The 42,455-nt window shown below is 42.6% G+C and carries 35 protein-coding genes, 2 pseudogenes and 1 CRISPR repeat array; of the genes and pseudogenes, 21 read left to right on the forward strand and 16 right to left on the reverse strand.

Annotation, left to right across the window (positions count from 1 at the left end):
* Positions 1-568: direct repeats of the CRISPR family, unit length 28 nt; unit sequence GTTCATGACGGCATACGTCATTTAGAAA.
* 169 nt (positions 569-737) lie between these two features.
* The 5 genes from F973_RS01290 to rapA all read left to right on the forward strand — a co-directional run bounded on the left by F973_RS01290 (position 738) and on the right by rapA (position 7,542).
* Positions 738-1,610: a hypothetical protein gene (locus F973_RS01290; RefSeq protein WP_004681346.1), complete on the forward strand. Its 873-nt coding sequence runs from the start codon at positions 738-740 to the stop codon at positions 1,608-1,610.
* 182 nt (positions 1,611-1,792) lie between these two features.
* Positions 1,793-2,404, forward strand: coding sequence for a thiamine phosphate synthase (gene thiE, locus F973_RS01295; protein ID WP_004681344.1), 612 nt, complete (start codon positions 1,793-1,795; stop codon positions 2,402-2,404).
* 51 nt (positions 2,405-2,455) lie between these two features.
* Positions 2,456-3,763 (forward strand): glutamate-1-semialdehyde 2,1-aminomutase, encoded by a 1,308-nt coding sequence (gene hemL / locus F973_RS01300; protein ID WP_004759211.1) that lies wholly within the window; start codon positions 2,456-2,458, stop codon positions 3,761-3,763.
* Positions 3,764-3,914: 151 nt separating this feature from the next.
* Positions 3,915-4,559 (forward strand): RluA family pseudouridine synthase, encoded by a 645-nt coding sequence (locus F973_RS01305; protein WP_171062284.1) that lies wholly within the window; start codon positions 3,915-3,917, stop codon positions 4,557-4,559.
* A gap of 145 nt (positions 4,560-4,704) precedes the next feature.
* On the forward strand, positions 4,705-7,542 hold the full coding sequence (gene rapA / locus F973_RS01310; RefSeq protein WP_004759213.1) for an RNA polymerase-associated protein RapA: 2,838 nt from the start codon (positions 4,705-4,707) through the stop codon (positions 7,540-7,542).
* A gap of 65 nt (positions 7,543-7,607) precedes the next feature.
* On the opposite strand, the gene dps is transcribed toward rapA, so the two are convergent.
* Positions 7,608-8,105 (reverse strand): DNA starvation/stationary phase protection protein Dps, encoded by a 498-nt coding sequence (gene dps, locus F973_RS01315; RefSeq protein WP_004755823.1) that lies wholly within the window; start codon positions 8,103-8,105, stop codon positions 7,608-7,610.
* A 220-nt stretch (positions 8,106-8,325) separates the two neighbouring features.
* Entirely contained in the window at positions 8,326-9,024 is a 699-nt protein-coding gene (gene fabR, locus F973_RS01320; protein WP_004759216.1) for an HTH-type transcriptional repressor FabR, read from the reverse strand.
* A gap of 269 nt (positions 9,025-9,293) precedes the next feature.
* On the opposite strand from fabR, the gene F973_RS01330 reads away from it, so the two are divergent.
* Positions 9,294-10,361 carry a ferredoxin reductase gene (locus F973_RS01330; RefSeq protein ID WP_004759217.1) on the forward strand — a complete coding sequence of 356 codons (1,068 nt, stop codon included), beginning with the start codon at positions 9,294-9,296 and terminating at the stop codon, positions 10,359-10,361.
* Positions 10,362-10,375: 14 nt separating this feature from the next.
* The gene (locus F973_RS01335) at positions 10,376-11,470 is read left to right on the forward strand and encodes a fatty acid desaturase family protein (RefSeq protein ID WP_004759218.1); all 1,095 of its coding nucleotides are present in this window, start codon (positions 10,376-10,378) and stop codon (positions 11,468-11,470) included.
* A 58-nt stretch (positions 11,471-11,528) separates the two neighbouring features.
* On the opposite strand, the gene F973_RS01340 is transcribed toward F973_RS01335, so the two are convergent.
* The gene (locus tag F973_RS01340; RefSeq protein ID WP_004681333.1) at positions 11,529-12,230 is read right to left on the reverse strand and encodes an SIMPL domain-containing protein; all 702 of its coding nucleotides are present in this window, start codon (positions 12,228-12,230) and stop codon (positions 11,529-11,531) included.
* A 465-nt stretch (positions 12,231-12,695) separates the two neighbouring features.
* Here F973_RS01340 and F973_RS01345 point away from each other — a divergent pair, with 465 nt between their 5' ends.
* From F973_RS01345 to sohB, 7 genes are all read left to right on the forward strand, one after another.
* A complete protein-coding gene (locus F973_RS01345) occupies positions 12,696-14,066 on the forward strand; it encodes a diaminobutyrate--2-oxoglutarate transaminase (protein WP_004759219.1) in 1,371 nt (456 codons plus the stop codon).
* A gap of 3 nt (positions 14,067-14,069) precedes the next feature.
* Positions 14,070-15,602: a pyridoxal phosphate-dependent decarboxylase family protein gene (locus F973_RS01350; protein ID WP_004759220.1), complete on the forward strand. Its 1,533-nt coding sequence runs from the start codon at positions 14,070-14,072 to the stop codon at positions 15,600-15,602.
* Positions 15,603-15,901: 299 nt separating this feature from the next.
* Positions 15,902-16,933 carry a substrate-binding domain-containing protein gene (locus F973_RS01355; protein WP_004759221.1) on the forward strand — a complete coding sequence of 344 codons (1,032 nt, stop codon included), beginning with the start codon at positions 15,902-15,904 and terminating at the stop codon, positions 16,931-16,933.
* Between the two features lie 99 nt (positions 16,934-17,032).
* On the forward strand, positions 17,033-18,412 hold the full coding sequence (gene pstC / locus F973_RS01360; protein WP_004759224.1) for a phosphate ABC transporter permease subunit PstC: 1,380 nt from the start codon (positions 17,033-17,035) through the stop codon (positions 18,410-18,412).
* Entirely contained in the window at positions 18,409-19,803 is a 1,395-nt protein-coding gene (gene pstA / locus F973_RS01365; protein ID WP_004759225.1) for a phosphate ABC transporter permease PstA, read from the forward strand. The genes pstC and pstA overlap by 4 nt, the downstream gene beginning before the upstream one ends.
* Before the next feature lie 14 nt (positions 19,804-19,817).
* A complete protein-coding gene (pstB, locus tag F973_RS01370; protein WP_004759226.1) occupies positions 19,818-20,732 on the forward strand; it encodes a phosphate ABC transporter ATP-binding protein PstB in 915 nt (304 codons plus the stop codon).
* Between the two features lie 148 nt (positions 20,733-20,880).
* Positions 20,881-21,843, forward strand: coding sequence for a protease SohB (sohB, locus tag F973_RS01375; RefSeq protein WP_004759229.1), 963 nt, complete (start codon positions 20,881-20,883; stop codon positions 21,841-21,843).
* A gap of 32 nt (positions 21,844-21,875) precedes the next feature.
* Here the strand turns inward: sohB and F973_RS01380 are convergent, their stop codons facing one another.
* Together F973_RS01380 and F973_RS01385 are read right to left on the reverse strand one after the other, a co-directional pair.
* The gene (locus F973_RS01380) at positions 21,876-22,511 is read right to left on the reverse strand and encodes a DUF2238 domain-containing protein (RefSeq protein WP_004759231.1); all 636 of its coding nucleotides are present in this window, start codon (positions 22,509-22,511) and stop codon (positions 21,876-21,878) included.
* A 41-nt stretch (positions 22,512-22,552) separates the two neighbouring features.
* Positions 22,553-22,900, reverse strand: a complete 348-nt coding sequence (locus F973_RS01385; RefSeq protein ID WP_004681322.1) for a hypothetical protein — start codon at positions 22,898-22,900, stop codon at positions 22,553-22,555.
* A gap of 338 nt (positions 22,901-23,238) precedes the next feature.
* Between F973_RS01385 and F973_RS01390 the strand changes: the two genes are divergently transcribed.
* Entirely contained in the window at positions 23,239-23,646 is a 408-nt protein-coding gene (locus tag F973_RS01390; RefSeq protein ID WP_004759234.1) for a hypothetical protein, read from the forward strand.
* Here F973_RS01390 and rsmD read toward each other — a convergent pair.
* Together rsmD and mrdA are read right to left on the reverse strand one after the other, a co-directional pair.
* Positions 23,643-24,191, reverse strand: a complete 549-nt coding sequence (rsmD, locus tag F973_RS01395; RefSeq protein WP_004759236.1) for a 16S rRNA (guanine(966)-N(2))-methyltransferase RsmD — start codon at positions 24,189-24,191, stop codon at positions 23,643-23,645. The genes F973_RS01390 and rsmD overlap by 4 nt on opposite strands.
* The gene (gene mrdA / locus F973_RS01400; RefSeq protein WP_004759238.1) at positions 24,191-26,215 is read right to left on the reverse strand and encodes a penicillin-binding protein 2; all 2,025 of its coding nucleotides are present in this window, start codon (positions 26,213-26,215) and stop codon (positions 24,191-24,193) included. The genes rsmD and mrdA overlap by 1 nt, the downstream gene beginning before the upstream one ends.
* A 229-nt stretch (positions 26,216-26,444) precedes the next feature.
* Here mrdA and F973_RS01405 point away from each other — a divergent pair, with 229 nt between their 5' ends.
* From F973_RS01405 to F973_RS01420, 4 genes are all read left to right on the forward strand, one after another.
* Positions 26,445-26,963: a hypothetical protein gene (locus F973_RS01405; RefSeq protein WP_004675864.1), complete on the forward strand. Its 519-nt coding sequence runs from the start codon at positions 26,445-26,447 to the stop codon at positions 26,961-26,963.
* A 58-nt stretch (positions 26,964-27,021) separates the two neighbouring features.
* The gene (locus F973_RS01410) at positions 27,022-28,335 is read left to right on the forward strand and encodes a DUF445 domain-containing protein (protein WP_004759240.1); all 1,314 of its coding nucleotides are present in this window, start codon (positions 27,022-27,024) and stop codon (positions 28,333-28,335) included.
* 83 nt (positions 28,336-28,418) lie between these two features.
* Entirely contained in the window at positions 28,419-29,072 is a 654-nt protein-coding gene (gene adk / locus F973_RS01415) for an adenylate kinase (protein WP_004675860.1), read from the forward strand.
* 60 nt (positions 29,073-29,132) lie between these two features.
* Positions 29,133-29,315, forward strand: coding sequence for a hypothetical protein (locus F973_RS01420; protein WP_004759242.1), 183 nt, complete (start codon positions 29,133-29,135; stop codon positions 29,313-29,315).
* Here F973_RS01420 and nth read toward each other — a convergent pair.
* Positions 29,312-29,998, reverse strand: a complete 687-nt coding sequence (gene nth / locus F973_RS01425; protein ID WP_004759244.1) for an endonuclease III — start codon at positions 29,996-29,998, stop codon at positions 29,312-29,314. The genes F973_RS01420 and nth overlap by 4 nt on opposite strands.
* Positions 29,999-30,796: an RnfABCDGE type electron transport complex subunit B gene (locus F973_RS01430; protein ID WP_004759245.1), complete on the reverse strand. Its 798-nt coding sequence runs from the start codon at positions 30,794-30,796 to the stop codon at positions 29,999-30,001.
* 384 nt (positions 30,797-31,180) lie between these two features.
* On the opposite strand from F973_RS01430, the gene gdhA reads away from it, so the two are divergent.
* Entirely contained in the window at positions 31,181-32,548 is a 1,368-nt protein-coding gene (gdhA, locus tag F973_RS01435) for an NADP-specific glutamate dehydrogenase (protein ID WP_409724882.1), read from the forward strand.
* Positions 32,549-32,628: 80 nt separating this feature from the next.
* On the opposite strand, the pseudogene F973_RS01440 reads toward gdhA, so the two are convergent.
* From F973_RS01440 to F973_RS01470, 7 genes and pseudogenes are all read right to left on the reverse strand, one after another.
* Positions 32,629-33,297: pseudogene (locus F973_RS01440) on the reverse strand (DUF4377 domain-containing protein); the annotation flags it as partial.
* 264 nt (positions 33,298-33,561) lie between these two features.
* A complete protein-coding gene (locus tag F973_RS01445) occupies positions 33,562-34,335 on the reverse strand; it encodes a DODA-type extradiol aromatic ring-opening family dioxygenase (RefSeq protein ID WP_004759251.1) in 774 nt (257 codons plus the stop codon).
* Positions 34,336-34,441: 106 nt separating this feature from the next.
* On the reverse strand, positions 34,442-34,921 hold the full coding sequence (gene rlmH / locus F973_RS01450) for a 23S rRNA (pseudouridine(1915)-N(3))-methyltransferase RlmH (RefSeq protein ID WP_004681298.1): 480 nt from the start codon (positions 34,919-34,921) through the stop codon (positions 34,442-34,444).
* Positions 34,922-35,237: 316 nt separating this feature from the next.
* Entirely contained in the window at positions 35,238-37,667 is a 2,430-nt protein-coding gene (gene lon, locus F973_RS01455) for an endopeptidase La (protein ID WP_004759254.1), read from the reverse strand.
* 144 nt (positions 37,668-37,811) lie between these two features.
* A complete protein-coding gene (locus F973_RS01460; protein WP_004759255.1) occupies positions 37,812-38,399 on the reverse strand; it encodes a 5-formyltetrahydrofolate cyclo-ligase in 588 nt (195 codons plus the stop codon).
* Between the two features lie 485 nt (positions 38,400-38,884).
* Positions 38,885-39,819: pseudogene (locus F973_RS01465) on the reverse strand (IS5 family transposase).
* 231 nt (positions 39,820-40,050) lie between these two features.
* Entirely contained in the window at positions 40,051-41,088 is a 1,038-nt protein-coding gene (locus F973_RS01470; RefSeq protein WP_004759259.1) for a L,D-transpeptidase family protein, read from the reverse strand.
* A gap of 258 nt (positions 41,089-41,346) precedes the next feature.
* Between F973_RS01470 and F973_RS01475 the strand changes: the two genes are divergently transcribed.
* Positions 41,347-42,455, forward strand: a 1,109-nt coding sequence (locus F973_RS01475) for an Ig-like domain-containing protein (RefSeq protein WP_004759260.1), incomplete at its 3' end; no start/stop codon positions are given.

Below are 42,455 nucleotides of genomic sequence, written 5' to 3' on the forward strand. Positions count from 1 at the left end.
GTTCATGGCGACATACGCCATTTAGAAAGAGATGCTGAGCGAGCGATCTTTCTAAAGAAGGTTCATGGCGACATACGCCATTTAGAAACGAAACCTCCTGCAAACCAGCAGGAAGCTTGAGTTCATGACGGCATACGTCATTTAGAAAATAGAGAATGCAATTGGAAATCCTGACAATGCGTTCATGACGGCATACGCCATTTAGAAAGATAAAACATATTTGATTTTGGTGGGTCATCAGTTCATGGCGACATACGCCATTTAGAAAATTGCCTGCGGGTGAGCGTGGTACAGATGATGGTTCATGACGGCATACGTCATTTAGAAATGTTCTCTTACTGATGTATTCAGTCATGACGAGTTCATGACGGCATACGTCATTTAGAAATGCCATTCCATTTTTACGCATTGCATTTTTCAGTTCATGACGGCATACGTCATTTAGAAACGTAAAATTAGATAATTCTTCAATTGTCATCTGTTCATGACGGCATACGTCATTTAGAAATAATTAAGTGTGAGGGCACAGGCACGGCAGGAGTTCATGACGGCATGCGTCATTTAATAATTGGGTTTCAATTATTGCCAAAATAAAATTAGGTTAAGGATATCCATCTAGGATAATCCATAATTTTATCTAAATATTAAAAAAAGATCCTGTCTACTCCTCATTTGAGGAATAGACACAATAGTGCTTTTCTCTAACACTAATCATATTGTGAAGTAAGGAGAATATCATGAAATATAAAATGGCAGCTGCTGCGGTCTTGGGTACTTTATTATTGGGAGGTTGTGGTGGTTCAGATGATGTCATTGATAATATAAAGCAAGAAATTGATGATAAAAATAAACCAACTGAAACGACTACCGCCAATTGGGGCCTTGAAAAGACGGTCAATACAATTACACACTCTGCTTTAAGTACCTTTGTTAATTTTGGTTTTGTTGATGCATTGGTCTATGGCGCTGATGAGGCTGTAGAGGGTACGCCTTGTTCTCAAGGCAACTATGTAAAAACAAGCGATAAAATTACCTTTAATAATTGTAGGGGTTTATTTGATGATGATACTGCGGTTTCAGGTGTCATTAACCTTTCAACAAATCAATATCAATATGTAGACTTCAAAATCAGTTATGATGATGGGGAAAGCAGTTTGGTAAATGGTGCACTTAAAGTAACCAGCACGGCAAATGATACAAGCGGTACCATTGAAACCAACAACTTGAAAGTGGTTTCAACAGAAATTGACGATAATAAAAAATCAAGGACAGTGGAATATAATCTCAGCGCATTTAAAACTAGCTTCCAGGAAGAGGGAAGCAATGGGGCATATTCTTTAAGTTCTGAGGGTATATTTAAGGTTAAAGGCAGTGAAATTGGAGATTATTCAGCTAAATTCAATACCATCAATCCTTTTAGATATAAATCTAATGATGAAGACTCAGATGCCTACGATGGTCAGTTGAAAGTGGTTGATACAACCAATGACAAAAACTATTCAATCTTAATCGCAAATAATGATGCCAAAACTTTGATGTATCAAGCATCTAGTGATGGAAAACAGGTGATTAACAAGACCATTACTTGGGATGAAGTTTACGATTATTAATTTTATTTATCCCGTAATCTCATTATATAGTCATAACACTTTTAGCCGCATCTCCAGTGCGGCTTTTTTATAAATACTGGAATTTATAATGTTGATATTCATAATAAAGGTAAATATGTAGGGATGGCCGATGATATTTTCATGATCTATACTTGTTCGATAAAATTTATGAGTCTTTTCTTATGCACGGTCTCTACCTGATTACCAATGATGATCCAATCCAATTATTACTAGAAAAACTACAGCTTGCGTTGGCAACAGGACATATTGCCATTTTGCAGTATCGTCGTAAAAAAATCGCAAAAGCCGATCAGCCGCTTGAAGTGGAGCAGATTAAGATCCTGTGTGAAAAATATCAGGTTCCATTTGTGATTAATGATGATTTATCGCTGGCAGAACAATTTGGTTTGGGTGTTCATCTCGGACAATCTGATGGCGAAATTATTGATGCGGCCGCATGTCTACCACAGGGGGCGATTATTGGGCGAACTTGCTTAAACAGCTTAGAACTAGCTGAAAAGGCAATTGCTGAAGGTGCAACTTATGTTGCATTTGGCGCAGTCTATGCCACTTCAACTAAACCTGAAGCAGGTAATGTTGGAGTTGAAGTCATTCAACAAGCAAAGCAGAAGTTTAAAGTACCAATATGTGCCATTGGTGGTTTGACCGTTGAAAATTCCCAAGTGGTCATTGAGGCAGGAGCAAGCCTTTGTGCGGTAATTAGTGATATATTAGGACGGTCAACAGCTGAAATTCCTGCTCGTGTAAATGCATGGGCAAAGTTATTTGCATAATTTTTTGCATCGTTTCGACATTTTATTCTTCGATTCTAGGTTGAGTCTTTTATGAGTTTATCTCCAAAGCAAGAACAGTTATTTAAACAAGCAAATAAACATATTCCAGGTGGGGTCAATTCACCTGTACGTGCATTTAACGGTGTTGGTGGTACGCCTGTCTTTATTGAAAAGGCAAAAGGGGCATACTTGTGGGATGTCGATGGCAAACGCTATGTAGATTATGTCGGTTCATGGGGACCAATGATTTTAGGTCATGCGCATCCCGATATTATTCTGGCGGTACAAACTGCAGCTGAGGATGGTTTAAGCTTTGGCGCACCAACAGTATATGAAACGACTTTGGCAGACACCATTTGCGAGATCATGCCAGCGATTGAATTGGTTCGTATGACCAGTTCAGGAACTGAAGCGACCATGACTGCGATTCGCCTGGCGCGTGGTTACACAGGTCGTGACAAGATTGTAAAATTTGAAGGCTGCTATCATGGCCATTCAGATTCGTTATTGGTCAAGGCGGGTTCAGGTTTATTGACCTTGGGTGAAGGTGAGCCGACTTCCAAAGGGGTACCTGCCGATTTTGCCAAACATACTTTAACGCTACCATATAACAATATTGAAGCCTTGAAAGAATGTTTTGCCAAGTTTGGTCATGAGATTGCTGGGGTAATTATTGAACCAGTGGCAGGCAACATGAATCTGGTTACACCAATTGACGGATTTTTACAGGCCATTCGTGATGTCTGTGATGAATACAAATCCGTATTTATTATTGATGAAGTGATGACAGGTTTCCGTGTTGCTCTAGGCGGGGCACACACCCTGTATAATGTGAAGCCTGATCTGGTGACACTGGGTAAGATTATTGGTGCAGGTTTACCTGTGGGCGCATTTGGTGGTAAACGTGAAATCATGGAGTGTATCGCACCGCTAGGCGGCGTGTATCAGGCAGGGACATTGTCAGGAAATCCTTTGGCAATGCGTGCGGGTATTGAGATGTTTAAGCATCTGCGTGAACCTGAATTTTATGACAAGCTTTCGGCACAGTTAGCGAAATTGCTTGCAGGATTACAGACGGCGGCAGATGAGGCAGGCATTCCATTTAAAACCCAGCAGGTGGGTGGTATGTTCGGCCTTTATTTCACCGATCAAGAGGACATTACCAGCTTTGATTCGATGTTGGCCTGTGATGTGGATGCATTTAAGAAATTCTTCCATGGTATGCTTAAACGTGGTGTTTACCTTGCACCTTCAGCATTTGAAGCAGGTTTTATTTCTTCAGTACACTCTGATCAAGACATTGCAGAGACAATTCAAGCTGCAAAAGAAACATTTGCTGAAATGAAAGCTTCTGCGTAATTTCAGATATCAGGAAACACCATGACTATTGTTGTGGTGTTTTTTAGATATGGAATAAAAAATTAGAATTAAATCGATTTTTTCATTGTATTTCTAGTCTAAGCTTTTTATGATTGCCCGCTTGTTTTCATCCAGTCGTTGGAAGGCTACTTTGAGTGATTTTCTAAGTGAACATTTGATTCATCGTGATGAAGATTTTATGGTCATCCATAAACCCGCAGGGTTGCTGACGGTGCCAGGGAAAACACCTGATTTACAAGATTGCTTGATTAATCGTTTATTAAAACTAGAACCAAAAACTTTACTCATTCATCGTTTGGACCGTGATACTTCGGGCATATTGGTTTTTGGCCTATCCAGGTTTGGACAAAGCGCCATTTCCCGTCAATTTCAGGATCGTCAAACCGCAAAAATCTATCAGGCATTGGTTGCGGGCCATTTAGAGGGACAGGGCACAGTGGATATCCCTGTAATCTATGATCCAAGCCGCCCACCATTGCATATTGTGGATGATTCCCATCACAAACCAGCCTTAACAGAATGGCAGGCCATTGAACACTTCGATATTCAGGGACAAATGGTAACACGCGTTAAACTCATCCCGATTACAGGGCGTTCCCATCAGCTTCGTGTGCATATGCAATATTTAGGTCATCCAATTCTTGGTGACACCTTATATGCCACGCCAGAACAGCAGCAGCTTTATGACCGTTTGTGTTTACATGCAACGCAGTTAAGTTTTACTCACCCGAAGACAGGGACACAACTCAGTTTTGATTGTCCCGTATCGTTTTAGTTGCTAAAACTTTTTAATAAATCATGATGTGATGCACGCTATTAGATGGTGCTTTGTGTCAAAATACATGGTTGAAAACTACATAAAATACCTTAAACCCTATCAGGGCTACGGAATACAATATCTAGGCTAACTTGAGATAAAGGTGGAAAAATTGCAGCAGTTTGCTATTGGTCAACGTTGGTTATCAGATACAGAAACAGAACTCGGTTTAGGCGTTCTTATTGATGTAGATGAACGTTCTATCAGCATTTTATTCCCCAAAAGTGATGAAACCCGTGTCTATGCACGCAATAATGCGCCTTTATCCCGTATCATCTTCAATGTGAATGATGAAGTTCAGGATCAGGAAGGCATCAAGTGGATTGTTGAATCCATCGAAGACCGTCATGGCGTGCTCCGTTACGATGTGGTTCGCACTTTGGCAAATGGCGAACAGGAACGCAAGGCACTGAATGAAACCCGTATTGGTGCGCAAATCCAGTTGTCAAAACCTTTAGAACGTCTGTTGGCCAGTCAGGTCGATTATAAGGAATGGTATGACCTGCGTATTGAGGCCATGTTGTTGCAGGCTCAAATGCACACCAGCCCATTACGTGGTTTGCTCGGCGCACGTGTTGGCCTGATTCCACACCAACTTTATATCGCGCATGAGGTGGGTAAGCGCTTTGCGCCCCGTGTTCTTCTTGCGGATGAGGTTGGGCTTGGTAAAACCATTGAAGCGGGCCTGATCATTCACCAGCAACTCAAGACAGGCCGTTCAGAACGTATCCTGATTTTAGTGCCTGATTCATTGCAGTATCAATGGATGATTGAAATGCGTCGCCGTTTCAATCTGCAATTCTCCCTGTTTGACCTAACTCGTACCGCATCGATCAAAGAACATGATCCTGACCTGAATCCATTCCTGACTGAGCAATGCATTATTGCCAGTGTCGATTTGATGATTGACCATGAAGACCTGCGTGAACAGGCTTTGGAAGCAGGTTTTGACTTGCTGGTGGTTGATGAAGCGCATCATTTGATGTGGAGTGAGGAAGAGGGCGGCAATGACCGTTATGATCTGGTTGAAGAACTGGCAGAACAAACAGCGGGTGTGTTGCTTCTCACTGCAACCCCAGAGCAACTGGGTGTAGAAAGTCATTTTGCCCGTTTACGCCTGCTTGATCCGCAACGTTTTAGCAGCCTTGACCGTTTCCTTGATGAGGAAGAGCAATACCAGCAAACTGCGAAAATTGCAGAAGTATTGATGTCAGATGATGCTTTAACAGAAGAGCATTTAGCTGCACTTGAGGGCTTGTTGGGTCATCGTATTGATGATCAGCCTGAACAACGTATGCGTGCGATTCATGAATTATTGGATCGTCATGGTACAGGTCGTATCCTGTTCCGTAACACACGTGAAGCGATTCAAGGTTTCCCAGGTCGTGATTGCCAGCCAGCGCCTTTACCAGCCCCAGAAGACTGGTCATTTGATGGCAAAATGCGTGAGCAGATGTGGCCAGAAGAGGGGCAGCTTGATGGTTCTTGGATGGAAACCGATCCTCGTGTGCCTTGGTTGATGGAAGTTTTACGTAAAGATTTAAAACACAAAAAAGTGTTGTTGATCGCGCGTACTGGTCCTGTGGTGGAGGCATTGGAAAATGTATTGCGCTTACACGCGGGTATTCGTACCGCGATGTTCCATGAGGGCATGAGTTTATTAGAACGTGATCAGGCGGCGGCATATTTTGCTGAGGACAGCTATGGTGCACAGATTCTACTCTGTTCTGAAATTGGTTCAGAGGGGCGTAATTTCCAGTTTGCCAGTGACCTTATATTATTTGACCTGCCTGCCAACCCTGATGTGCTGGAACAACGTATTGGCCGTCTGGACCGTATTGGCCAGGAAAACCGTATCCAGATTCATGTACCATATTTGATCGGTACAGCGCAGGAGCGTATGTTCCGCTGGTATAACGAAGCACTGAATATTTTTAGCAATATTTCTCCAACTGCCCAAACGCTACAAGAGAACTTTATCGTTGAACTGAAAGACTGTCTATTGGCAGATCAAGGTCAAACCTTTGAAGACTTGCTTGAAGAAGTCAATGTACAGCGTCAGGCTCTGGAAGCTGAACTACAAGCAGGTCGTGACCGTTTGCTTGAGTACAATTCTTGTCGCCCAGTTGTTGCACAGGGCATTGTACAGGCGCTTGAGGATTATGATGACAATACGACTTTACCAATGTTCGTAAAGCGTTTTATGTCATCGACCAATATTGACTTTGATGAGCAAAGCAATGGTACGGTCATCATCAAGCCAACCGACCAGATGCAGGTGCAGGGTTTAACTCTAGACGAAGAGGGTATGACCGCGACATTCTATCGTGATCAGGCGCAAATCCGTGAAGATGCACAATATCTGACACTGGAACATCCATTTATTGAAAGTGTCATGGAAATGATCCGTACACAGTCATTTGGCAGTACCAATGTGGCTTTGCTGAAATCAAATGCATTAAAGCAAGGTTCGGTGTTACTGGAAGTGTGGTTTAAGGTGGATGTGGTTGCACCAAAAGCCTTGAACCTGCCATCAAGCCTGCCAAAACAGTTGATTCGTGTGTTGCTGAGTGAAAATGGTCAGGACTTGTCTGCCAAGATTGATCCAGGCATTTTACGTCCATATTTGCATCATCTGGATGGCAATAGCTGTCGTCAGGTGGTGAAAGCACGCCGCAATGTAATTGAAGAGCGTTACGCACAAGCTTTAGATATTGCCAAAACCTCTTTGCCTGAATTGATGCAACAAGCTAAAGAGCATTATGGCAGTAAATGGCAATATGAAATTGACCGTTTAACTTATCTTAAGCAATTTAACCCAAGTATTCGTCAAGATGAAATTGAGCATTTACAAAAGTTCCAGAAAGAGGGTCTAAGTTTATTAGATGGTCTTTCTGTGACTCCAGAAGCGATTCAGGTGTTGGTGGTGGTCAAACCTTAAATCATCACCATGCAATAAAAAAACGAGGATCATTTGACCCTCGTTTTTCTATTGCTGAACAGAAATTACTTTTGTTCGATATTGGCTTCAAGGAACCATAAATATTGATCCAGGTCTTCCAGGGCAGCATGGATAATGTCTTCAGAAATCGGGTCCTGAATCTCATCAATCGTGTCACGTAAATGGTTTGCCACCACGCCATACCGATCGGCAAGTTCTTTTAAATGATCCTGTACCGCATGGATTTCCACAGGATACGGTTTTAAATGCGATGTTTGCGCTACGGTCTGGGTCGTTCCCAATGCGGTACCACCAATTTGTACCGCACGTTCAGCCACATTGTCCAGATGGGTAATCAACGAAGTACGGAACATATCCAGCATTTCATGCACGGCAATAAAGTTGCTACCACGCATATTCCAGTGGGCCTGCTTGGTGAGCAAGGACAAATCAATAAGATCTGCAAGTATTTGATTTAATATTTTGACCGTTGCTTCTTTAATGGAGTCATCTAAATTATTACGTGTATAAACTTTTAAAGCTTTCGCTGCTGAAGAACTCATAGTTACCTCATTTCAATTTTAATAAGCATGAAAATGGATCAAAATCATTTATTTCGATAACTATTTTACGCCGTTGAATACGCCTGAGTGTTTAGATTTTGACTGCTTTTGTATCAGTTTGAATACTGTGCGAAATACAAAGAAGGGAATGTGGGAAGAAATGTAAGTGGGTTGATTGAGTGTGGTACAAGTAAGGGCTGCACCACACGGAAACATAAAACTAGAGCGGTTCTTCTGTTAAATGGCGGGCACCTGTCAGGATCATACGGATCATGAGCATGGTTTGTTCTGCGACTTCAATCCGTTGTTCAGCAGACAGGTCAATCACTTTCGCACCCATGTTAAACACCAGTTGGGTGATGGCTTTAGCGGCAATATCCGCATGGGGCATGTGACTGTTATTGTTGATCTGTTCCAGACGAATCAGGTCTTCGTGCAACTCTTGCTGGAAGAATGAAAGCTGGCGGTCTACAGCCTCTTTATAGGAAGTTGAACCCGTATAGCTTTCACGTAACAATAAGCCCAAATAACCTTCATCCGCATCCAGAAGCTGAATAAAAACTTCGACTGAACTGCGGATAATACTATGTTGCAATACCGCCTGTAGGCGTGCTTCACGAATGATTTTACGCAGTACCAAACCTGCCCGATCAATCAGAGCGATTGCGAGTTCATCAATGTCCCTAAAATGACGATAAAAACTATTGGGTGCAATGCCCGCCTCACGCGCGATCTCCCTTAAACTCAGGGAGGAGATGCTCTTTTGTGGGCCAATTAGGTTCAGGGTGGCTTGAAATAACTCTTCTTTGGTAATGGTGGCTTTTCGGCCAACTGAACGTACAGGAGATTTTATGGAAACAACATCCTGTTCATCTGTTGCTGGTTTGGGACTGGGTGTTAAAACAGAAGAATGAACCATCATTTTCAAAACATAAATAAGCTGCTTGGGATTATAGCGATTGTCGATGGGCTTGTGAAATGTAAATCAATCGGGGCTGCTTTCCACTGTGGGAAACAGGGAAAACTCCATTTCTGCAAGACACTGCCCTTGACTGCGCACTTTTCATTTTATGGTAAACATTTTGTAAAAAATCCTGTTTACAATTCTTTTTGAATAAATATACAAGTGTATATACAAATAAATATACATATGTATAATAATTAAGAAAACAATTAGAGTAACTGCGCATGCAAGCAATCGAAAAGAGGGCTTCCCTGTTTAACTCAATGGCTCAAAGCGTCATGAGCAGTCATGATGCCAATTTCTGGTTACAGAAAATCAACCCTTTATGGTCAATGAATCAACCTCTTGCCAAAGTCGTAAAAAAACAAATTGTGGCAAAGGATATGGTGAGCCTGATATTGCAATGTAACCGCCATGTGCAACGTGGTGTTGCAGGTCAGCATCATCCTGTGACGGTGGAAATTGCAGGTCGTCATTATGAAAGAACCTATAGCCTGATGCAGGTCGATGCAGACCATCTCTGCCTAACGGTGAAAAAAATTGATCAAGGTCTGGTCAGTTCTTGGTTGGTCGATCAAAGTCAAACAGGTAATATTCTGCGTTTGGGACAGCCTTATGGTGAAATGCAGCAGCAGGTTCAAACACCAAAGCTATTGTTACTTGCGGCAGGTAGTGGCATTACGCCAATGCTGAGCTTGATTGAGGCTTTGTGTCAGTCCAGACAGCTTAAAGCCATATTTGTGCAATTGATGTATTGGGTGAAAACGCATGAAGATGCGGCTTATGCTGAGTACCTAAAAGAAGTTGCTGAAAACTTTACGAATTTTACTTATCAGATTTTTTATACGCAGGAACAGGATCAACGCCTAAACCCGTCTCATATTGACCAACTTAAATCTTTAAATGAAACCACAGTTTATGCCTGCGGCCCATCAGGTTTTGCAGCAACTGCGGAAACATTGTTTAAGCATGTCGCCTCAATCCAGACCGAAGCTTTTAGTCTAAGCCAGTTTGATATAGATGCAACTGATACGGGTTTTATCAATGTCACATTGACACAATCCAACAAGACCATCGCCATTCCAAAAGGCCAGTCTATTCTAAGCAGTTTGGAACATCAGGGGATCAAGCCAAAGCATGGTTGCCGTATGGGAATCTGTAATAAGTGTGCCTGCACCAAAGCACAAGGCGCGACCAAAAACTTGCTCAATGGTTCAGCAAACCACGAGCCAAGCCAGTTACTCAAGATTTGCGTAAATTCAGCTCAATCTGATCTTGTGATTGATCTATAAGCGAGAATGACAATATGAATATGCCTGTAAAATATCAATTTTTTCAAAATCCTAAAAATCGTAATTTAACCGAAGCCGAACTGGCTGCTTTTGCCAGGGAACTGGATCAAATCAAGCAGGAGGTGCTGGACGATTTGGGCGAAAAAGATGCTAAATACATTCGCCGTGTTTATTCGTCAATCCGCTATAGTAGCTTTCTAGGTCGTGCCTTACTGTTTGCTGGATGGTTTCCGCCTGCATGGCTATTAGGTACAGGTTTACTTGGTTTTGCCAAGATTATGGAAAATATGGAACTGGGTCATAATGTCATGCATGGGCAGTATGACTGGATGAATGACCCTAAATTTAACGGTCAAACCTATGAGTGGGATACAGTGGGTACCTCGGATAACTGGCGACAAACCCATAACTATAAGCACCATACCTATACCAATGTGAAAGGCATGGATGATGATGTGGGTTATGGCGTATTTCGCCTGTTTCCTGAACAACGCTGGAGCAGGTTTTCGGTCATACAACCGCTATACATTCTGCCATTTAGCCTGTTGTTCCAATGGGGTGTTGCGATTCAAAATCTTGAATTAGGTAAAGTTGTCTACAAGCGTAAGACCATGGACGAATTTAAGCAGGAATGGAAACCTGTGCAAAAGAAAATCGCCAAGCAACTGTTTAAGGATTATGTGTTTTTTCCATTGATTGCAGGGCCATCAGCCATTCCTGTGTTTACAGGAAATCTGGTCGCCAATGGCATTCGTAATATCTGGACATTCAGCATTATTTTCTGTGGTCACTTTACCAAAGATGCAGAAGTATTCCCAAAAACAGTGCTGCAAGATGAAAGTCGTGGGCATTGGTACATGCGCCAGATTCGTGGTTCATCCAATTTGACTGGCTCGGAAGCATTTCACATTTTGACGGGACATTTGAGTCATCAAATTGAGCACCACTTATTTCCTGATATCCCTGCACGCCGTTATCGCCAAATTGCACCGAAAGTTGAAGCGGTATGTAAAAAATATGGCTTAAATTACAACAATGCCAGCTTTGTCAAACAGTTTGGTGAAGTGGTCGGACGTATTTTTAAATATGCGCTGCCTTTTAAAAAGTGATTAGAGCATAAGGGCGAATTGTGTTCGCCCTTATGCTGAGGTCAGTTCAACTTTCGAATTATTTAAACTGAATCGACCCATTGGCGCTAACCGTGATTTTTGATTCACCCGCCGCCATGTCCTGTGCAGGTGCAGCTTCCGCCATCGCAAATTTTGCCATGCCACCCCGCATCATTGGTTGTGGGAAATAGTTGCTGGTATTTAGGTTTAAACTGACCAGATTATATTGGGTTTTATTCCATGCCTGAGTAATCGCCTGTGCACGTTGCTGGAAGTTTCTAGATGCCTCAATCATCAACTCATTTTCAACTTTCTTGCGCTGTTCATCCGATACGGTGAAATTGATGGATTGGGTCTGGAAGCTTTGCTGCAACTCGCTAATCAACTGGCTTGCCGCCTTAAAGTCCTTACTTTCAAGCTGAATTTCAGCACGGGCACGCCATTCCTTTAACTTGCTGCTGTCATTGTCATAAACAGGGTAGGTACTTTGCGCACCAGTTTCGACCTTGACCTGTGAATATTTACGCGAAATCGCCTGTGCCTGATTCATCAGTTGATTGATTTGATTCGAAAGCTCAGCAGGTTGCTTGTGGCTTTTCTCAATATAGAGAACTGCACGCATTTCGTCATTCGCAACTTGGCGTGCTGCATCTGCTTGGATATTCACAATATTATAGTTCAAGTTTTCAGTCTCATGAGCAAAAAGGCTTGGGCTAAGTGCAGCTCCGATCATTAATGTTGCAAGTGCTAAAGTACGCATAAAAAATTCCTTAAAATTTGGTATTAAACATTTATTTTTACAAGTCTGATATTAGAAACAACGGATGGCGAACTTTTGCATATTTTGTGGTGTCTTTGTAATGGATTAGGGAGGTTTTGCAACATAAAAATAAATAAAAACGATTAAAAAATAATGGATTATTTAAAAGTGTTTGACCATTTATCTAAAATACAAACTGCAAATAAAAAAGCATACTTTCTTTCACTTGTCACATAGTATGATGATAATTCATCATAGTTATTGGAAAGAAGTATTTTTTCAATAAGATTAGATGAGTGTCAGGCATAAAAAGTGTTTATTTTCTTTCAAAATTAGGTATCATCTCGCACCTAGTTGAAAGATATAAAACATTGTATCTGCGCTAGATTCTAAAAAGCACCGAGTCAAACGACCGCAAGTCACCAGACTTATTTCTTTTACCCATATCAGAGATGGTAATTCGATATGAGCGTTACTTCCGTAAACCCTGCCGCTAATGCAACCAACGAATATTATCTGACTCGCCAAAGTCAGATGGAATCAAATGTTCGTAGTTATCCACGTAAATTACCGTTAGCGATAGCGAAAGCACAGGGCTGCTGGGTTACAGATGTTGAGGGTACTCAATACCTCGACTGTTTAGCTGGGGCAGGAACATTGGCTTTAGGTCATAATCATCCTGCGGTGATTCAAAGTATTCAGGACACATTGGCAAGTGGCTTGCCTTTGCATACTTTAGACTTAACGACTCCTTTAAAAGATGCGTTTACTGAAGCGCTTTTGGCTTATTTGCCAGGCGGTAAAGAAGAATATTGCCTACAGTTCTGTGGACCATCTGGTGCAGATGCTACAGAAGCGGCGATTAAACTGGCAAAAACCTATACAGGTCGTAGCTCAGTGATCAGTTTTTCAGGTGGATACCACGGTATGACTCATGGTTCACTGTCGATGACAGGTAACTTGAGTGCTAAAAATGCCGTGAATGGTCTTATGCCTGGCGTTCAGTTTATGCCTTATCCACATGAATATCGTTGCCCACTTGGTTTAGGTGGTGAAGCGGGTGTTGATGCTTTGACTTACTTCTTTGAAAATTTCATCGAAGACGTTGAAAGTGGTGTAACGAAACCTGCTGCTGTGATTCTTGAAGCAATTCAGGGTGAAGGCGGGGTGGTAACTGCACCTGTTAAGTGGTTACAAAAAATTCGTGAAGTGACTGAAAAGCACAACATCGTTTTAATTTTGGACGAAGTTCAAGCTGGTTTTGCACGTTCAGGTAAAATGTTTGCCTTTGAACATGCAGGTATCGAGCCTGATGTTGTGGTGATGTCTAAAGCTGTAGGTGGTGGTTTACCATTAGCAGTGCTTGGCATTAAGCGTAAGTTTGATGCTTGGCAGCCAGCAGGTCACACGGGTACTTTCCGTGGCAATCAGTTGGCAATGGGTACAGGTTTAATGGTTCTAAAAACTATTTCTGAACAAAACCTAGCTCAAAATGCGCAAGAGCGTGGTGATTTCTTACAAGCTGAATTCAAAAAATTAGCTCAAGAATTCCCATGTATCGGTAATGTCCGTGGTCGTGGTTTGATGATCGGCGTTGAAATTGTTGATGAACGTAAACCAGCTGACCATATGGGTTCACTTCCTGCTGATGCACAATTAGCTGCAGCAATTCAAACAGCTTGTTTCAACAATAAACTTTTACTCGAGAAAGGTGGTCGTAACGGTACTGTAATTCGTTTACTTTGCCCACTTATCATCAATCAAGACGAATGTGTTGAAGTAGTTGCACGCTTCAAAAAAGCGATTGCAGAAGCTTTAAAAGCAGTACGAGGCTAATCCATGGTTGATTTTGCAGAACATCGTAAAGCGTTACTCTGCAATGATGCACAATCCATTGCTGACTATCAGTCAGCAATGGGTGAAGCGGTTAAAGCCGTTTCAGCATGGTTGCAAAATGATAAAATGTACACAGGTGGAAGCATTAAAGATTTGCGAGCAGCAATTTCTTTTCATCCATCAAAAGAAGGTTTAGGTGTACAACAATCATTACAACGTATGATTGAGCTTTTCCTCAACAAAAGTTTAAAAGTACATCATCCGCACTCACTTGCACATTTGCATTGCCCAACCATGGTGATGAGCCAAATTGCGGAAGTGTTAATCAATGCAACGAACCAATCTATGGATTCATGGGATCAAAGCCCTGCGGGTTCATTGATGGAAGTTCAGCTTATTGATTGGTTACGTCAAAAAGTGGGTTATGGTGCAGGTCAGGCAGGCGTGTTCACTTCTGGTGGTACACAGTCAAACTTGATGGGTGTACTGCTTGCACGTGATGCATGTATTGCGAAAAACTGGAAAGACGAAAACGGTAATCCGTGGTCTGTACAGCGTGATGGCGTGCCAGGCGATGCGATGCGCAACGTCAAAGTTATTTGTTCTGAAAATGCACACTTCTCTGTGCAAAAGAACATGGCGATGATGGGCATGGGCTTCCAATCAGTCGTGACCGTTCCTGTGAACGAGAACGCGCAGATGGATGTGGATGCACTTGAAAAAACCATGGCTCACCTTCAAGCTGAAGGTAAGATTGTGGCGTGTGTGGTTGCAACTGCGGGTACGACCGATGCAGGCGCAATTGATCCACTCAAGAAAATCCGTGAAATTACCACGAAATATGGTTCATGGATGCATATTGATGCAGCTTGGGGTGGTGCACTGATTCTGTCCAATGACCATCGTACAATGTTAGATGGAATTGAATTATCAGATTCAATCACGCTTGATTTCCACAAGCATTATTTCCAAAGCATTAGTTGTGGCGCTTTCTTATTAAAAGATGAAGCTAACTATCGCTTTATGCATTATGAAGCAGAATATTTAAACTCTGCTTATGACGAAGAACATGGTGTACCTAACCTTGTATCTAAGTCATTACAAACGACACGTCGTTTTGATGCATTGAAATTATGGATGACGGTTGAAGCATTAGGCGAAGAGCTTTATGGTTCAATGATCGATCACGGTGTGAAACTGACACGTGAAGTTGCTGACTATATTAAGGCAACAGCAGGTCTTGAACTACTGGTTGAACCGCAATTTGCTTCTGTGTTGTTCCGTGTGGTGCCAGAAAGTTATCCAACTGATTTTGTTGATAGCTTGAACCAAAACGTTGCAGATGAATTGTTTGCACGTGGCGAAGCGAATATCGGTGTAACAAGAGTGGGCAATGTTCAGTCTTTGAAGATGACCACTTTAAGTCCAGTTGCAACGCTTGAAAACGTTCAGAATTTGCTTGCACTTGTGCTTGCAGAAGCCGATCGTATTAAGGATTCGATTGCAGATGGTACCTATACGCCGCCGATTGATTAATCGGGTGTTATGTAGAAAAGAAGATCGCTTAGGCGGTCTTTTTTATATTCGATCTGTAATGAGTTGTTTTTAATCATTTTGCTATAAATCATTAGAAACAAGGTGATTATAAAACTGTAGATAATGGGTTAAAAAAATAGTCAATAATGCTCTTGTCTATCTTACAGTTATTAACATCATAAAAGCGTCATAAAGTTGTCACCTAATTGTCATATTATCTGCTCAAAATGCAATTAACCAAAGTACAACACTTGATTCATAGCGTTGTAAATCAAATTGCATCAATGAGAGTAAATCGAATGCGCTTAAATCCACGTCACATCGCAATTGCATTAGCTGTATCTGGGGCAACCGTAGTAACGACTGCAAATGCAGCTCGTGATACGATTCAAATTGCTGGCTCATCCACTGTGTTGCCTTATGCAAGTATCGTTGCAGAAGAGTTTGGTAATACTTTCCCACAATTCAAGGCACCTGTTGTCGGTTCAGGCGGTACAGGCGGTGGCTTGAAACAATTCTGTCAAGGTGTGGGTGACAACACCATCGACATCGCCAATGCTTCACGTAAAATCAAGGATACTGAACTTGATGCGTGTAAGAAAGCTGGCGTAAACCAGGTGCAGGAAATCAAGGTTGGCTATGACGGGATTGTTTTCGCGTCAAACGTAAAAAAAGCGGCGTATAAATTAAAGCCTGTACACGTATTTACTGCAATTGCGGCACAACTTCCATCAAATGGTAAATTGGTTCCAAACCCATATACAACATGGAACCAGATTGACCCATCATTACCGAAAGAGGCAATCACTTTGGTGATTCCTGCATCTAACCACGGTACACGTGAAGTGTTCCAGGAAAAAATGATTGATCTTGGTTGTGAATCATTTGATTATTTCAAGAAGCTTGATAAAGACCAACAGAAGAAAGCATGTTCAAGCTTCCGTAAAGATGGTCGTGTGATTGAGGTTGCGGGTGATTATACTGAAACATTGGCTCGCCTAAAAACCTCTCCAAATGCTGTTGGTGTGTTTGGTCTGGGCTTTTATGACTCAAACCGTGACAAGTTGCGTGTAGCCACTGTAAATGGTGTAACACCATCAGAGAAAACCGTGCTGGATGGTAGCTACCTTGTTTCTCGTCCATTGTTCTTCTACGTGAAAGGCGAGCACTTAAAATCAATCAAAGGTTTAGCTCAGTATTCAGAGTTTTTCCTTAACAAGAAAATTTCTGGTAAAGGTTCTAAACTGGAAAAAGCTGGCCTGATTCCTTTAAGCGACAAAGAGCGTACAAAAATTCTGGCTGATTTTAAAGCTGGTAAATCAGTGAAGTAATATTGTTAAAAGGGAGGCTGGTGAGACTTGGGATCATCAGCCTTTTTATCTAGCTAGGTTTTTTCAAATCATGAAAATTGAGAAAACAGTGGAGATTACATGAATCTGCTACTTATCGGTGTGTTATTGGCCCTTGTGGCAATCGCATATCAAATTGGGCTGAGCAAAAGCCGTAATCTGGCAGGTAAGGGAAGTAACTCTGCAACACTCCATTCTCGTCCAGTATATTATGGGGCGTTGGTGGCTTTGTGGTGTGGTGTTCCTGCTTTTTTAATTTTGATCATTTGGAACTTGGTTGAGCCAAGTGTGCTGCAGCATATTATCTTTAATAATATTCCAGCCTCTGTTAGCGCAACGATGGATGCGGCAGGGCGTGATGTGTTGATTGACCGTGTGCAGGCAATTGCATCGGGTTTTGGGGTCACGGATCAAGCTGCGGCTTATGAAGTTGCTGCTGCACAACAATTAGCAAAATTTCAAACGATAGGGACTTTTGCTAAGTTAGCTGTAGTTATCAGTGTGGCGTTAGCAGGTTTAGTTTGGGCAAAGCGTAAAGTTAGTGAACAATATCGTGCACGAAATCAGGTTGAAAAAACAATTAACGTTGCCTTGATTCTATGTTCTGGTGTTGCGATTTTAACAACTATTGGTATCGTTCTTTCGATGCTCACAGAAGCATTACATTTCTTTAAATTTGTCAGTCCTACTGATTTCTTCTTCGGTACAGAATGGAACCCAGGTTTCAGCACAACAGGAAATGCTGAAGGCAGTTATGGTATTTTGCCATTACTTTGGGGGACATTAATGGTCAGTGGTATCGCATTACTTGTTGCGGTTCCGATTGGCTTAATGATTGCAATTTACTTGGCAGAATATGCATCTCCAAAGCTACGTGCTTGGGCAAAACCAATTATTGAAGTATTAGCAGGTATTCCTACTATTGTTTACGGTGTATTTGCACTTATGGTCATCGGACCATTCTTCAAAATGGTAGGTGAAAGTGTTGGTATTAATATCAATGCGACAAGTGCTTTGACTGCTGGCTTTGTTATGGGAATTATGATTATCCCATTCGTATCATCATTATCAGATGACATCATTACTCAAGTTCCACGTTCACTCCGTGATGGTTCTTTAGGTTTGGGTGCTACAAAATCTGAAACGATTAGACAAGTTGTTTTACCTGCTGCACTTCCTGGTATTACAGGCGCATTTTTACTTGCTGTTTCTCGTGCTGTTGGTGAAACCATGATCGTGGTGCTGGCCGCAGGGAACAGTCCGTTGCTGCATGCCAATCCATTTGAAGCGGTTTCAACCGTGACTGTGACCATTGTGAAACAGTTAACCAGTGATACTGATTTTGCCAGTCCACAGGCATTGGTGGCATTTGCCCTTGGTTTAACCTTGTTTGTGATCACTTTGGGTTTAAACATTATTGCACTGTACATCGTGCGCAAATATCGTGAGCAATACGAATGAGTTCATCAAATACATCTCCTCTGGATCAGAACGTATTTGATCCACAAGTGGCTGCTGAACAACGTGAACAGCGCAAAAGAAAAATCCAAAGTTCTTTGGCAAAGCGCCACCGCAAAGAAAAGGCGTTCCGTTTTGCTGGCTTCTCGGCAGTGGTGATTGGCCTTGCATTTGTTGCCTTGCTGTTTGGTAGTATTCTGGCAAAAGGTCTGCCATCTTTCTGGCAAAGCAGCATAACTGTTCCAGTTTATTTTGACCCAGCGATTATTAATGTTGGTGCAAAACCAAAGCAGACGGCAGGTGAAACCCCCGCGCAGTTTGAAGAGCGTATGGTGGCCTGGCAAACTGAAATGGGTATGGTGGACTGGGATGCCCTGATCGTGAATGGCATCGTTTCAAAAGATAAATCGCTTGAAGATCAGCGTGATTATTTAAGTGGCTTGTACACCAGTTCTGAAGCGTACCGTTTACGTGACATGGTGTTAGCAAATCCAGCCCTGATTGGAAGCAAGCAGGAGATTAAGTTTCTGGCTGATGCCAATGTGGATGTCTGGCTCGCTGGAAATATTGACCGTAACCTGCCTGATGACCAGCAACAGCTTGAGCCAGAAGTGCGCCAGCTTGCAGATAAGTTAAAGGCAGAGGGGATTATTGCCAATACGTTCAATACCAATCTGTTCTTTAGCCCAGATTCACGCAGTTCACCTGCGACCAGTGGTTTGGCTGGGGCATTCATGGGTTCATTGTTCATGATGCTGATTGTCATCATCATCTCGATTCCAATTGGAGTGGCGAGTGCAATCTATCTTGAAGAGTTCGCGCCAAAGAACATGATGACCGACATCATTGAAGTGAACATCAACAACCTGGCAGCAGTTCCATCGATTGTGTTCGGTCTGCTGGGTGCGGTAATCTTTATTGGCTGGATGCAGTTGCCTTTATCTGCGCCACTGGTGGGTGGTTTGGTACTGAGTCTTATGACCTTGCCTACCGTGATTATTACCACGCGCGCCTCATTAAAAGCGGTGCCACCATCGATTCGTCAGGCTGCTCTGGGTCTTGGTGCATCAAAAGTTCAAACCGTTTTTCATCATGTATTGCCACTTGCATTGCCAGGGATTATGACTGGTGCAATCATTGGGATTGCACATGCGTTGGGTGAGACTGCACCATTATTGTTGATTGGTATGAGTGCTTTCGTTGCCAGCATTCCGACCACACCATTGGAACAGGCAACCGCATTGCCAGTACAGGTGTATTTATGGCAGGGTAATGAATTGCGCAATTTCTTTGAGGGGCGTACCGCGGCAGCGATTATTGTGTTGCTTGCCCTCATGATTGGTTTAAACGGCCTTGCAATCTGGCTCCGTAAGAAATTTGAAGTGCGTTGGTAATTGAGGAGAGTACAATGAATACGATTGATATTATGAACGCCGTAGAAAAGGATAAATCAGTGAATCCACAACAAACAGAATTTACGTCATCTGAAGCGCAAGTTCAGCAATCAAATACTGCATTTGTCTCTCAGTTTGAAACGGCTTCTTCAAATAAAAAGCCAAAAACCAGTGAAGTGAAAATCAGTACCAAGGATGTTCATGTTTATTATGGTGAAACTGAAGCAATCAAGGGTATTGACCTGGATATTTACCAGAATGAAGTGATTGCGTTCATTGGTCCATCGGGTTGTGGTAAATCAACATTCCTGCGTACCTTAAACCGTATGAATGATACGATTGATGGCTGTCGTGTGACAGGTAAGGTGACACTGGATAATCAGGACATCTATGATCCTAACCTTGACGTGGTATTGCTGCGCGCACAGGTAGGGATGGTGTTCCAGAAGCCAAACCCATTTCCAAAATCAATTTTTGACAATGTTTCCTATGGCCCGAAATTGCATGGCTTGGCACGTGACAAATATGATCTGGAAGAAATTGTTGAAAATAGTCTGCGTAAAGCGGGTCTGTGGGATGAGGTGAAAGACCGTTTAAGCCAGCCAGGAACAGGTTTGTCTGGCGGCCAGCAACAGCGTTTATGTATTGCGCGTACCATTGCGGTCAGCCCAGAAGTGATCCTGATGGATGAGCCTTGTTCAGCATTGGACCCGATTGCAACCGCTAAAATCGAAGAATTGATTTCTGAATTATCAGAGCAATATACCATTGCAATCGTGACCCACTCCATGCAACAGGCAGCGCGTGTGTCTGATCGTACCGCTTATTTCCATCTGGGTGACCTGATTGAAGTCAACTCGACTGAGAAAGTGTTTACCCAGCCTGACCATCAATTGACTGAAGCCTATATTACAGGGCGTTTTGGTTGATACCATCCCGTATATATCAAAGGGCCTACGGGCTCTTTTTTTTATGATACAGATGAAAATGAATCTATTTTGCAAAAACGCTATTGAATTTTTATTGAACAGACCACATCTTAGAGGCATAAAGACGAACTCAAAGAGCACATATTTTATGTTATTCCATTTACCTAAATTTCCTGCTGAAATTCGTATTAGTCATTTAAATGCGCGTGTGAATGAACAAAGAAAAAAAATTGCGCAAACAACAGCATCCCGTTTGGAATTATTACAACTGGTTCAGCAGCTTGCTAAAGAAGCCAAGGTTCGTAAGAAAAATGACCAGAAAATCTTCGTTTTAGATTTCAAGGGTGATATTCAGGCCTCTGCGGTCGATACCCTGCGTGAAGAGATTACCCTAATTTTGGCAACCGCCAAAGCTGGACATGACCGTGTGATTGTACGTCTGGAAAGCGCAGGTGGAATGGTGCATGGCTATGGTTTGGCTGCGGCTCAATTGGTTCGTTTACGTGATGCGGGTTTTCATGTGACGATTTGTGTTGATAAGGTTGCTGCCAGTGGCGGCTACATGATGGCATGTATTGCCAATGAAATTGTTTCAGCACCGTTTGCCGTGGTGGGTTCAATTGGTGTGGTTGCACAGGTGCCGAACTTTAACCGTTTATTGAAACAGCATAATGTGGACTTTGAACTGTACACCGCTGGTCAATATAAACGCACCGTAACCATGTTTGGTGAAAATACTGCTGAGGGTAAGGCCAAGTTTGAAGAGGAATTACAGCAGACACACGTGCTGTTTAAGCACTTTATTGAAAAATACCGCCCACAACTCAACGTTGAAAAGGTTGCAACAGGTGAGCACTGGTATGGTGAAGATGCACGTGAATTAAATCTGGTGGATAAATTACAGACCTCGGATGAATATTTACTCAGTCTTTTGTCACAACATGATGTCTATGTGATCAATACCCGCAAACGCCCTACATTTGGTGAAAAACTGGGTTTGCAGGCGGCACAAATGGCTGAGACCCTGATTCCAACGGTGATGGGTAAAATCGCTGATAGCCTCGCCAAGGCAAACAGCACCTTGGTTCAGATGCGTGATCCTAAGTTTTAATCAATTTGTCCTGATCAAAGAAAAGCACCTGTTTAAGGTGCTTTTCTTTTGCTTCTGCCTAAATAGAGCAGCCCTGTAAGGATTGATCCGATTGTGGCCAGAAACATATCCTTGTGTGCATCCCACATATCTCCCTGCTGTCCATTATAGTTTTCCGCATCTTCAGGCGACAAGCCAATGGATAGTCCCCATTCGAGCAACTCATAGAGCATACTGGAAGCCATCACAAACTGGATCACCAGCAGGAACAAGGTCAATGGTTTTGCGGTAGGAAACCAGACCTGAAAACAACGGAGAAAAAATGGGTAAAGCAATAATCCATAAGCAAAATGCACCAGTCGATCATACATGTTCCGAGACCAGCCCATCACCTGATTCAGGTCAAAATGAAATAGGGACTTTAACCATTCATTGTAAGGCACATAGGAGTACAAATAATGTGCCGCAACAATATGGATGAAAAGAAAAAGCAGGTACAAACAAAAACTGGAAAAATGCATGCCTATTTTTTTCATGCTGATGATCAGCACAACCAGCATAAACACAGTGCCCACCTGGTGCAGGAGATAGGACTCAAGCTCAAGCGGCTGTATGCTGGCAATCCCTACGGCAAGGGCGATGATCCCAAGCGCAATATAATGTTTTAAGCCAAGTTGTTTTTCAATCATGCCACATCCGAGAAGAAAAAATCATCAGGCAGGGTAATTTATCATTGTTCAGTTGAATCTGGTATTAAAGGTGATGCTGCAACACCGCCAAGCGCCTGACAAGCCTGAAGATAGAGCTGGTACTTTTGTTGTACAACTTCATCGAGTGGAATGTCAAACAGATCCTCGCCATTTTTATACTGTTCAATATATGTGCTGGCTTTGTCCTTGTTTGCGGCAAGTGTCTGTTGATAAAAATTGGTAATGGAAGAAGTCGCAAGCTGACTGGTCTCCACGTTTTTACACTGGAAACGCTGCAAAATTTTTTCAGCACGTTTAACTTCACTTGATTGTCCAAATACACATCCTGTTAATTGGGCAATCACAATCAGCACGAATAAGATCTTCATGATATTTAGAATAAAAATTTTTAAAGATTGTTATTGTATATAGAATTTATTCTGGAAATAAATTAATTATGTCTAACATAAGCAATTAAATGACTTAAATCGTGCGACATAAAATCCAGTTTTTGAGATCAAGCGCATATTTTTTTCTATATATTTGATTTTAATCATGTAATATAATTGAGAAAACAAAAATGAAAAATTTATATAACAATCAGTTTGAGGAGCAGAATGTGAAGATACGCAAGGCGGAAAAAAGGGATGTGAATGAGTGTGTTCCATTTGCTTAAACTTTCTGGGACAGGTTATGCTCATTCTTCATCGAATTAATTCAACATGCTATGCGTAGTCAATCAGCACTTTTATCCTGTTTTATTTTATTTTTCTCTTGTGTCTGTCATGCAGGGGACTATAATTTTTTTACAGCGGTGAATGATGATGCTGAAGAAATTTTTGACTCAGCCTATCCTCAACAAGAGAAAACAGATTATTCAATTTTGCATAACCTGTTTTTTCAGGGTGAGCGCTGGCGTATTTACAATTATACCGCCTATCAAACCAACCAGTTTAACCATAAAATGCTGACAGGTGACACCAGTAACTTATCTCTGGATGATTTTTCAGTTTCATTGGGATATGGCATCATCTACCAACTGAATCCAACCAACCGAATTGGCTATGAATATTTGTCCAGTTTTCCATTTGATCGGGGGCAACTGGTCCGCTTTTTTTGGTTGCGAATATTTTAGACCACCTTTTGATATAAACCTGCGCGTACCAGACCCGCTTTGGTTTCCTTGATTTTTTGCCAACTGGCTGGAAGTTTTAGCTGTGACAAGTCACGGTCTGCCTCAACATAAATATAGGCGTTCGTTCTAATCAAGGGTTCAGCCAACTCGGCAAGCTCTTGCCATAAATCAAGGCTGTAGGGTGGATCAAGAAACACGACATCAAAGCCGCCGTTTAATTTGTTTAATGCCTGCTGCGCGGTTGAGATCATCAACTGACAATTTTCCGCTTTTAATAACTGGATATTATCCTTTAAAAAACGTGCCTGAGTTGGGTTGGGTTCAATCATCACCACTTTTGCTGCGCCACGCGAGAGCGCTTCAAAACCGAGGGCGCCCGAACCACTGCATAGGTCCAGCACCTGTGCATTCTGGATATCCCACATCAGCCAGTTGAACAGGGTTTCACGGACACGGTCAGGCGTTGGCCTTAAACCCTCAATACTGGCAAAGGGTAGGGAGCGCCGTTTCCATTCTCCCCCGATAATGCGTAACTGGTTCTTCATTATTCAGTAATTCCATCAACTGGCTGTGGTGGTGGGGTAACTGCTGGGGCAGGTCTTACTGGAGGTGGTGTTGGCAGTGAGGCTTGCGCCGTTGTTGGTGCAGTGGTATTGCCGCTTGGCAATTCGCCTGGCTTGATGCCTGCTGTCATTAAGCCGCCACTGACCTGATGGTTTGCAGGGCGCAGCGGATTCTTGTTGCGTGTCACTAACCAGTAATCGAAAACTGGGCGCGCCAGTTGCGCTGCGGAACCACCATGCTTACCATTTTCCCATACCACGGCAATCGCAATCTCAGGGTTGTCTGCTGGTGCAAAGCCGACAAATAAACCGTGGTCCCATTGTCTTGAGGATAAGGCCGCTTCATTGTAGCGTTTGCCCTGTGCGATACTCTTGACCTGGGCTGTACCTGTTTTTCCAGCAATTGAATACTGTAGGCCACCTTTAATGCCTCGACCTGTTCCTGTTTGAATCACATCAATCATGGCTGCATGCATATTCAGCCAGTCCTGTTCTGTCCCATTGAACTGAATTTTACCATCAGGGGCATTGTGCACCGTGAATTTTTTTGCACCCTTATTGTCCCGCAACACGTGAGGGGTGACGTGTGACCCTTTGTTCGCTGTAATTGCCGTTGCCATTGCCAGTTGTAATGGTGTTGCGGTAAATGCACCCTGACCAATACTGACCGAAATGGTTTCACCTTTTAACCACTTGGATTTGCGGGTACGCATTTTCCACTCAGGGCTTGGATATAAGCCACTGCTTTCACTTGGCAGGTCAACACCTGTCTTTTCCCCGAAACCAAACTGGCGCATCCAGTCATTCATTTTTTCGATACCCATGCGGTAGGACAGGATATAGAAATAGGTGTCACAGGAGACCACTTCGGCCTTATGCAGGTTGACCGCACCATGTCCCGTTTTTTTATGGTCACGGAAGCGGTGACTGTCACCAGGTAAGTTGAAATAGCCTGGGTCGGAAATCGCAGTTCCCCAGTCAACCAAACCATAATGAATCCCACCTAGTCCAAACATTGGTTTAATGGTTGAACCAGGAGGATAGACACCCTGAACCGCACGGTTATAAAGTGGCTGGTCTAAATTATCGCGTAAACCACTATAGTCTTTCGAACTAATGCCCGTTACGAATAAATTGGGATTGAAGCTGGGACTGGAAACCAGTGCCAGAATTTCACCAGTACGTGGGTCCATGGCCACAATTGCCCCACGGCGGTCCGCCAATTGTTGTGCCGCGACCATCTGGAGGCCATAGTCAATCGACAAATACAGGTCATTGCCGCGAATCGGCGCCTTTCGTCCCAGGTTACGCAGGATATTGCCATGTGCATCGGCCTCTACCGATTCGTAGCCTGGGGTACCATGCAATAATTCTTCGTAGCTTTTTTCCACTCCAATTTTACCAATTAGGTTGGTGCCTGCGTATAAATCCTTGTCAATAGATTTTAGTTCTTTATCATTAATACGGCCCACATAACCCAGCACATGCGCGAAAAGCTCTCCATGCGGGTAATAGCGGGTCATTTGCGTTTCAATCTTTACCCCAGGAAAGGCATATTTCACTTCACTGAATTTGGCAATATCCGCTTCATTCAGGTTTAGCTTGATGGCAATCCGCTCAGTTTTCCGTGCCGTTTTCACCCGACTCTTAAAGCGTTCAACGTCTTCTTCCGTTAGGCCCAGTACAGGAATCAGGCGGTTGATTGTGTCATCTATATCGCTGACATCCGCACGGCTGAGCGTGGCGGTAAACACGGGATAGTTGTCGGCCAAAAGCACGCCATTGCGGTCATAAATATAACCACGGGCAGGGGCTAGTGGTTGCAGGCGGATTCGGTTCTTGTCGGAGGCGGTGGTGAAGTCGTCATAGTGCACAATCTGCAAATAGGCATAGCGGCAGATCAGGATGAGCAGACAGATCACGACAATAAAGATTGCAAAAAAGATTCGACCCTTGTAAATGCGCTTTTCTTGTTGCATGTTTTTTAAAGGAAAGTGCTGTTTCATACGGTGTCGACTTAATTACGAAATAAAAGAATGGAGCGATTGGCTATTTTAACGTAAGTTGAATGATCATACTGTAGAATTTTCAGTACTTCATGCAAACGTGGTGCGACAATTTTTGACTTTGCAGACATTAAAATTGTATGGTCTTGTATATTAGGAGCAAAATAATTCTGTTAAAGTCACAAACTGTTTGAAATAGGACACACTCTTAGGGAAAGTGGAGAAAATAATGAAAAAAATTTACCTTTTGCTGGCGGTTTTAACATCTACGGGTTTGGTTCACGCTGGGGAAAATCCATTTAAGCCTGAACCTAAACTAAAGGATGCAAAAGTTTCAACCTGGAATATTGGGGCTGGTGTAACCAAAAAATTATTACACGCCAACCTTGAATGGGTAAATCCATACGGGATTGCTTATGCGAAAGCGGGTGCGTTTTTAAACGATGATAATGAGGCGGGCGGTCAGGTTGGCTTCCGTTATCCATATTACCTGACAGGCACAGATAAAAACGGATATTACGTTGGGCTGTATGCAGGTCATCTGGACAGTAAAAATTATGGTGGAAAAGTAAAGGCGAATTTGGGTGTAGGGGCTGATATGGCCTTTGTGTGGTTGAATAATGAACGGATTAGCACATTCAGTGTGGGTGCGGGCGTACGTGAACCATTGAAAGGGGCAGATGGGAAGACTGTTAAAAAAGCAGAACCTGTGCTTCAGTTTTCATACACCTTAAGTTTTGGTTTGTAGGAGAGTGCAAGCTGTTCATCTATAGGCCATAATGTATCAATAACTTTGAGAGTCATGCATGTTTGATTACGTCAATGAATTGTGGCAGATTTTCTTAAATCGACCTGACCATCTGGCAGTCTTAAGTATCATTCCAGTGACTGCCTTTGTAACATGGGCACACGTGTGGATGGCTTTGAAAATGGTGTTTTACCCAATTAATTTCTGGGGATTCCATTTAGGACCATTACCTGTAGGTTGGCAAGGGATTGTGCCACGTAAGGCAGGACGTATTTCAGGCATTATTACTGACAATACCCTATCAAAATTAGGTTCATTGCGAGAGTTTCTGGAAGCGATGGACCCTGAGGACATGGCAAACATCATTGGTGAGCAGGTTGGTTTTGAACTTGAACACCTGATTGATGAGGTTATGCTTGACCGTAATGCGGTGCTGTGGGAAAACCTGCCTTATTCAATTAAGCGCCGTATTTATGCACAGGCGCATAAACAGTTGCCAAATACCCTAAAGGAACTGGTGACTGAGCTGACCATGAATGTTGAGTCACTGGTTGACATGCGTGAAATGGTGGTGAGCCAGATGGAGGGTGACCGCCGTTTGATGGTGCGGATGTTCCTGAAAGTGGGCCAAAAGGAAATTAACTTTATTTGGCATATCAGTGCGCTGATTGGGATGTTCTTTGGTGTGTTCCAGATGATTGTCTGGTTTGTGGTGCCTTGGCACTGGACTGTTCCGTTCTGGGCCGCCATCTGGGGTTTTCTGACCAACTGGATTGCGATCTGGATGGTGTTCAACCCAATCGAACCCCATTATATCCGCTATCCACAGATTTTCCGTTTCACCAAAGACCGTAAGTTCCCGTGGATTGTGCCTGTGTTGAAGATTGGCACCTATAATGTTCAGGGTGCATTCATGAAGCGTCAGGAAGAGGTTTCTGATGTGTTTGCCAGTGTGGTGACCGAAGACCTGATTACCCTAAAATCCATCATGACTGAAATGATGTATGGTAGTAAAAAGGACAAGACCCGCCGTATTGTCAAGCGTCATATCAATGAAATTATGGAAACGCCACTGGTGCGTACATCATTGCAGCTTTCACTTGGCCCTAGGGAATATGCTAGACTCAAGACTGACTTGATTGATCGCTCAATTGAAATTACTATGGGTCCAGTATGTGACCCAGCTCTGAATGCAAGTCGTGCGCAGAAGATCTTTCAAATGTTTAGAGACCGCATCCGTGAACTAACGCCGAAAGAATTCCAGAATTTATTGCGACCTGCGTTCCAAGAAGATGAGTGGATCCTAATTTTATTGGGTGGTGTAACTGGTTTCATTGCTGGTTTAATCCACTTATTTGTTGCTTTCTTATAATTAATTTGATGTTGGTTGAGCAATAAATCTGTATCATATTGCTCAATTTAAGATTTATTGTTTTTAAATGAGGATGTTCTTTTATGCGCATTATTTTACTCGGACCACCTGGGGCAGGTAAAGGTACTCAAGCTCAGTTGATCTGTAAGCGCTACAATATCCCACAAATTTCAACCGGTGATATGCTCCGCGCTGCAATTCGTGAAGGTACTGAACTAGGCTTAAAGGCGAAAAGCGTCATGGAGTCAGGTGGTTTGGTTTCAGACGAATTGATTATTGGTTTGGTTAAGGAGCGTATTGCCCAGCCTGACTGTGAAAATGGTTGTATTTTTGACGGTTTCCCACGTACGATTCCACAGGCTGAGGCTCTGGAAACTGCGGGTATCAGCATTGACCATGTGATCGAAATTGATGTGCCTGACGAAGAAATCGTTCAGCGTCTTTCTGGTCGTCGTCAGCACCCAGCGTCTGGTCGTATTTACCACCTGGTTTACAATCCGCCAAAAGTGGAAGGTAAGGATGACGAAACAGGTGAGGAGCTGGTACAGCGTCCAGATGATCAGGAAGAGACCATTCGTAAGCGTCTTGCGTCTTACCATAGCGAAACTGAGCAACTGGTTGATTTCTATCAGAGGCGTGCCGCTTCTGGTGAGAATGCACCGACTTATAATAAGTTGAATGGTCTGCGTGCCATCGATGATGTACAAAAAGACCTGTTTGCGATTCTGGATAAATAACCTGAATTGCGAATGATGAAAGGGCTCTGAATAGGGCTCTTTTTATTTGGGAGAAAGCTTGTGCTAAAAGTGGTTCTTATTTTGGTTGTGATCTTAAGTTTGGCTTTACTCTTGTTTCTGGCGTACCAGAGCCAAAAAATGCTGCGCCATGTGCAAAAACAGCAGGCACTGGAAAATCGGCAGAATGGAAAATCGCGTCAGCTACATCCAAAATTGCGGCAGGATAAAAGACCTCAGGATTAACTGAGGTCTTTTGTTGCAATGGATTTGCTTGCACCAAACTCAAAGCGGTCAGGCCAGTTGCAGACATCTGCAACCACACATTCAAAACATTTCGGCTTACGCGCGATACAGCAATAACGGCCATGTAGAATTAGCCAGTGATGGGCATCCAAAATAAATTCTTTGGGGATCACCTTAACCAGACGATGCTCAACCTCTAACACATTCTTTCCAACAGCTAAACCTGTACGATTTCCCACTCGAAAAATATGGGTGTCCACCGCCATAGTCGGCTGCCCAAATGCAGTATTCAGCACCACATTTGCTGTTTTACGGCCTACGCCTGGCAGCGCTTCAAGCTGTTGACGTGTTTCGGGTACTTGTCCCTGGTATTGATCAAGCAAAATCTGGCAGGTTTTAATGACATTTTCAGCCTTGGCATTATAGAGCCCAATGGTCTTGATATATGCCTTGAGTCCCTCGACACCAAGATCAAGGATGGCCTGGGCTGTATTTGCCACAGGATAGAGTTTATCGGTTGCCTTATTGACGCTGACATCGGTTGCCTGTGCCGAAAGCATCACCGCAATCAGCAGTTCAAATGGCGATGAATAGTTCAGCTCTGTACGGGGATCAGGGCGCTGTTCACGTAAGCGTTCAAAGAAAACCTGAATTTGCTTTTTGGTCATATTTTTAACGGGCATTTAGACTTCCTGCAATTCATTTAAACGTTGCTGTAGGCTAAGCAGTTGCACCTGTTTCTGTTCATCAGCCCGTACGCTTAACTGTTTCTCCAGTTTCTTGATCTGGGTGCGGATTTTAGCCAGTTCAATCGTGGTTTTTGCATCAATTGGGGCGCTTTCTTTGGGCTTGTCTGCCAGTGTAATCACAGGCACATTATTGAGTGCCTGGGAGAACTGGGCAAACAAATCGGTATCGATTTCAGCCCGTACAATCGGACCTTTACGATTCAGGCGGCGTTTTTCTTCACGCTGGATATGGGCATAGTAACGATGCCTTAATTCATCCTGTTCCTTAACGCGCTGTTCTCGGGTTGGCAGTGGCTTGATGTCGGCAACCAGGTCAATACAGTCAACTGGACAAGGTGGGATGCATAGTTCACAGCCTGTACACAGATCTGCCAGCACCGTATGCATGAGTTTGCCACTGCCGATGATGGCATCTACAGGACATGCGCTGATACATTTGGTGCATCCAATACATTCATCTTCACGGATCACCGCTTTCATTTGCTGTGGGCGACCATCTGCCTGTATTTCCCAGACACTGGGTTCGGCAGTCAATTGTGGGCGCTGTAACAGTGCGGCAAGCGCATCCGCAACAGGCTGTCCGCCTGGAACACATTTGTTCGCATCTTCACCCTCGGCAATGGACTGTGCGTAGGGTAAACATCCATCACGATGCCCACATAAACCACACTGTGTCTGTGGTAAAAGCTGGTCTATCTGGACAATCAGGGAATGTGGTGGGGGCAGGGACATAACAACAGGGGAAACAAAATGGGACGGAATAGTATAACAAAAAATAGATGGTGTTGGCGGTGAACATCTGGAAACAACAGTTGGCTTAAAGTGTTGGATTTTGACAAAAAATGGTGCGAATATTGCACTTTAACCAAGTAATCCTAAAATAAATCATATCTTTCTTGTTTTGTTTAATTAATTGAAATTCTTTAATATATTAAATAATGCACTAAAATGATACATGGTATTTTTTATAGGAATGTTCGTTATTTTTTCTTTTTAAATATTTGATTTATAAAAATTAAAAATAATATGATTGAAAAAAATATTGTGAATTAAAAAAAATAAGTATTAAATAGGTGCGTTAAACTATTTTGGTGCGTTTTTTTTGCACTTTTATGAATCATTCGACTTGAGGGTCAAACATTGAAATACAGTAGCCTAAGCGACTTCCTGGATTATGTTAAAGCTCGTGATCCACATCAACCAGAGTTTCTGCAAGCTGTGGAAGAGGTAATGATGAGTTTATGGCCTTTCATTGAGAAGAACCCCAAGTACGCTCAATATGGTCTATTAGAGCGTTTGGTTGAACCTGAACGGGTGATTCAGTTCCGTGTTTCATGGATGGATGATCAGGGTGAAACCCATGTGAACCGCGCGTTTCGTGTGCAGTACAATTCGGCAATTGGGCCATTTAAAGGGGGAATGCGTTTTCACCCTTCAGTGAACCTGTCTATCCTGAAGTTTTTGGGTTTTGAGCAAACCTTTAAAAATGCACTGACCACACTGCCAATGGGTGGGGGCAAGGGTGGCTCTGATTTTGACCCCAAAGGAAAGTCTGATGCCGAGATTATGCGTTTTTGTCAGGCCTTGATGCTTGAGTTGTACCGTCATTTAGGATCAAACACTGATATTCCAGCAGGAGATATTGGTGTGGGTGGTCGTGAGGTTGGTTATATGACGGGCATGATGAAAAAGCTCAGCAATGACACCTCTTGTGTATTTACAGGCAAGGGGATCTCGTTTGGTGGTTCGTTGGCGCGTCCAGAGGCAACGGGTTACGGTACGGTTTACTTTGCCGAAGAAATGCTGAAAACTCGTGGCGACAGTTTCGCGGGTAAAACGGTTTCCATCTCTGGTTCAGGCAATGTGGCGCAATATGCGGCAGAAAAGGCCATGTTCCTGGGTGCAAAAGTGGTGACCCTGTCTGATTCAAATGGTACGGTCTATTTGAAGAACGGTTTTAGCAAGGCGCTTCTGGATGAAGTGATGGAACTGAAAAACGTAAAACGTGGTCGTATTTCAGAGTTTGCCTCTAAACATGATTTTGAATATTTTGAGGGTAAAACACCTTGGCACATTCGTGCTGATATTGCCTTGCCATGTGCGACACAAAATGAGTTGAATGGTGAAGATGCTGAAATTCTTTTGGCCAATGGGGTCATCTGTGTGGCTGAAGGTGCGAATATGCCATCGACACTAGATGCGGTGGAGAAGTTTGTTGAGGCAAAAATCCTCTATGCGCCAGGTAAAGCCTCTAACGCGGGTGGTGTGGCAACGTCAGGTCTGGAAATGTCGCAGAACGCCAATCGTTTGGGTTGGTCATTTGAGGAAGTGGATGAGCGCCTGCATGCGATCATGAAAGAAATCCATCGCAACTGTGTGAAATATGGTACGCAGGAAGATGGAAGCATCAATTATGTGGATGGTGCCAATATTGCTGGATTTGTAAAAGTGGCTGACGCAATTCTAGGTCAGGGCATTTATTAAAAATTCCTCTTTAATAAAGAAAGACTTTTCATAAAAAATCCGATGTTAAAAGTATCGGATTTTTTATTTATGGTATGGGTTTATGGTTTTTTCACCAACTCTTGCTCAACCACCATATCTAATACATCTGCCTGACTGGACTGGTCCGCGGCTGGGTTTTTAATTTCAAAACGCTTCACACGTACAATAACACGCTGCTCTGGATTGTGTTTAAAGCCCTCGATTTGACCATAGTACAATGACCAGTCTTTGTGCGCGTAGGTTTTGATGCCTTTGTCATCATATTTAATTTCACGAACCTGCATGCAGGTCATTGGCGTGACCCCGACACAAGATTTGGTTTCAGGTGAAATTTCCAGAAAAACCGTTTTACCCTCAGACTGGTATTTCGCTTCAGGTGTCATTGTGCCAATGAACGTGTATTTCTGGCCTTTGGTGTCGCTAATGACTAGACTTGGTTGATCAGGATTGCTGGTATTTACATCAAACGAGATTTCACGCTTTTGCAGAAGATCAGCGGCAAATTGTTCCTGCTTCATCAATGCAGGTTCGCATGCCATTTCAGTAGAAAACATATCACCTGTAATGATTAAATCATTTTCAACTTTCCATGTGGTCCCTTGACGGTTACAGCCTGAATCTACAGATAAGCGGTCTTTACTAAAGCTAAGAACGATCGGTTTTTTGGTGTCAGCAGGCTGATATGACCAAGTATATTCTGTGAGGTTTTTTACGGCTGTTGTATTTATTTGTGTAATTACGCTGTCAGTTATATTTTGTGCTGATTGGCAGGCTATTAGGGAAAGTGGAAGTAAGGCAAGAACTAAATATTTGATTTTCATGTTCAAAATGACAGTAAATAAATAACAGTGTTAAGCTTAAAGTATTCTTAAAAAAGAGCATGTAGTACGTTTAGGTATTCAGTTTGCTAAATGTATTTATTTGTAATATTCCAGCAATTATGGCCTTATGGATGGGACGATGATGACCGTCCCTTTTTACGATATGAAATTTTAATCAAACCGATAAATATCCATGCCCAGTGAACCCATTGAAAAACTGCTATGTACGATCGTAAAACGATGACCTGTCCCCATCGCAAAAAACAGTGGGGCAAAATGTTCAAGTGTGGGATGGTTGCGCTGGACATAGGGTAATGATGGCCAATCCAGCACCGCATCATAGTTCTGGTGGGTCAATTTGCTCACCACTGCATTTCTGAATGTACTGGCCCAGCTCGGCACATCTGTAGGGTTGTGCCATGATAGCTCAGCCAGATTGTGGGTGATACTGCCTGAACCAATCAACAGGATTTGTTGATCACGTAATGGTGCAAGCGTTTGCCCGATTTTGTAAATTTCATCCGCATTCATGTGAATTGGCAGGGAAATTTCAATCACAGGAATATCTGCCTCTGGATACATATGTAACAACGGCATCCATACGCCGTGATCGCGTGGACGGGTGCTGTTTGCGTGGGCCGCAATATCTGCTTCTGCAAATAAACTCAGTATTTCCTCGGCCAACTTTGGCGCGCCTGCCGCAGGGTAATGAATCTGATAGAGTTCAGGTGGGAAGCCGCGAAAGTCGTGCCAGGTTTGTGGTCGAGTGGAGGTGCTGACTTCCAGCGCCTGACTTTCCCAATGCGCTGACATCACCACAATGGCCTTGGGCTTTGGCAGATTGCTGCTTAGGCGATATAGGGCAGGACCAACCTGCTCAGGATCAAGTGCGAGCATTGGCGAACCATGAGAGATAAATAACCCTGGTAAAGTTTGCAAGTTCATAACAGCGCACCTGATTGGAGAGACCTGATTATCGTGACAAATTCTTTAAAGGAATGACAGTAGCTAAACTTCAACATATTGTTCTAAAATCAGAACAAGTATAGCGCTATGCCCGATGATAAGGATGGTTATGGTTAATGCTCATCGCACGATACAGTTGTTCAATAAGCAAGATACGCACCATGGGATGGGGCATGGTGAGCTTGGACAATGACCAGTGCCAGGCCGCTGCCTGACGTACCGCTTCGGAATGGCCATCTGGGCCACCAATGGCAAGTGCGATGTCGTTGCCCTCTAGCATCCATTGCTTCATGGTATCTGCCAGCTTTTCAGTGCTGAGTTCGCGCCCGCCTACTTCTAAAGCGATCAATGTCTCATTTGGCTTGAGGGCATTCAAAATACTTTCACCCTCAATTTGACAGTATTTTAGGATATCTGCCTCAGAGTCATTTTTCCCACGTTTCGCCATAGGCAGCTCAATCACCTGAGTCTGTACAAAGGGCTGGATACGTTTGAAGTAATCTTCAAAGCCAGTGAGTACCCAGGCAGGCATTTTTTGACCAATGGTGAGAATACGAATTTTCATAGGATTGTTTAAATCGATAGATTCAGCACATTATAAATGCTGCTGGTTGTCATGGGATGGTGCAAACGGTTTATCTTGTCATAAAAGATACAAAATAGCGGATTATTCTCTCCATAAAAAACGCAGCTCAACATGCGTATGAGCTGCGATCAAAGTGCCATCTGTCTGGAGTTCAGATGGCACTAAAATGAGTTCATGAGTCAAGTTTGGCCTTTGTTTTGTCGACTCCATTTCATTATGCAATATACTGGTTATTTTTCAACCAAAATATGTAACAAAAAAAGAGAGCCGAAGCTCTCTTTAATTTTTTCAAGGATTAGTGACGTGCAGCCTTTGCTTCTTCCACTGGTTTTACAATCGGTGTTTTCGGCAAAGGTTTTGGTGTATCCGTCAAAGCCAAAGGCAGGATTTCATCAATGCTTTTCACAGCTTTGATTTCTAAACCTTCTTTCACATTTTCTGGAATCTCAGCCAAGTCACGGACGTTATCCTGTGGAATGAAGACCAGCTTGATTCCACCACGGTGTGCCGCAAGAAGCTTTTCTTTCAAGCCACCAATACGCATCGCACGGCCGCCAAGACTTGTTTCACCTGTCATGGCAATGTCTGGACGAATCGGAATACCTGTAAATGCCGATACAAGGGCAGTGGTCAGTGCCAAACCAGCCGATGGGCCATCTTTTGGTGTTGCACCTTCAGGTAAGTGAACATGGACATCAGTTTCATCGAAACGAGATGATTCAATTCCCAATTCATCCGCACGTGTACGAACCACGGTCATTGCTGCGGTAATTGATTCTTTCATTACATCACCGAGTGAACCTGTGGTAATGAATTTACCTTTACCTTTTACGGCTGCAACTTCAATGGTCAGTAACTCACCACCCACCGAAGTCCACGCCAGACCATTGACACGACCCACTTGCGCTTCATCCTCAGCAACACCAAAGTCAAACTTGTGTGGACCCAGATATTCTGGAAGATTTGCAGAAGTCACATCAACCTGTAGGTTTTTAGACTTCTTGCTCACCGCCTCTTTTACAACTTTACGTGCAATTTTAGACACTTCACGTTCAAGGCTACGCACACCAGCTTCACGTGTATAACGTTGTACGATGTCGCGAATGGCTTCTTCATGAACAGTCAGTTCTTTTGCACGTAGGCCATTATTCTTAATCGCTTTTGGAACAAGGTAGCGCTCAGCAATATTCACTTTTTCATCTTCGGTATAACCAGGAAGACGAATCACCTCCATACGGTCCAGCAAGGCCTCAGGAATATTCATGCTGTTGGCAGTACAAATGAACATCACTTCAGAAAGGTCAAGATCAAGATCTAAATAGTGATCGTTAAACTTGTTGTTTTGCGATGGATCAAGCACTTCAAGCAAGGCAGAAGCAGGATCGCCACGGTAGTCTTGTGCCATCTTATCGATTTCGTCGAGTAAGAACAGAGGGTTCTTCACGCCAACTTTTGTTAAAGACTGTACAATTTTACCTGGCATCGCACCGATATAGGTACGACGGTGACCACGGATTTCAGCTTCGTCACGTACGCCACCGAGGGCCATGCGGACAAACTCACGACCTGTCGCTTTCGCTACTGATTCCCCAAGAGAAGTTTTTCCTACACCTGGAGGGCCGACTAAACACAAGATTGGCCCGCGGAGTTTTTTCACACGCGACTGAACCGCCAGATACTCAACAATACGATCTTTGACGTCATCTAAGCCGTAGTGATCTTCATCAAGAATCTCTTGTGCTTTGGCCAAGTTAATGCTGACTTTGCTCGCCTTATTCCAAGGCGTATCTAAAATGACTTCTAGATAGTTACGAACAACGGCTGCTTCACTGGATGCAGGTTGCATTGCCTTGAGTTTACGGAACTCAGCTTCAGCTTTTTTACGTACGTGCTCAGGCAAATCTGCTTCAGCAAGACGTTTCTCGATTTCCGCAACGTCATCCTCAGCACCGCCATTCATGTCGGAAAGCTCACGCTGAATAACTTTCATTTTTTCATTTAGAAAGTATTCACGCTGGTTCTTTTCCATTTGACGTTTAACACTGTCATGTAACGTTTGTTCAATTTGCTGTTCAGCAGATTGATTCACCAAATAGCTCATCAACTCTTGCAAATGCGCTTCAAACTCGTCGTGCTCTAAAAACTTTTGTTTCACTTCAATGTTTAAAGGCACACGGGTCGCAACGAAGAACATCAGTTGTAACAGGTCTTCGATTTTATTAGCTGCTGCAACAAGCTCACGTGCATTGCGTAATTTCGCTTCAGCATATTGAGCGAATAGGGTACGTAATTCGTTTAAGCGAGTTGCTTGAGCTTCCTCATCCAATAGTAATGTAATTGGACTGAGACTGTGCTCGGCAGTCAAGTATTCTTCACCATCAATAATGCGCTCTAATTTAGAACGATGCAGACCTTCAATCAGTACTTTAATGCAGTTTTCATCATTTTCATGATTGACGACCTGTACGATTTTAGCCACGGTTCCATATTGATAGAGGTTATCGTGATCAATTTCTTCTGTAAGCGAATCTTTTTGCGCAACTACAAATACTAAATTGTCACCGTTACGAGCCACATCCACTGCATTGATCGATTTTTCACGACCCACAAATAGCGCAATTTGCATGTGTGGATAGACCACAACATCACGTAATGCTAATAGTGGTAATACACTTGGAACCTGTGGCTCTAAGCTTGATTCATTATTTAAAATATATTCAGACATGGGCACTCCTAATGAGTGACAACGGTGTTGCCATGTTTTTATAGTGAAGTGCATTTTTAAAATTACAAGGGTTTTAATTTATAAAATATGAAAAAAAGACTAAATTACTCAAGATTGGCGGTTAAAATTAATAAAATTAGCTATTTATCGTTTGAAATAATAAAAATTTTGAGGGGTTAATAATCCATCAATGGGTTGATCCCATTTTTGTCTGAATAAAGGTTCATTTATATATTGAAAGGAATGGGCGAGTCCCAGCCGAAAAGGACGATGTGGGGCAGTTGCTAAAGTACGGTCATAAAATCCACCTCCCATGCCGATTCTTGTTCCAAGCTGGTCACAGGCCAATAAAGGCATAATCAGTAAATCCAGGGTGGAAACATGCTGCCCACGCGTTGCCATTGGTTCTTTCATACCGAGAGGATGCTTTGAAAAACGTTTATTTAAATATTGATTGGAGCTGATTTTTACCCAAACCAGATTTTGGTTCATATTACAGATCGTGGGCAGATAGACCTGCTTGTTTTTTTGAAAACAGAACTGGATGATTTTTCGGGTATGCACTTCACCAAAGGCATGTAGATATAGGCCAACTTTTTGGGCTGACTTGAACTGTGGCAAATATCTGAGTCGATTTAAAACCTGTTGTTCAGCTTTCTTTTGTTCATAAGGAGAAAGTCGCTTTCTTTTTAGGCGAAGTTGTTTTCTTAATGGGTTTAAAAGCTGGTTCATGACATTTGAAATGATTTTATTTATAGGGGGAATAATACTCGATTTTCTAGAAAAGTTCCTGAATATGGTTGAGGTGTAATGGTAGATTTATCAGCAGTCGCCGTAAAACCACGCACTTTAGGGGGTGGATATAAGGCGACAAAGTTGCTACAATCAATCAGCCATTAAATTAAACCATCTACAAAAAACAGGCAAGACAAGTATAAATTGCGAGTACGCAGTGTCTTGACTGGTAGATGGTATTCCATACACACTCTCAAACTAGCTCGTGTCAACAGACAATCTTAACGGTAGCGTTAGTTTGAAATAAGAATCTTAGATGCAAAGTGTGAATTGCAAGGCGGTAGCCAACTCTAAGATTTGCGGTGGGGCTTCACCGTCTAGTTGTAGGAATCCCCTCGGTTTAGCGAGGGGAGGAAGTCAATGTTGCAATGGCTTTGTTGCACAAAGATTTGAAATGCAAAGGGCCCCTAATTGAGCTAAATTTAAGGCGTAACTTGGGTAAGTGGTCGACCTAATTCCGTAAATCTGTTAAGGACTGCTACACGTGCATGGATTTCATTCACTTGGCTATCAAAACTCCTTGCACTGAGTTTATCTCCTAATAATTTGATGCAATGCATCTTAGTTTCAACCAAACTTCGACGATGATAGCCTGACCATTTTTTCCATAGTGTCCTGCCTAAACGTTTAACTGTTCGAAGTAATTCATTTCGCTCTAGCGAGCTAAGCTTTGTATTTTTCCATTGTTTCGCATTTTTTCTAGGTGGAATCACCGCATGCGCTTGCCGATCTGCAATGACCTGACGGCATTGCTTGGTGTCATAAGCTCCATCGGTATAAACAGAGTCAATTCGCTCATCTTGTGGAATCTGATTAAGTAAATCACCAAATATCTGTGAATCACTGACATTATTGGTTGTGAGCTGAACTGCTCGTATTTGCAGGGTTTTGGCATCTATACCAATATGAAGTTTACGCCATTGGCGACGATATTCAGGTCCATGTTTCTTGCGTTTCCATTCGCCCTCACCTAGAAACTTCATGCCTGTAGAGTCCATGAGCAGATGCAGCCCATCGCTACTTTTTTGGTAGCTGATTGCAATATCAATATGCTTTTGTCTTCTACAAAGCGTGGTGTAATCTGATGCTGTCCCATTTAATCCGCACAGTTTAATCAGACTTTGCACAAAGCCAGTGACCATACGTAAAGACAGACGGAATAAGGATTTAATCACTAAAAGCAGCATTGGATGGCTGCATCGGAGTAGATTTGATTGCGTCCTTGTTTGCCTTTTGATGGAGCATGCCATTGCGTAGCAGGATCAAACCAAATGGCAATATTTCCGCGACTCATGAGTGCTCGGTTATATGCGGGCCAATTGGTTGTGCGGTAGATTTTGTGTGTAGGCTTCTTCATTTGAAAATTATATCGCTGAAAAACCCTTTACAGATAGGTTTGTGCAACAAAGCCGATACAAATAAAAGTTTTCATGCAAGTATTTGTGTCATAAATAAAAATAATGATTTGGAAGTTAAATATATCGAACCTGGAAAATCCAAATGTGGTTAACATACTTTACAAAATCACGGTTCATCATTCGATCTCAACTATAGTTAAAAACGCAAGTGAGCCTTTAAAAAATAGCTTCTACTCCAAAAATCTGACAGTCATGCCTTTGCGAACAATTTTAGATAAATTATTTGCGTCCCAATTGGTCAATCGAATACACCCATGCGAAGCTGTTTTAGAAATTAAAGCGGGGTTGGGTGTCCCATGAATTCCAAAAGAAGGTCGAGATAAACCAATCCAAATATTTCCAACTGGATTATTCGGTCCGGGCGGTAAACTAAGAGGTTTAAGATTTTTGCCTTGAATAAAATTCTTAGGGTTATAGCTGTAGTGTGGATTTGGCACAATGCTCCCAATCACATGAGTGCCAGATGGTGAGGGATTATCTTCACTACCAATGGTTGCAGGAAAAGAAGCAATCATCTTATTTTGTTGATCAAGCAAATATAATTGTTTTGAGCCTTTGTGCGCGATAATCATTTTTATATTTTTTGGCAACGTGTTTTTCACATTTGCCACAATAATCTTTTCACCAACTTTATTAAAAGTTGCACCTGAATTTATTTTTTGTAAAAACAATTCATCCATATGAAACTTTTCACCCAGCATCTCAGTCACGCGAGTGTAATACAAACCTCGCATCTTTGATTGTTCAGCATAATCTACAGGAATAGATTGAGCATAAGGCCCCTTCAAGTCTTGTGCAGTAATCGTGTATTCAATAAATGTTGGTTGGGTTGTATCTTCATTTAAAAGATGCCAAGTATTTGCGTCTAAGATTCCATCACCGCTTAGACCCTTCATAATTTGAAAAGCTGAAATCGCTTTAACAGTATTTAAGCCCAATGAACCATCAATCGCCCCTGAAGATGAATAGTGGCGACTCAACAGGACTTGTAACTTTGCGTAAACAGGAAGATAGCCTTTTTCAAGATTGTCTGACCATTCAGCTTTATTTAGATTATCTAAAGACCATGTGCTGGGTTGATTTAACAATGCCAAATTGTTCTGATCATTAGTTGAAATACTAAGTAGACTGTGCGGTTCTAGTGCGTTTGCATAAGTTGAAAAAATACAGATATTACTCAAGCAAATAATTAAGAAACGACTCAACATAGTAGCTAATCCCAAGGTAAAACGATTTATCAAAATGACAAAACCAATAGTTTAAATAAAGTTAAATAAATGCGCCTTTGTAATAATTTTAGTTAAAAAAATGCCAACTTAAGAAGGTAAATGTATATGGACTGTAACACTAATATTGTATATTAATTAACTAAACTAGGATAATTTCGTGTCCGCGCTAAATAAATTTAGCCATATAGGCATAAATAATTGATATGGCTAAACATTTAAATTGAGGTAAAGTTATAAATGAATACAACAGTAAAAGTAATCTCGGTTGACGGTGATGTTTGGCGCTTTTCCAATACAAATAAAAAATTAATTCTAAAAAAAGGGGCAAAACTTCAGGCAAAGGATGTGTTGCATCTTTCTGAAGAAAGCAATGTCGTATTGCAGCTTTCAAATGGTCGTGTAGTCGAAATACACGGCAAAGATTTAATCAATAACGATGGTAATTTCAGTCTTAATTCCTTACTGGTCGAGTCAAATTCAGATATCGACAAAATTGTAAATTTTGCAAAATCATTTCAGCAAATGAATGAATCTGAACAACAAAATGATGTTGTTCGCTTAGACGACGGTCGCGTATTCAAAAAAGAGGGTAAGGACTACGTTGAAATTGCAGGGGAGTCTTTTGAGGGCGATCCTGATGTTACCCAAGGTGGGCATCGTTTTGTTCAACTGACACGGGCAGGTGAAACATCTGTCGCTGATGGTATCAAACCATTAATGTTGAACCGGGTGGTAGATAATATTCCGCCTTTAGGAATTCAATACCCAATATTATCTTCAGTTATTAAGCCATTTGAACATGGTTTGGGTGGTGGTAGCTGGACACCTTTGTCTCCATTTGCACCTACACCAAACACACCACCTGTTGCAAGCGATGACACGTACAACACCGCATTCAACACGCCAGTGACCTTAAACCCATTGGCAAATGATACCGATGCAGATGGTGGCACCCTGACCATCACGGCAATCAATGGTGTGGCTTTAACGCCAGGCACCGCCCAACAAATCAACACCCCGAACGGTGTGGTGAACATTGATGCCCAAGGCAACATTACCTTCACGCCGAACTCGGGCTTTACTGGACAAGAAAGCTTTAACTACACCATCAGCGATGGCCAGGGCGGTACCTCAACTGCAACAGAAATCATTAACGTTGCAGCAGCACCAAACACGCCAAACGATGACCGTCCGACGGCAATAGTGAATAGTGACAGCAAATACGAAGGTAATACGCTGGTACATGATGTAGCGTTAAGCAATGCAAGTGACACAGCGACTGATATCGTAGTGAAGCTGACACCAAACGGTACCAATGCAATCGAAAGCAGTGACATATCGCAAGT

This window comes from Acinetobacter sp. CIP 102129 (assembly GCF_000368305.1).
Lineage (GTDB): Bacteria > Pseudomonadota > Gammaproteobacteria > Pseudomonadales > Moraxellaceae > Acinetobacter > Acinetobacter parvus.

Excerpts from the sequence above, each read along its gene's own strand:
- F973_RS01335 (WP_004759218.1), top strand. The coding sequence starts at position 10,376 with ATGAATATGCCTGTAAAATATCAATTTTTTCAAAATCCTAAAAATCGT.
- pstC (WP_004759224.1), top strand. The coding sequence starts at position 17,033 with ATGAATCTGCTACTTATCGGTGTGTTATTGGCCCTTGTGGCAATCGCA.
- F973_RS01410 (WP_004759240.1), top strand. The coding sequence starts at position 27,022 with ATGTTTGATTACGTCAATGAATTGTGGCAGATTTTCTTAAATCGACCT.
- F973_RS01460 (WP_004759255.1), bottom strand. The coding sequence starts at position 38,399 with ATGAACCAGCTTTTAAACCCATTAAGAAAACAACTTCGCCTAAAAAGA.
- fabR (WP_004759216.1), bottom strand. The coding sequence starts at position 9,024 with ATGGTTCATTCTTCTGTTTTAACACCCAGTCCCAAACCAGCAACAGAT.
- F973_RS01350 (WP_004759220.1), top strand. The coding sequence starts at position 14,070 with ATGGTTGATTTTGCAGAACATCGTAAAGCGTTACTCTGCAATGATGCA.
- hemL (WP_004759211.1), top strand. The coding sequence starts at position 2,456 with ATGAGTTTATCTCCAAAGCAAGAACAGTTATTTAAACAAGCAAATAAA.
- dps (WP_004755823.1), bottom strand. The coding sequence starts at position 8,105 with ATGAGTTCTTCAGCAGCGAAAGCTTTAAAAGTTTATACACGTAATAAT.
- F973_RS01385 (WP_004681322.1), bottom strand. The coding sequence starts at position 22,900 with ATGAAGATCTTATTCGTGCTGATTGTGATTGCCCAATTAACAGGATGT.
- F973_RS01430 (WP_004759245.1), bottom strand. The coding sequence starts at position 30,796 with ATGTCCCTGCCCCCACCACATTCCCTGATTGTCCAGATAGACCAGCTT.
- nth (WP_004759244.1), bottom strand. The coding sequence starts at position 29,998 with ATGCCCGTTAAAAATATGACCAAAAAGCAAATTCAGGTTTTCTTTGAA.
- adk (WP_004675860.1), top strand. The coding sequence starts at position 28,419 with ATGCGCATTATTTTACTCGGACCACCTGGGGCAGGTAAAGGTACTCAA.
- F973_RS01340 (WP_004681333.1), bottom strand. The coding sequence starts at position 12,230 with ATGCGTACTTTAGCACTTGCAACATTAATGATCGGAGCTGCACTTAGC.
- pstA (WP_004759225.1), top strand. The coding sequence starts at position 18,409 with ATGAGTTCATCAAATACATCTCCTCTGGATCAGAACGTATTTGATCCA.
- rsmD (WP_004759236.1), bottom strand. The coding sequence starts at position 24,191 with ATGAAGAACCAGTTACGCATTATCGGGGGAGAATGGAAACGGCGCTCC.
- lon (WP_004759254.1), bottom strand. The coding sequence starts at position 37,667 with ATGTCTGAATATATTTTAAATAATGAATCAAGCTTAGAGCCACAGGTT.
- F973_RS01390 (WP_004759234.1), top strand. The coding sequence starts at position 23,239 with ATGCGTAGTCAATCAGCACTTTTATCCTGTTTTATTTTATTTTTCTCT.
- sohB (WP_004759229.1), top strand. The coding sequence starts at position 20,881 with ATGTTATTCCATTTACCTAAATTTCCTGCTGAAATTCGTATTAGTCAT.
- rlmH (WP_004681298.1), bottom strand. The coding sequence starts at position 34,921 with ATGAAAATTCGTATTCTCACCATTGGTCAAAAAATGCCTGCCTGGGTA.
- pstB (WP_004759226.1), top strand. The coding sequence starts at position 19,818 with ATGAATACGATTGATATTATGAACGCCGTAGAAAAGGATAAATCAGTG.
- F973_RS01380 (WP_004759231.1), bottom strand. The coding sequence starts at position 22,511 with ATGATTGAAAAACAACTTGGCTTAAAACATTATATTGCGCTTGGGATC.
- mrdA (WP_004759238.1), bottom strand. The coding sequence starts at position 26,215 with ATGAAACAGCACTTTCCTTTAAAAAACATGCAACAAGAAAAGCGCATT.
- F973_RS01345 (WP_004759219.1), top strand. The coding sequence starts at position 12,696 with ATGAGCGTTACTTCCGTAAACCCTGCCGCTAATGCAACCAACGAATAT.
- F973_RS01355 (WP_004759221.1), top strand. The coding sequence starts at position 15,902 with ATGCGCTTAAATCCACGTCACATCGCAATTGCATTAGCTGTATCTGGG.
- thiE (WP_004681344.1), top strand. The coding sequence starts at position 1,793 with ATGCACGGTCTCTACCTGATTACCAATGATGATCCAATCCAATTATTA.
- F973_RS01330 (WP_004759217.1), top strand. The coding sequence starts at position 9,294 with ATGCAAGCAATCGAAAAGAGGGCTTCCCTGTTTAACTCAATGGCTCAA.
- F973_RS01470 (WP_004759259.1), bottom strand. The coding sequence starts at position 41,088 with ATGTTGAGTCGTTTCTTAATTATTTGCTTGAGTAATATCTGTATTTTT.
- F973_RS01290 (WP_004681346.1), top strand. The coding sequence starts at position 738 with ATGAAATATAAAATGGCAGCTGCTGCGGTCTTGGGTACTTTATTATTG.
- F973_RS01405 (WP_004675864.1), top strand. The coding sequence starts at position 26,445 with ATGAAAAAAATTTACCTTTTGCTGGCGGTTTTAACATCTACGGGTTTG.
- F973_RS01445 (WP_004759251.1), bottom strand. The coding sequence starts at position 34,335 with ATGAACTTGCAAACTTTACCAGGGTTATTTATCTCTCATGGTTCGCCA.